We start from the raw sequence: 57,671 nt of genomic DNA, 5'->3' as shown, positions 1-57,671 counted from the left end.
TGGCGCGCAGGGCCGCCTCGATCTCGCCGAGGGTCCAGACAGTCACCGCGCGAGTATGCCCGCCCCCTACGACAGAACCGCCGCGTAGACCTCGATCTCCACGCGCAGCGAGGGGTGCAGCAGCGCGGAGACGGCCACGAGGGTGGCGGCGGGCCGGACGTCGCCGAACGCCTCGCGGTGGGCGCGGGCGACGAGCTCGGTGTCGGCGATGTCGGTCACGTACGTCACCGTGCGCACCACGTCCGCCAGCTCCGCACCCGCCTCACGCAGCGCCGCCTCGATGATCGAGATGGCCGCGCGCGCCTGCTCGTACGCGTCCTCGCCCGGCGCGGTCGTCCCCGCCACGTGGATGTGGTCGCCGACCCGCACCGCGCGGCTGTACCCGTACACGCCCTCGAAGTCGCTGCCCGAGCTGATGTTGATTCGCTGCACGGCTACACCGTAGGCGACCGGCCGCGGATACGCTGCTCGCGTGGGTGACGGTGGGTACGACCTCGACAGGTTCGTGCGCGCGCAGGAGCCGGTCTACGCCGGCGTGCTCGCCGAGCTGCGCGCCGGGCGCAAGCGCGGGCACTGGATGTGGTTCGTGTTTCCGCAGGTCGCCGGCCTGGGCCAGAGCGAGACCGCACGCTACTACGCAATCTCCTCGCGCGAGGAGGCCGCCGCCTACCTGGCGCATCCGGTGCTCGGTCCCCGCCTGGCCGAGTGCACCGGGCTGGTACTCGCCGTGGAGGGGCGGTCGGCCGCCGACTTCCTCGGCTACCCCGACGACCTGAAGCTGCGCTCCTCGATGACGCTCTTCGCCGAGGTCGCGCCCGACCCGGCGCCCTACCGGGCCGTGCTGGACCGCTACTTCGACGGCGCCGCCGACGACCGGACGCTGGCCCTGCTCACCCGCGACGCCTGAGGGATCCCGCGCGGGCCGACCGGCTCACTCCAGGCGCAGCAGCATGCGGCCGCCGTACGCCAAGGCGGCCACCGAGCCGGCCAGGAGCAGCACGCCCCACACGGCCGGCGGGAGCAGGGTGAGTCGGCGCAGCTCGTCGTGGTCGGAGCCCTTCTTGGCGTAGACGCCGCCGCGCATCACCAGCAGGCTCTGCTCGACCGCGGCGATCAGCAGGAACCAGGCCCACACGTGCGCCAGCAGCGCCTGGGTGGGTGGCTCGGTGTAGAGAGCGACGAGGAACACGAGCACGACCAGCGCGGGCACCACCAGCCAGCCGACCGGGCCGCGCACGACGAACAGCATGACGACCAGGAAACCGAGGCTGGCCCAGAAGACGGCCGCGCTGTAGCCGCGCACCGCGAGCCACGCGGCGCCCAGCCCGAACGCGGAAGGGCCCAGGTGCCCCATCATCGTGACCGGCACGTCGACGAGCCACGGCAGCTTGCCGCCGAACGTGGTGGCCGCCTCGCCGCTGCGCTCCAGGCGGATGCTCACCACCTTCTGCGCGAACAGGCGGCCGACCAGAGCGTGCCCGCCCTCGTGGGCGACCGTCGCCGCGAACTTCGTCACCATGAACATCGGCACCGCGCCCACCCAGGCGATCACCGCGGCCAGCACCGCGACGCGCGCGGGGTCGGCGGCGGTCGCGGCGGCGGCGAGGGGCACGGGCGCCACGGTCCCACCGCCGCGGGAAAGGTCACCATCGGCGAAACGGCCGGCACCGACTTAATCGGTTGTCGACCCGACCGCGGCCTGCTGAACTAGTCGGCGACCGCCCGAACGAGCGAAAGGGAGCCCCGCGATGCGTGCAGCGTGCATGTCCGTCCAGAAGGGAGTCGTCACCTACGTGAAGGACATCACGCGTGAGCATGTTGAACCTGGGGATCCTGGCCCATGTCGACGCCGGTAAGACAAGCCTGACCGAGCGGCTGCTCTACGCCGCCGGCGTGATCGACGAGATCGGCAGCGTCGACGCGGGCAGCACACAGACCGACTCGATGGCGCTCGAACGCCAGCGCGGCATCACGATCAAGTCGGCCGTCGTGTCGTTCGCGATCGGCGACGTCACCGTCAACCTGATCGACACGCCCGGCCACCCCGACTTCATCGCCGAGGTGGAGCGGGTACTCGGCGTGCTCGACGGCGCGGTGCTCGTCGTCTCCGCCGTCGAAGGCGTGCAGGCGCAGACCCGCGTGCTGATGCGCACGCTGCGCCGCCTGCGGATACCCACCATCCTGTTCGTCAACAAGATCGACCGGACCGGCGCCCGCTACGCGGACCTGCTGGCCGCCGTCGCCGACAAGCTCACCCCCGACGCGGTACCCATGGGGTCCGTCACCGCGATCGGCACGCGCGACGCCGCGTTCGTGGAGCGTCCGGACGACCCGGCACTCGTCGACGTGCTCACCCGGCACGACGACGCGCTGCTGGCCGCCTACGTGGCGGACGAGGGCGCGGCCACGCCGCACCGGCTGCGGGCCGATCTCGCGGCAGCGACGCGACGGGCGAGCGTGTACCCCGTCTTCTTCGGCTCGGCGATCACGGGTGCCGGCGTACCCCCTCTCATGAAAGGGATCGCGGACCTGCTGCCGGCCGCGGCCGGTGACCCCGGCGGGACCCTGTCCGGCACGGTGTTCAAAGTGGAGCGTGGCGCGGGCGGCGAGAAGGTCGCGTACGTACGCCTCTTCTCCGGCACCGTCCACACGCGAGACCGCCTGATGGTGCGCGGCGACGACAGCAAGGTCACCGCGATCGGCGTGTTCGACCGCGGCGGCACCGTGCGCGCCGACGAGGTGTCCGCCGGCCGCATCGGCAAGCTGTGGGGCCTCGGCGCGGTGCGCATCGGCGACCCGATCGGCGAACCGCGCGCTGGCGCCACGCACCACTTCGCGCCGCCGTCGCTGGAGACCGTCGTCGTGCCGGCGCACCCGGCAGACAAGGGCGCGCTGCACGCGGCGCTCACCCAGCTCGCCGAGCAGGACCCGCTGATCAACCTGCGCCAGGACGCGATCCGCCAGGAGATGTCGGTCTCGCTCTACGGCGAGGTGCAGAAGGAGGTCATCCAGGCGACGCTCGCCGGCGACTACGGCGTGTCGGCCACCTTCCGGGAGAGCACCTCCATCTGCGTCGAACGGCCGGAGGGCAGCGGCGCGGCCGTCGAGTTCATGGGCAAGGACGGCAACCCCTTCCTGGCCACCGTCGGGCTGCGGGTCGACCCGGCACCGGCCGGCAGCGGCGTCGGCTACCGGCTGGAGGTGGAGCTGGGGTCGATGCCGTACGCGTTCATGAAGGCGGTCGAGGACACCGTCCGCGAGACCCTGGAGCAGGGCCTGCGCGGCTGGCGGGTCACCGACTGCGTGGTGACGATGACCCACTCGGGGTACGCGCCGCGGCAGAGCCACGCGCACGCCACCTTCGACAAGAGCATGTCCAGCACCGGCTTCGACTTCCGCGGCCTCACCCCGCTGGTGCTCATGGCGGCGCTCACCCGCGCGGGCACGGTCGTGCACGAGCCGCTGCACCGGTTCCGGCTGGAGTTTCCGGTGCCGTGCTTCGGCGCCCTCCTGCCGGTGCTGGTGCGGCTCGGCGGCGTGCCCCGCCGGCACGACCTGCACGGCGGCGGGGACGCCGGATGGCGCCAGCTTCCCGGGGCCTCCAGCGGGCACAGCTCGCTCGGCGTGCTGGAGGGCGACATTCCGGCGGCGCGGGTGCACGAGCTCCAGCAGCGGCTGCCCGGCCTCACCCAGGGCGAGGGCGTGCTGGAGAGCGCGTTCGACCACTACGCGCCGGTGCGGGGGCCGGCGCCGGCCCGCGAGCGGTGGGACGCCAACCCGCTGGACCGGAAGGAGTACCTGCTGCGCGTGCTCCGCCGCGTGCCGTGAATCATGGGGTCATGGAGTTCGGAGTTGGCATCTTCCCCACGTACGACGGCATGAAGCCGGGTGACGTGGCCCGGTTCGTCGAGGAGCGCGGCCAGGACGCGCTGTACTTCGCCGAGCACACCCACATCCCCGCCACGGAGACCGACCGCGCGCCCGGCAAGCCGCTGCCGTCGAAGTACTGGAAAACGTACGACCTGTTCGTCGCGCTCACCGCCGCCGCGGCGGCGACCACGCGGCTGCGCGTGGCCAGCGGCATCTGCCTCGTCATCGAGCGCGACCCCATCACCACCGCCAAGGAGGTGGCGAGCGTCGACCACCTCTCCGGCGGGCGGCTCGAGTTTGGCGTGGGCGCCGGCTGGAACCGCACCGAGATGCTCCACCACGGCACCGACCCCCGCGTCCGCATGCGCGTGCTGCGCGAGCGGGTCGAGGCCATGAAGACAATCTGGACGAACGACGAGGCCAGCTACTCCGGCCGCTACGTCAACTTCGAGCGCATCTGGTCCTGGCCCAAGCCCGCCCAGCGGCCCCACCCGCCCATCCTCGTCGGCGGCAGCGGCCCGACGGTGCTCGACCGGGTCCTGACGTTCGGCGACGCGTGGTTCCCCAACTACTGGCCCGGCGTCTACGACCGCATCGCCGAACTGCGCGCGCGTGCCGACCGCCCCGTCGAGGTCCAGATGATGAGCGTCCCCGCCGACCCCAAGATCTTCGAACGCCTCCGCGAGGCCGGCGTCCGCCGCGTCGCCCAGTGGCTCCCCTCCGGCCCCCGGTGGCGGGTCGAGCAGGCCCTGGAAACGTGGGAGCGCGCGATCGCCGAGTACCACCCGGAGTGACGGCCGTGTTCCTCTCACTGGTGACGCTCATCGTCCGCGACTACGACGAGGCGATCGCGTTCTTCGTCGACCTGCTCGGCTTCGAGTTAGCGGAGGACTCCCCGTCGCAGACCAACGACGGCCGCCCCAAGCGCTGGGTCGTGGTCCGCCCGCCGGGCGCGCAGACGGGCCTGCTGCTGGCCCGCGCCGACGGCCCCGACCAGGAAGCGGCCGTGGGCGCGCAGATGGCCGGGCGCGTCGGCTTCTTCCTGCGGGTGGACGACTTCGACGCGGTGTACGACCGGCTGGTGGCGGCGGGCACGACCTTCGTGCGCCAGCCGACCGACCAACCTAGGTTTGGTGGGTCGCGGGCGTGCCGTCGGACGGGTCGCGACCGGTCAGGCTAGCGGGCGGGTGGCGCGGCGGCCCAGTGCCAGCAGCGCGCCCGCCGCCACCAGGCCGACCCCCGCGGCGGTGGCGGCCTTGGGCAGCCACGGCGGGATGTCGAGAAACACGGTGATGCCCAGGATGCGGGACAGGCCCCACGGCAGCAGCGCCATCTGGTCGTTCCACACGGTCAGCGCGCGCTCCAGGCCCACGCCGGTGACCACGCCGCCGAACGCCGCGACCGGCACGCCGCCGGCCACCAGCACCCGGGCCGTCGCGTGGCGGGCGCTCAGGCCGTAGCCGCCGCGCAGTGCGTGGTAGGCGGCGACGAACACCCACAGGAACGCGGCGAACGCGACCGCGATGTAGGCGCCGCGGGCCGTCGGGTCGGTCCAGAAGTTGAACCAGTAGCGGCCCGGGCCCCGCGTGGCCGTGCCCACCTCCAGGATCAGCGTGCGCAGCGTGGCCGCTCCCCGAGTGCGGCCCACAGCGCGTACGGGTCGGCGCCGCCGAGCAGCAGGCGGAGCGCGACCGCGAAGAGCAGCCACGAGCCCAGGGTCACGGTCAGGTGGGCGGGTGAGGCGAACCAGGTGTACGCGGCGCGGCTCAGCACCAGCGCGAGCGCCGGCAGCGCCCAGACGAGCACCCGGTCGGCGGCCGTCGGCGGGGTGGCAGTCCGCCGACCCGCCACGGCCGCGTCATGCCCACCCACAGCGCGCGCAGGGCGGCGAGGCCGGGGAACCGCCGCCCGCGCCAGAACGCGCCGACCAGGACCGCCGCGATGAGGAGCGCGAGCAGCGCGCGGGCCAGCCAGGCCATCGCCCGGTCGCGTTCGGCGTGGGACAGGCCGATGTCCGCGGCCGGGAAGCGGAAGGCGGGCAGGTCGACGTCGTCGCCGTACCGCGCGACGTGCGCGTCGCGGGCCTCGACGTAGCGGGCGCGGGCCGACTCCCACGCGGCGCGGGCGTCCGGGTCGCCGGTGTCGAGCCACTGCGCGTACCGCAGGAACATCGTGCGGTAGGCGCCGAGGGTTTCGAACAAGTTCAACTGGAAGTCGAGGGTGTCCACGAACCGCTGCCGCAGCGCGGGGTCGCGCCACGTCGCGGGGTCGGTGGCGGCAATCCGCTCGCGCATCCGGCGGGAGACCTCGACCGCCTCGCCGCCCTCGCGGATCGCCTCGTCCAGGCGGTCCCGGCTCACCGAGTAGATGCTGTCGAGCACCGCGCTGTCGCCGGTCACGATGTCCCACTCGAAGATCCACATCATCGGCGGCGGGTGGACGCCGAGCGCCTTGACCGTGCGGTTGGCGTACGGTCCGATGTAGAGGCCCTTCGTCACCGCCTGGCGGGACAGGGCCATCACCTCGCCGATCGCGGCCACCGTCGCCGGGTCGGCGGAGAACGTCTGCCGCGCCCAGTCGGCGGTCACGCGTGCCGGGTCGGCGTCCGGGTCCCAGGCGAGGCGCGCGGCGGAGTAGACGTTGAGGTCGTACAGCTGCCAGAAGCCCTCGCGCAGGTAGAGCGTGCGCGGGCCGGCGCGCAGCGGCCCGCCGCCCTGCGTCCACGTCCACACGCCCTCGACCTGCGGGTTGGCGGCCAGGAACCGGCGCAGCGCGGCGCCGTGCAGCGTGCCGAGGTCGTTGGGGAGCGCGCCGAAGACCTCGAACTCGCGCCGCGCCTGGAACTCGACGATCCGCCGCTGCGTACCCATCTCGAGCGTGTGGTTGAACGGGAGGTGGCTGTAGTAGTCGCCGAGGCAGTACTTGGTGGAGACGATGAGGTACGGGTCGTCGATGCCGCCCAGCACCTCCTGGTACGACTCGGCGTCGATGTGCATCTCGCCGACCGCGCCGACCCCGATGCTCCAGGTGCGGAAGATGATGTCGCGGCCGCCCTCGCCGGCCACGTCGAGGAGGGCGCGGAGCATGGTCCGCACGGCGGCCGGCGTCTTGACCGCGATCTCCGACGTGTAGTCCCACCCGGGGAAGCTGTAGATGTCGCCGCCCTCGCCGATGCGCACCATCAGTCCCGCCGCGTACGGCAGTGAGGCGAAGAACTCGCGCAGCCCGGCCTGGTAGACGCTCCACAGTCGAGCGTCCTCGGTGTCCATGCCGCCGGGCAGGCGCCGCAGGTGATCGCGCAGCGGCGGGGAGATGGCGAGCATGTCGGTCATGAAGTAGACCTTCATGCCCAGGTCCGCCGCGTACCGCCAGACCGGCCCGAAGTGCTCCACCATCGCGCGGGCGCGGGCCACGTGCGGGTCGCCGCCGGGGTAGACGCCGAGGCCGTCGAACGTGACGTACTCCAGGAAGCCCTGCACGACGATGCCGTTGTACCCCTGGGCGAGCGAGTGGTCGACAAGCTGGCGGTACTGCGCGGAGATCTGCCCGACCGCGGCGGCGTCCACATAGGGCGGTCCACTGAGGACGGCCGGGCCGACGACGTCGGTGTTGAGCGAGTAGTCGTCGCTGCCCGCCCAGCCGGCCGGGTCGGCGTCGATGCCCACCGCGCCCGAGTCGACGAGCCGCAGCCCCAGCCTCGGCGCGACGACCCGGCCGTCGTCGCCGGGCGGCAGGACGGGCGCGCCGGAGCGGACCCGGTCGGCGAGCGTGTAGAGCCCGGCGGCGGCGCCCGCCGGGGTGGCCGCCTCGACGCGCAGCCCGGCGCCGTCGCGCGACAGCCGGAAGCCCTCGCCGCTCGGGCCGTCCCCACCCGGCGCCGTGCCAGCCCTCGGCGGCGCCTCCGTACCCGGCGGCGTCGTGGGGCCTGGCGGCGTCGTGGGGCCCGGCGGCGTCGTGGGGCCCGGCGGCGTCGTGGGGCCGGGCGAGGTCGAAGGGGTGGGCGACGCGGGGTCGGGCGAGGTCGCGGGGCCGAGCGCCGCGGGCGCGCTCAGGGTGACCCGGACGGTGGGGCCGTCGCCGCCGGACGTGCCGACCGCCGGACGCGCGCCGCCGCGCTGCTCCACGGCCGTGGCGAGCGCGGTCGCGGCCAGCTCGATCCGCTTGTCGGCGGGAGTCTCGACGCGGGCGAACGCGGGCGCCGGCTCCATGTCGCGGGGCGGCGCCGGCGTGAGCTCCTCGGGTGGCACGCCGGCCGGGGTGAAGCTCAGCCCGAGCGCCTTGTCGACCTGCCAGGCGATGGCCGCGCCGACGCCCAGCAGCACGAGCGCGGTGGCGCCGGCTATCCACGGGCGCGCGGCCAACCCCCGAACCAGGGACACGCGGCCATCCTACGGTTCGATCACGCCGCGATCCGGCTCACGCCAGCAGGCGGTCGAGGAACGGGTTGGTGAACACCCGGTGCGGGTCGAGCGCGTCGAGCACGCCGACCGCGGCGTCCCACGTGGGGTCGGGGCCTTGGCGGTACGAGTCCGGCACGGTGCCGGTGACGAACGGGACGTCCGCCCACGCCGCGTCGCTCGTGTACCCCCAGCCTTTCGACCACTCGGCACGCGCTGCCGCGTACCCCTGGTAGTTGGCGAAGAAGAACTGCTCCATCTCGCGGTAGAAGGCGTGCGCGCCGGGCGCGGTCGGGAACGTCAGCACGTCGAACCACACCACCACGTCCCAGTCCGGGTGGTCGGCGCGCGGCCGGGCGGCGGACAGCGCCGGTGGCGCCGCGCCGGGCACACCGCAGTCGGCGGCCCGGTCCACGCCGCCGACCCGGATCTCCACCTGGCCGGTGACCGGGTAGAGCCCGCGCGCCTGGTACGCCGCCACCGAACGCTCGTGGTACACGGCGAACTCGTGTACCACCCGCTGGATCGAGGCGCGGCTCGTGTGCACGGCGTACCCGTTCGCCGTCTCCCGCAGCGTTGTCGGCTTGACGTACAGCAGCAGGTTCTTCGATCGGCCCCACAGGTCGGTGGCGAGCGTGGCGGTCAGGCCGGTGGCCGCCACCGTGTACTGCAGCTGGCCGAACGTGGGTGTGAGCGCCCACTCCCCCGCGAGCAGCCGCTCGGCGAGGTCCGACACCGCCTCGGGCACGTTGTCGGAGAACGGGTAGTTGTAGGGCGCGACGACCGGGCGGGAGGTGAGCGGCCGCTGCGGGCTGACGCTCCACACCTTCACCCAGGGTTTGGTGGTGTTGGTGAACCAGATCGCCTCCACCCGGCCGCCCTGGTCGACGTAGCGGGCGTACGTGCGGCCGGGCGTGCCGGGCGGCCCGAAGAGCTCGCTCACCGGTACGTCCACATGGGACACGCAGCGCAGGTTGTGGTCGGCCCCCACCCGCAGCACCGCCTCGGTGATGAACGCCCTGCCGACATGGGTGAGCAGCGCCGGACCCTCGGGGTCGGTGCGGTTGAACGTGTTCAACACATAGCGGCCGGCTGATGGGTCCCAGACGACGGCCGTGAGCGACAGGATCAGGTTGCTGAGCGTGCCGTACGTGTGGCCGGGAGCGAGCGTCTCGCCGGCGGCGGGCACCGACGTGCCGTGGCCGTTGATGGCGAGCACGCCGCCGACGCTGAGGTCGCCCGGCGCGGGTGTGTTGGTGACGCCGAGGCCACCGGCTTCCAGGAAGGCGTACAGGTCGTCCATCGACGCGCCGGCCTGCACGCGCACCACCGGGCCGGGCTCCACCGACATCGCGGTGAGGTGGCGGGTGGTGTCGACGAGCAGCACTTGGTCGGCGGGGGCGGTCGCCTCGGTGACGGTCAGCGGTGCCCAGCCGTGCCGGTACCCGCGCGGCCGCACCTTCCAGCCGGCGCCGTGCGCCCAGTTGACGACGGTGACGACCTCGCCGGGCGTACGCGGGACGCAGGTCCACAGGCTGGCGACGCGGATCTCGCCGGCCCAGTTCTCGTACACCTCGCGGTGCACGTCGACACCGGCCGGAAAGCCCGGTGGCGGGTCGTCGCGGAGCACGCCGGTGGGGAACCAGGCGACGCCGGCCGCGGCGGCTGACGCACGGAGCAGGTCACGACGGGTCAGTTCGGCCATGGTGGACAGTGTGGGCACGCACCCCGTACCCCCGCCGGGTGAGTGCCCGCTTCGGACCGGTTGGCGCCGTCTCGCAGGAACGCGCTACTTCGCCGCGAGCACGTCCACGACGAAGCGCAGCGGGCCGCCCGGCTGGCCGCCCTGCGGGTTGTCGCCGTACGCCAGGTCGGCCGGGATGTCCAGCTGGACGCGGCTGCCCACGGTCACGCCGACCAGGCCCTGGTCCCAGCCGGGGATGACGTTGCCCGAGCCGAGCGGGAAGGGGAACGCCTCCGAACGGTTCCACGAGGCGTCGAAGACCTCGCCGGTGGCGTAGCAGGCGCCGACGTAGTTGACCGTGATGTTCTGCCCCGCCTTGGTCGCCGCGCCCTTGCCCTTGATGATCGGGGTGACGACGAGCTTGTCGACCGTGCCGCTGCCCGGCTCGACCTGCGGCCGGGTCTTGAGCGCCGGGTCGGCGCCCGCGGGCACCGGCGGGAAGCCCGCGACCTCCTGCGGCGTGGGTGCCGGCTGCCCCGCGCACGCGGGCGCGGCCGCCGCGCTGGGGCTGGGGGCGACGCTGGCGGTGGTGGTGAGGGCCGGCGAGCCGACGTCTTCGCCGTCGCCGCCGTCGCGCACGACGAAGAAGACCGTGACCAGGACCGCGATGACGGCGAGACCCGCACCGGCGCCCGCGAGCGCCTGGTTGCGCTTCTTCACCTGGGCCGCGCGCGCCGCGGCCGCTTTGGCAGCCGCCCGCCGCTCCTGCTTGGCCGTCCTCTGCTCCGCCACCACGCCTCCTCCATCGGGCAAGACTCCGACACCTTACCGGCACGACCTGGGCCGCTCCCGAGGGGTTCGGCCCGGTCGATACCGCGCCGCCCCGGTCAGCGGGACAGGACCCTCGCGTAAACGGTCCCGAGACCGCGGCCCGTCGATGCCGCGCCGCCCGGTCAGCGGGACAGGACCCTCGTGTAGACGGACTCGAGCTCGCGGACGACAGCGGCCTGGTCGTAGCGGGCGATCTTCGAACGGGCGTCGCTCCTCGCCCCGGAGCCGAGCACCTCGGCCGCGGCCGCCACCAGGGCGGAGACCAGCTCACGGTCGGAGGCGGGGTCGGGAAACGGGACCACGGCGGACGGGGTCACGCCGGCGAGCACCTCGCTGGCGTCGCCCACGTCGGCGCTGACCACCGGCAGGCCCATCGCGGCGGCCTCTTTGACGATCAGGGGGCCGCTCTCCGTGCCCTGGCGGGAGGTGACCAGAAGCAGGTCGGCCGCGGCGAACTTGGGGACCACGTCGGCGCGGACCTGGCCGGGCGCGGGCAGGATCAGCTCGCGGACCGGCAGCCCGCGTTCCGCCAGGCCGGCCAGGACGGCGGTGAAGATGTCGTACCGCTTGACCGCGTTGTCCGGGGCGGCGCCGAAGAGCACGACGAGGTCGTCGGGCTTGAAGCCGAGCCGCTCGCGGGCGGCGGCGCGCTCGTCGGGCCGCAGCGGGGTGAAGAGGTCGAAGTCGATGCCGTTCGGCACGACCACGCCAGCCGGGTCACCCGCCGCCTCCACGAGGCGCTTCGAGGGGTACACGCGGGCGGCCGGGCGGCCGGCGGTGAGGCGGGTGATGCGGGCCTGCCACGGCTCGTTGATGTCGCTGCCGTAGAGCGAGAGCACGCGGGGCACGCGGCCGACGAGCCGGGACGAGAGCGACGTCAGTCCATAGTGGACGTGTACCAGGTCGTAGCGGGCGGACCGGGCGCGGCGGCGCACCCGCGGGGCGGCCAGGAGGTAGTCCTTGGCGCCGCGGGACTGCGCCACCACCTCCACGTCGACGTCGTGGCCGAGCTTGCGGAGACCCTCCACCTGCTCGGCCACGAACACGCCACGGAAGCTGCCCGGCGTCGGCCACAGGTTCGTGACGGCCAGGATGCGCATCTCAGAAGAAGGACTTCACCGCGGCGACGACGCGGGCGAGCTGCTCGTCGGTCAGCTCCGGGTAGATCGGCAGCGACAGGCACTCGTCCGCCCACGCCTCGGTCAGCGGCAGGTCGCCGCGCTTGTGGCCGAGCGACGCGTACGCCGGCTGCAGGTGCAGCGGCACCGGGTAGTGCACGCCGGCGCCGACGCCCTGCTCCTTCAGGTGTGCGAGGAGCGCGTCGCGGCGGGCCGTACGCAGCAGCGCGTGGTGGAAGACGCTGCGGCGGTCCAGCGTCGCGGGCGGGAACCACAGGTCGCCGACCCCGGCCAGCTCGGCCTCGTAGGCCGCCATCAGCGCCACGCGCCGGGCGTTGTCCGCGTCGAGCGTCGTCAGCTTCGCCGACAGCACGGCCGCCTGGAGGGTGTCCATGCGGTGCGCGTACCCGATGATCTCGTGCTCGTACTTGGTGGTGCGCCCGTGGTCGCGCAGCTTGCGCACCGCGGCGGCGAAGTCGTCGTCGTTCGTGGTGATGGCGCCGGCGTCGCCGAAGGCGCCGAGGTTCTTGCCCGGGTAGAACGAGAAGCAGGCGGCGATCCCCCAGCCGCCGGCCCGCACCACGCTGCCGTCGGCCTTGAAAACGTCGGCGCCGTGCGACTGGGCGGCGTCCTCGATCAGCGGCACGCCGGCCGAGGCGGCAACCGCGGAGAGCTGCTCCAGGTCGGCGGGGCGGCCGTGGATGTCGACCGGCAGCACCGCGCGTACCCCGTCGATGGCGTCCTTGAGAGCGACCGGGTCCATCGCGCCGGTCTGCGGGTCGATCTCGACGAACCGCGGCGTCGCGCCCAGCCAGGTGATCGGCTCGGCGGTGGCGATGAACGTGTGCGCGGGCACCGCGACCACGTCGCCCGGGCCCACGCCCACGGCGGCGAGCGCCAGGTGCAGGGCGGCGGTGCCGGAGCCGACGCCGATCGCGTGCCGGGTGCCGCAGAAGGCCGCGAACTCGGCCTCGAACGCCTTCAGCTGCGGCCCCTGGATGAACGCCGTGCTCTCCACGACCTCGCGCATGCCGGCGTCGATCGCCTCCTTGTGGCGCAGGTAGGAGGCCTTGACGTCGACGAGCGGTACTGCGGTGGTCATCATGACTCCGATAGCGATGGGTTATGGGTGACAGGTGGGTAAGGAGCGTGGTCGAGCCCGGCGGGGCACAGCAGGTCGTCGATGGTCTTCACCTGCCGGCCGGCGTTGCCGACCACGACGGCGCCGGGGGCGACGTCCTTGGTGACGACGGCGCCGGCGCCGATGAGGGCGCGCTCGCCGATGTGGACGCCGGGCAGGATCGTGACGTTGGCGCCGATGCGCGCCGCGCGTCCGATGTGGACGCCCTTGATGCACTTGGACACGTCGGGGCAGCGCGGGAACGGCGCGTTGGTGAGGGTCACCCGCGGGCCGAGCCACGCATCGTCCTCCAGGACGGAGAACTCGGGCACGAAGCAGTGCGAGTGCACGCGTACCCGGTCGCCCATCCGGACGGTGTGCTCCACGACGGAGAGCGAGCCGACCGAGACGTCGTCGCCGATCGTCGTGTGCTCGCGGATCAGCACGTGGTGGCCGGTCTGGAACTTCGCGCCCGCGGTGACGCCGGCGTAGACCACGGTGTGGCTGCGCAGCCTGGCGCCGTCACCGAAGGCGGTCTTCTCGGAGGAAGGACCGGACCGGCCGATGATGCAGAACTCCTCGACCGTGGACCCCGCGCCGAGCACCACGCCCTCGGCGACGACAGAGAGTGGACTAACGCTCACCGGCTTCGACCTTCACCTGGGCGCCGCCGGCGCGCAGCGAGGCGTCGACGGCCTCGAGCACGGCCACGACGTCGACGCCGTTCCACCCGTCGGTGCGCGGGCGGGTGCCGGTGTCGGCGCACTCCAGGAAGTGGCGCAGCTCCACGCCGAGCGGCTCGGCCTTTTCCAGCTCGGGCACGGTGACGACGCCGTCGCGCAGGCGGTACTGCCACGCGCCGTACTCGTCCTCGAAGACCTTGTCCGCGCCCTTGTCGTACACGCGCAGCTTGGCGTCGGCGTCCATGTCGTCGTACACGAGCATCTGCTTGCTGCCCACGACGGTGGTGCGCCGGGTCTTCGACGGGTCGAGCCAGCTCACGTGCATGTGCGCGAGCACGCCGCCCGGGTACCCGACGGTGACGAACGCCACGTCCTCGACGTCCTTGTTCAGGTAGCGCGCACCCTCGGCGGCGGCCCACTCGGGGCGCTGGCCGACCAGGAAGTTGGCGATCGACACGTCGTGCGGTCCGATCGACCAGAACGCGTTGATGTCGCTCTGGATGCGCCCGAGGTTGAGCCGCTGCGAGTGCAGGTAGAGCAGGTCGCCGAACGCGTCCGCGTCGACGAGCTCCTTCATCTTGCGCACGGCCGGCACGTACTCGAAGGTGTGCCCGACCATCAGCACCCGCTCGCGCTGGTCGGCGAGGCGGGCCAGCGCCACCGCGTCGGCGCTGGAGAGCGCGAGCGGCTTTTCGACCAGGACGTGCTTGCCCGCCTCCAGCAGCCGCCGGGTGAGCGGCGCGTGGGTGGCCGCCGGCGTGGCGACCACGGCCATGCCGACCTCGGGGTCGTCGAGCACGGCGGCCAGGTCGTCGGTGACGGTCACGTTCGGGTACAGCCCGGCCGCCTTCGCAGCCCGCTCGGGCGACAGCTCGACCAGGTAGCGCCACCGGTCGCCGGCGTGGGCCTGCAGGTTGCGGGCCAGGTTGGGCCCCCAGTAGCCGAAGCCGACCAGTGCGACGGCATCACTCACGTTCTTCGGTCCTCTCGGGAATTGCCGGTGATCCCGAAGACACTAGCGTGCCACGCCGCCACCACACCCAGGCCAGGCCCAGGATGGTGAACAGCTGCGCGGGGAAGAGCGGATCCTCCAACGAGGGCGCCAGGCAGGCCACCAGGATGGCGAACATCATCGCGGCCGGCGCCCACCAGCCGAAGGGGTGCACCGCGAGGCCGCGCCGCCACACCGCCCGCACGATCGGTGCGATGAGCAGGAAGAGCCAGGCCAGGTACGCGAGGGCGCCGAGCGCGCCGGTCTCCACGAGCAGGTGCAGCCAGAAGGAGTCGACCTGCTTCTCGTTCGAGCCGTACAGCCGGAAGCCGTCGGGGCCGAAGCGGCTGTCCTGGTACCACAGCGGGTCGTGCTCGTACGCCACGATGCCACCGAACTGGCCCACGCCGTACCCGAGCAGCGGCCGCTTGAGCCACAGCTCGACACCCTGCTGGGCGTACAGGACGCGCACCTCGCGCTCCGGGATCTTCTCCCGGTCCTCGCCGCAGTCGGTCCGCGTCTCGACGCAGGCGTTGTCCGGCTCCTCGCCGCTGCCGAGGTTGAACGCGCTCGCCACACCGGCGAGGCGGCGGGCCAGCTCGGCCCGGTTTTCCGGGCTGACGGCGAGCTGGGCGGCGGCGAAGCCGAGCACCAGCGTGACGCAGATCGCGGCGGCGGCCCACTTGCCGCGGCGCAGTACGCAGATCACCGCGACGCCGGCGACGAAGCCGAGTGTCGACTCGCGGGACTGGGTCGCCGAGAGCGCGATGGTCAGCAGCAGGAACGCGGCCCACCACCGCCAGTGCACCTTCGTGCGCGAGGCCATGTACGCGAAGATGCCGAGCATCGTGAGCGCGAGCAGGTGGCCGAGGTGGTTGGGGTGGTCGAGCAGCGCGTGCGCCCGGTTGATCCGGGCCCACGTCATGTTGATCCAGCCGAGGTTCTGGTAGCTGGTCGGGCCGGCGAGGGTCTGCCAGATGGCGATCAGCGCGTTGAGGCCGACGACGACGCCCACGACGATGAGCACGGTGCGCACGCGCCTGCGGTCGGGGTCGGCGGCCCGCCACGCGTAGAAGACGATGGCGCCGCGCAGGTAGACCCAGCCGGACTCGCCGATCAGCCCGATCGGCGAGTCGCCGAACAGGCCGGCGAGCACCAGCACCACGCCGAGCACCACGATCGCGATGTCGGCCGGGGTGCGGAAGTCACGCCACCGCCGATCGACCGCGACCTTGAGGAAGGTGAGCCCGAGGAGCGCGAAATAGAGCCCGTTCTTCACCGTCTTGGGCCAGTCCGGCCCGTCGGCGAGCAGGTTGCCCTCGGCGTCCTCCACCGCTGTGGAGAGCTGGACCTGGATCCAGGTCTCGAAGAGCACCCACACCAGGAGGGTGCCCAGCAGCACCACCAGGGCGAGACCGAGCCAGCGACTCAGGCGGCCCGTCAGGTCCGTGCGGGGTGCGGTGCCCTCCACGAGCGAATCCGTTCGTGTTTGTGCAGAAAGCATCTGTGCCCCGTCATCCGTCCCGTTCCGTACCGCGCCGCGCGCCACTACACCCTCCGTCCCCATCGAGATGGTGAACCCCCGGTCACCTTAAGCCGTCCACCAATGGAAGCATCGCGCAGTAGGCGGATCTGGCCGCGAAGCACGAAAACGCCCACGATCAGGGCGAACGCTGCCGCGGCCGCCCGAGTAGCCGGATTGAGCCACTGATCTGCGACGGATGCCGCGATGAGCACGATCGCGACGAATCCGGCGGCTAACCCCACGGGGGCGACCCACGACATCCGGTGCAGCCGCCACGCCGTGACGACCGGGCCGCCGGCGGTCACCGCGGTGCCGCACAGGTACCCGAGTCCCACACCCGCGGCGCCCAGCGGCCCGCCCAGCGCGGCCACCACGGCGAGCCCGGTGATGAGCCCGGCGACCGCCGAGAGCACCGGCACGCGCACGTGCGCGCCGCTGGAGAGGGCGTTCACCGCGGGCACGGCGACGACCGCCAGGTACGTGGCGGCGAGCATCAGCCGCAGCACCTCGGCGCCGTCCGCGTACTCCCGGCCGCCGAAGAGGGTCAGGATCTCCGGCGCGACGAGGATCGCCACGGCGAACAGCGGCGCCAGCACCACCAGCAGCGCGCGGGTGGAGATGTCGGCCTGCCGGCGCACGTCGGCCACGTCGCCGGCGCCGTGCGCGCGGGCCATCGACGGGAAAAGCACGATGCCGAGCGCGCGCGGCAGGAAGTACGCGGGTGCGATGAGCGTGACCGCGGCCGCGAAGTACGCCACCTCCTGGCGGGTGGCGAAGTGGTTGGCCAGCAGCTGGGTGCCCTGCAGGAAGCCCTGCGAGCAGAGCGTGCCGACGCAGGCGAGCGCGACGAAGACGGCGATCTCGCGGGTGGCGGTGAACCGTTCCCTCGGGCCGCGGGTCAGCGGCCGCACCCGCCACCACGCGCCGATGGTGAACAGCGCGTAGCCGGCCGCGAGCGGAAGCAGATACACGGACCAGCCGGCGGCCACCACCAGCACCGTCGCCGCCAGCGCCAGGCCGGAGCAGGCCAGCTCCAGCCGGGTGTACGCGGGGATGAGGCCGAAGCCGTACAGGACGGACTTCTGCACGGAGTACGCCGAGAACGCGCAGCAAAGCGCCGCCACCTGGAACGTGTCCAGCCACCCGAGGTCGAACACGGCGGCGGCACCGAAGGCGGCGCCGAGGCTGATCGGGACCGCGCCGCACCAGCCCACCCGCACCAGCAGCCGGTGTACGCCCCGGGCCGCGGCGGCATCGTCCCGCCCCTGCTCGAACGGGATGAACTTGGACGCCGCGCTCGCCACGCCGGCGGGCAGCAGCAGGCTGCCGATCGTGGTGATGGCGATGAGCGTGCCGACGAGGCCGTACGTCTTCTGGTCCGTGGCCCGGCTCACCATGGCGCCGTGCAGGAGCCGGGTCAGGCCGAGGGCGACGAGTCCCGCCATGGAGAGCAACCCGGCGCGGACGATGCCGGGACGCGGCGGGGTGGCGGTCTCAACCACGCCTTGCGGTGAGGCGGTCGACGACCGCGAAGTAGAGCTTTTTCTGCTCGCTCCAGCGCAGGCCGGCCATGACCTCGCTGGCGCGGGCAGCCTGGGCCATCGCGCGGTCGGGGTCGCCGGCCAGCTCGCGCATGGCCTCGTGCAGGGTGTCCGGGCTGGCCGGGTCGACGTAGCGGACCGCGTCGTCCGGGAAGTAGCGGGAGATCACCGGGTTGCGGAACGTGATGACCGGGACGCCCAGCATCGCGTACTCCATCAGCTTGGTGGGGAGCACGCCGTCGGTCCACGGGTCGAGCTTGCTCGGCACGAGTCCGATGTGGACCTTTTCCAGCTCCTTGACGATCTCGGGGAGCGGGTAGAGCTTCGTGGGCAGGTCGACCGCGTCCGCGAGGCCGAGCGCCTCGGCGCGCGCGCCGAGCTCCTCCAGCCCGTCGCCGCTGCCGCGCACCTGCAGCCGCGCGCCGGGAAACTCGCCGCGCAGGCGGGCAAGCGCCTCGGTGGCCTCGACAAGGCCGTGGCGGGGTGCGACGAGGCCGTGGTAGCTGAACACGACCTCACCGGCCAGGTCCCAGCGCAGGGGCTCGGCGCGGGGGGTGAAGAGGCGCTCGTCGGGACAGTTCATGACCACGGAGACGGGGCGCTTGGTCCACTCCCGGATCTCGTCCGCGTACGGCTCGTGCACGGTCAGCACCTCGTGCGCGAACCGGAACGACGCCTTCTCCGACGCGGTGATGGCGCTGAGCACCTTGCTCTTGCCGGCGAACTTCGACGCGAACAGCTTCGAGGTCAGGTCGTGCACGTCGAGCAGCAGCGGGGTGCCGAAGAGCCGGGGCACGACCGCGGCGAAGACGAGTGCCTCCGGCATCGAGTGGGCCTGCACGAGGTCGAACGAGCGCGGCCGGGTGCTCAGCCAGCGGGCGGCGCGGGCGCTGAAGCCGCCGTAGAGCGACAGGTACGCCTTGGCGGAGCTGCCCCGGTACTTGCGGGTGGGCAGGTGCACGACCTTGACGCCGTCGACGACGTCGACCTCGGGGCGGCCGGGAGCGGCGAGGGCCACGACGGTCACCTCGTCACCGCGGGCGGCGAGCGCCTCGGCCTGGCGGCGCACGCGCGGGTCCGATTCGTACTCGCTCACCACGATCATGCCGATCCGCAGCGGGCGGCCCGGATCGCGCGTCGGTGGGGTGGCCTTCTCCGGTGCGGACAACGTCACGCGCCCGAGGATAGGTGCGGCACGCTCGCCTATCCTCGGGCGGGGGGCTCAGGCACCGATTCTTAACCTTTCGTTTACCTTACGGCTACCTTGGCCGGCGCGTGCTCACTTTCGGTAACCGGCCTCCTCCGGGAGCGGAACGCGATGAGCACCGCCGCCGCGCCGCCGAGCACGACCACGCCCGCCCAGCTCGCGGTCACGTGCATCGCGTCGACGAACGCCCGGTTCGCCGCGTCCGCCAGCTCCGGCCGGCCGAGCACACCGGCCGCGTGGCGGGTCGCTTCGGCGGAGGAGCCGGCCGAGTCCCGTACCCCCTCGGGAAGGCCGGCCAGCGCGGGCCCGACGCCGCCGCGGTAGCTGGTGGTCAGGATCGTGCCCAGCACCGCGATGCCGAGCACGCTGCCGACCTGGCGGATGGTGCTGGTGACCGCGGAGCCGGCGCCCATCCGTTCCGGCGGGAGGGCGGCGACCACCGCGGCGGTGACCGGCGCGACCGCCGCGCCCAGCCCGAGGCCGCTGAGCCCGCCCGCGACGCACCACCAGAACAGCGAGGTGTGCAGCCCGAAGGCGAGGTTGGCGGCGAAGGCGACCGCGACGGCGGCGAGGCCCGCACCGGCGACGACCGCGACGCCGAGGCGGCGGGCGAGATGCGTGCCGAGCGGGGCGCCCGCGATCACGCCGAGGGCGCCGGGGAGCGCGACGAGGCCGGCGTCCCACGCGGACATGCCACGCGCGCCCTGCAGATAGAAGGTGCCGAAGAACATCTGCCCGGTGACGCCGAAGAAGAGCGCGCCGAGGGCGAGGTTGCCGGCGGCGAAGCGCGGGTTGCGGAACAGCCGCGGGTCGAAGCTTGGCTGGGCGGCGCGCAGCTCAGCCACGACGAACGCGACGAGCAGCACGACTCCGGCCGCGATGGGCGCCCACACCCGCGCCTGTCCCCAGTCGGCGCTCTGGCCGCCCTCGATCAGCCCGTACGCCAGCCCGACCAGGCCGGCCGTGGACAGCACGAGCCCAGGCACGTCCACCCGCCGGCGGCTGGCGGCCTTCGGGTTGGGGACGGCGGCGAGCACGCCGGCCAGGGCGAGGGCGACGACCGGCACGTTCACCAGGAAGACCGCGCCCCACCAGAAGTGGTCGATGAGCAGGCCGCCGATGAGCGGGCCGCCGGCCACACCGACGCCGCTGGAGGCCGACCACGCGGCGATCGCGCCGGCCCGCCGCTGCGGCGGGAAGGTCACCCCGATGATCGCCATCGAGGACGGCATGATCATGGCGCCGCCCGCGCCCATCAGGCCGCGGGCCACGATGAGCTGCGTGGGGCTGCCCGCCCAGGCCGCCCACACGGAGGCCACGCCGAAGGCGGCCAGGCCCGCGACGAGCACCGTGCGGTGGCCGTACCGGTCGCCGAGCGCGCCCGCCGCGAAGAGCCCGGTGGCGAAGATCAGCGAGTACGAGCCGACGGCCCACTGCAGCTCCCCCGGTCCGGCACCGAGGCCGGCTGCCGGGTCGGCGAGGCGTTCGAGTGCGACGCCGAGGATCGTGGCGTCGAGCCAGATGAGCACGGCGGCGGTGACGAGGATCGCGAGGATCCGGGTATCCTTTGACAGGTTCCTGACGGTCACGGCAATGACTGTGGCAGGTCGTCAGGAACCTGTCAATCATCCTGCCTGTAGAGAATGGTGGCGTGACCTACGTACCCGGCACCGAGGGGTGCCTCAGCTTTCTCGTACGCCACGCGTGGCTGAGCATGCGCGGCGTGGTGGCCGAGGTGCTCGCGGCGCACGAGCTGTCGGTGGCGCAGTTCGGCTCGCTGATGCTGCTCGACGAGGAGCCCGGCATCACCGTCGCCGAGCTGGCCCGCAAGGTCTCCAGCACCCGCCAGTCGGCCAACGAGATGCTCGCCGGCATGGAGCGCGCCGGCATGCTCGAGCGCCAGCCCCACCCCACCGACCGCCGCGCCCAGCAGGTCTTCCTCACCGACGCCGGCCGCGAGCGGCTGCGTGCCGCCACGCCCGAGGTGTTCGCGGTGGAGGCGCGGCTGGAGGCGGAGTTCAGCGCGGCCGAGCGCGACGTCGTGCGCCGCTGGCTGAGCACGATGACGCAGGCCAGCGACGCCCACGGCGAGGAGATTCCGACCGGCTGACGCGGCTGTGACAGGCTGTGGCGCATGACCCTGCTTCTCGTGGACGCGCCGAGCCTGTACTTCCGGGCGTACTTCGGTATCCCCGAGTCCGCCGCCAAGGCCCCGACGGCACGCCGGTCAACGCCGTGCGCGGGTTCATCGACTTCATTGCCACGCTGATCCGCGGCCGCCACCCGGACCGGCTCGTGTGCGCGATGGACGCGGACTGGCGCCCGGCGTGGCGGGTCGAGCTGCTCCCGTCGTACAAGGCGCACCGCCTGGACGCGGGCGGCCCGCCCGGCGCCGAGATCGTGCCGGACACGCTGCAGCCGCAGGTCCCGCTGATCCTCGAGGTCCTGGAGGCGATCGGCATCCCCGCGCTCGGCGCCCCCGGCTACGAGGCCGACGACGTGCTGGGCACGCTCGCCACCACCCAGCCCGGCCCGATCGAGGTGGCCTCCGGCGACCGCGACCTCTTCCAGCTGATCGACGACGACAAGCCGGTCCGCCTGCTGTACTGCGGACGCGGCGTCGCCAAGCTGGAGGACTGCGACGACGCGGCCGTGCGCGCCAAGTACGGCGTACCGGCCGCCGCCTACGCCGACTTCGCCGCGCTGCGCGGCGACCCCAGCGACGGCCTGCCCGGCGTGCCCGGCGTCGGCGAGAAGACCGCCGCGCGGCTGGTCACCCGCTACGGCAGCCTGGACGGCATCCTCGCGGCACTCGACGACCCGAAGGCCGGCTTCGCGGCAGGCCTGCGCGGCAAGCTGGCCGCCGCCCGCGACTACCTGGCCGTGGCGCCGAAGGTGGTCGAGGTCGCCCGCGACATCCCGATCCCCGACTTCGACACGAGCCTGCCGACCGCGCCCGTGGACGCCGACCGGCTGCTGTCCCTGGCCGAGAAGTGGAACCTCGCCGGCTCCTGCAAGCGCCTGGTCGACGCCCTCGCACTCCCCCGCTGACCCCGCAGTTCTCCCGACACCGCCGTGCAGCCCTCGCAAGCCCGGCCGCACGAACGCGCCCACCGCCACCGCGGCGCGCACCCCGTGCTTCGGCAGGTCTTTCGAGGCGGGAGCGCGCGAGTCCGCCCTCGTCGCGGTCTGTGACTGTCGATCAGGCCTGCCCAAGGGCGAGTGGCGCGGACCGTGGCGGTGGGCTGAGGCCGTCGCACGCGGACGGTGAGGCCGCGGGAGCGACGGTCCGGACCACCGCGGACGTCGCGGTAGCTCGACAAATGCTTCGGGGTCTAAGGCGGGGGAAGGCGGCGGAATCCGAAAGCAGCGCGCCCTAGAGGCGGCGCGACGAGCTCGGGAAGTTGGTCCGGCGGGCGGCCAGGCCGTGCGGCGAGGGCGGCGGCTCGGGTGCTGGGGCGTTGGCGCGGTCGGCGAGGCGGGAGTCCATGTAGGCCAGGCCGGCGCGGTCCTCCTCGTTGGGGGCGGCGAGCACCGCGTAGATGAGGGCGATCGCGACGAGGATGACGGCCAGGATGATCGGTACGAGCAGGTTGGAGGCCGTGGCGCCGCTCGGGTCGCCGGGTGTGGGGTGATCGTGCGCGGACATCGAGGACATGCCGGTGAAGTGCATGCCGTTCACCGCGATGCCCATGACCAGCGCGGAGGCGATGATGGCGAGCGCGCCGCGCACGTTGACCACGAGCCAGAGGGCGACCGTGGCGGCGACCACCGCGATGGCGACCGAGAGGCCGACGCGCAGGGAGTCGTACTGGATCTCGGCGTCCACCCGCATGGCGGCCATGCCCGTGTAGTGCATGCCCGCTACGCCCAGGCCGGCGAAGATGCCGCCGAACACGATCTTGATGATCGAGGGGCGGCCAAGCGCGGCGATGAACAGGCCGATGCCCACGACCACGACCGCGATGACCGCGCTGGCCGCCGTCAGCGCGACGTCGTACCGGATCTGCTGCCCGACCACCGAGAAGCCGAGCATGGCCATGAAGTGCATGCTCCAGATCGCGGTGCCGCCGATCGCCCAGGCGGCCAGCATCAGCCACCAGGCGCGCTGGGCCGAGGTCTTCGCCTCGCGCACCCGCACAGCACAGGTCAGACCGAGCAGCGAGCCCAGCACCGAGAGCGCGTAGCTGAGTGTCGGCGTGATGAAGCCGTACTCAAAGTGGTGTATCTCCAACGTTCCGCCCGTCCCCCAAAGGCCCCTGCCAGCCAATACAGAGGCACATTCGCGTTTGCGATCATTAAGAGACGATCGGCGTTCTACAAGTGGACGGTCGGTCAAATGTCGGAACGTATCCAGAAAACTACGAAACGGCGTTGTACGCGAGCACGCCGCGGTTGACCGCGCCCATCGCCGCGCGGGCCGTTTCGCGCAGCTGGGAGCTCGAGGAGGCGGCCTCGGCGATCTGGCCGAGCAGGTCGACCACCTGGCGCGCCCACCGCACGAAGTCGCCGGCCGGCATCTCGCCGTCCAGGTTGTGGCCGCTGGCCAGCACCTTCGCGAGGTCCTCGCCACGCGCCCAGCGGTAGACCGGCCACACGAAGCCGAGGTCGGGCTCGCGGGTCAGGTCGAGCCCGCGGGACGCCTCGTCGGCCTCCAGCTCCGCCCAGATCTTTATCGTCGCGTCGACCGCGTCGGATATCTGACCGCGCGGCACCGAGGCGCGCTCGTCGCCCTCGCGGCGGGCCTCGTAGAGCACCACGGAGACCGCCGCCGCCAGATCCGCCGCGGGCAGCCCGTCCCACACGCCGCGGCGCAGGCACTCGGCGACGAGCAGGTCGGCCTCGGTCCAGATCCGAGCGAGCATGCGCCCGGCGTCGGTGACCTCACCGGCCGGCGTGAGGTACCCCGGCTGGTCAGCAGGTCGCACACGTTGTCGAACGTCCTCGCCAGCGACCCCGTCCGCCCGGCCACCTTTTCGCGCAGCTGCTCGTTGTCGCGCCGCAGCCGGTGGCGGCGCTCGGCCCACCGGGCGTGCTCCTCCCGCTCCGGGCAGGCGTGGCACGGGTGCTGCCGCAGCTCCACCCGCAGCAGCGCCAGCTCGTGGTCCTCGCCGTTGCCGCCCTTGGAGCGCGACCGCCGCCCCGCGTTTCGGTCCAGGCCGGTCGCCGTCACCTGCGCGGCAAGGTCGCGCCGCGCCGCCGGCGAGCGGTGGTTGAAGTGCTTCGGCACCCGCACGCGGGCCAGCACCTCGGCCGGCGCGGTGAAGTCGGCCGGCGTGACCCGCCCGGCCCACCTGTCCTGGGTGAGCACCAGCGGGCGGGGCTCGCCGAAGCCACCCACGCCCGGGTCGAGCACCACGGCGAGGCCGGAGCGGCGGCCGGAGGGCACGCGGACGACGTCGCCGACCCGCAGCCGCTCCAGCGAGCGGATCGCCTCGGCGCGGCGCTGGCTGCTCCCCTGCCGCGCCAGCGCGCGCTCGCGGTCGGCGATCGCCACGCGGAGCGCGAAGTACTCGTCGAAGTCGCCCTGGTGGCAGCGCACCTCGTTGCCGTACGCCTCGATGGTCTCGGCGTTGCGCTGCACCTGCCGCGCCAGGCCGACGACCGACCGGTCCGCCTGGAACTGGGCGAACGACGACTCCAGCAGCTCCCGCGCCGGCGCCGCGCCGACCGTGCCGACGAGGTTGGCCGCCATGTTGTACGACGGGCGGAAGCTGGACTTCAGCGGGTACGTGCGGGTGGAGGCGAGCCCGGCCACGTGCCGCGGGTCGACCTCCGGCGCCCACACCACGACCGCGTGCCCCTCCACGTCGATACCACGGCGGCCGGCGCGGCCGGTCAGCTGCGTGTACTCCCCCGGCGTCAGGTCGACGTGCGCCTCGCCGTTGAACTTCACCAGCCGCTCCAGCACCACGCACCGGGCCGGCATGTTGATGCCGAGGGCGAGCGTCTCGGTGGCGAAGACGGCCTTGACGAGGCCGCGCACGAAGAGCTCCTCGACGACCTCCTTGAACGCGGGCAGCAGCCCGGCGTGGTGTGCCGCCAGGCCCCGCTCCAGGCCGTCGAGCCACTCCCAGTAGCCGAGTACCTGCAGGTCACCGCCGGGTATCGCGGCCATCCGGGCCTCGGCGACGCGGCGGATCTCGGCCCGCTCGTCCGGCGTGGTCAGGCGCAGCCCCGCATGCAGGCACTGCTGCACCGCGGCGTCGCAGCCGGCCCGGCTGAAGATGAACAGGATCGCCGGCAGCAGCCCTTCGCGGTCGAGGCGCTCGACGATGTCGGCGCGCAGCGGACCCCGCCAGCGCCGCCCGCCGCGGCCGCCCCGGCCAGGCGTGTAGCCGTCGGTCATCTCCAGGCGGCGCAACTGCTCCCGCGAGTAGCGCAGCAGCTCGGGGTGCACGTCGTGCTTGCGGGCCGCGTCGGCGTCGTGGAACAGGTCGAACATCCGCCGCCCGACCAGCATGTGCTGCCACAGCGGCACCGGCCGGTGCTCGCTGACCACGACGGCCGTCTCGCCCCGCACGGTGACCAGCCAGTCGGCGAACTCCTCCGCGTTGGAGACGGTCGCCGACAGGGAGACGAGCGTCACCGAGGCGGGCAGGTGGATGATCACCTCTTCCCACACGGCGCCGCGGAAGCGGTCGGCGAGGTAGTGCACCTCGTCCATCACCACGTACGCCAGGCCTTCCAGAGTGGACGAGCCGGCGTACAGCATGTTGCGCAGCACCTCGGTCGTCATCACGACCACGGGAGCGTCGCCGTTGATGGCGTTGTCGCCGGTCAGCAGCCCGACCCGCTCAGCGCCGTAGCGCTCCACCAGGTCGTGGTACTTCTGGTTGGACAGCGCCTTGATCGGCGTGGTGTAGAAGCACTTGCGCCGCAGGCCGGGCGTCGACAGGGCGAGGTGCACGGCGAACTCGCCGACCACCGTCTTGCCCGCCCCGGTGGGGGCGCAGACGAGCACCCCGCTGCCCCGTTCGAGCGCCTCGCACGCCTCCCGCTGGAAATCATCAAGATCGAATCCGAGGTCGAGGGCGAAGTCGTCAAGCGCTGGAAAACCTGAGGACTCTTCGGCCCGTCGGCGCGCCGCGGCGTACCGCTCGGCGGGGCTGCTCATGCCCATAATTTATCCTGCCCGTACACCGGCGTTCAGGTCGCGCCACGAGTGGGCCGGCTTACCGGACCAACCGGGCGACTCGGTAGGGTCACGGACGTGCCGGACCAGACCGCCCTCCCCGACTCCCGACCCGCCAGATCGCCACTTTCGGCGGTGCTCTTCGACTTCCACGGCACACTGGCGCAGGTCGAGGACCCGGTGGACTGGGTGCGGGCGGCGGCGGAGGAGTGCGGCGTCACGCTCGACCGCGGCCGGGCCACCGTGCTGGCCGACCGCCTGGTGACGGCCGGGCGGGCCGGCGGCCCCGTGCCGCACCGGGTGCCGCCACACCTGGCCGAGGCGTTCGCCGACCGCGACCTGTACGAACACGCCCACCGGGCGGCGTACGTCGGCCTGGCCGAGACCGTCGCCTCGGGCGTGGAGGGGTTCGAGGAGGCCCTCTACGGCCGCCTGCTGCGCCCCGAGGGCTGGGTGCTCTACGCGGACACGGCCGGCACGCTCTCGGCCCTCAAGGAAGCCGGCATCCCGGTCGCGGTGGTCAGCAACATCGGCTTCGACATCCGCCCGCTCTTCGACGCCTGGGGCTTCACCGGCCTCGTCGACGCCTACATCCTGTCGTACGAGGTCGGCCGCACCAAGCCCGACCCCGCGATCTTCCTGCGCGCGTGCGGCGCCCTGGGCGTGGAGCCCGAGCGCGCCCTGATGGTCGGCGACACCCCGGCGGACGCGGGCGCCGTGCGGGCCGGTCTGGCCGCGCTGGTGCTGCCCGCCGCGGACCCCGGCAAGTGCAACGGGCTGGCCGCCGTCCTGGACCTCACCGCGCCCTAACCCCCTTTTCCAGCAGAGGGCTACCGCGACGCCCGCCGTGGTCCGGACCGTCGCTCCCGCGGCCTCACCCTCCGCGCTCGCGCCAGCTCACCCCAGGGCCTGCGGCCGGCTTGCGCCGCGCCGCCTGAATCGGCGCCGTCGTACGGGCCCGGTGGCCCTCGCACGGGCCTCGACGACAGTCCGGGCCGCCGGTGCCAGGCTGTCCGCGGTTGCGGGTCGAGCACGGCGCCCGCTGTGCACAGCGGGCGTCTCGCAGCGGGCCGGCTGTGCGGCGGCGTCCGGAAAGCGGACGCGAGGTGTCCCCTATTGGGGAAGTAGAGGTTTTCGGTGCGTGGCGATCGTGGTGCGCATCGGCCCTCCCAGGGGCAAATCGGTACCACGATCTGTTTGCGGCGAGCCTGGCTTGGACACGGGCGAGCACAAGCCTGAGCCCTCGGCACAGCGGGGCGCCATCCACAGGACGGCCTACGGCCGCCGGCAGAGCGGGGCCGCGGCCGGGCCTGCCCGCGGGGGTCACCGCCGCCGGCCTCTGGAGCTGGGCGCACCGCTGCGCCCAGCTCCGGATCTCTGTGCGCCACCGCGCCGCCCCTGCGCTCCGCCGCCCGCCGCTCCGCCACCGCGCTCCGCCCTGCCGCCGCGCTCCGCCCTGCCGCCGCGCGCCGCCCTGCCGCCGCGCGCCGCCCTGCCGCCGCGCGCCGCCCTGCCGCCGCGCGCCGCCCTGCCGCCGCGCGCCGCTACGGCCCCGCCGCCGCGCGCCGCTACACCTCGCCGCCGCGCGCCACCGCGCTCCGCTCCGCCGCCGCGTTGCCGCAGCGCCGTGCCATGAGTGACATTCGGGCGGCCGCGACCACCCCGCAAATCGGGTGTGTGACGCGGCGGGTGAGGCCGCGGGAGCAACGGTCTGGACCACCGCGGACGTCGCGGTAGCCCTCAGCTGTCAGGTGAGCAGGCGGACCGCGCCCGGGACGGCGGTGATCGTGACCGGGAGGGGGAAGGCGCGCTCACCGTCCGCGTACGTCGTGATGCCCTCGGCCTCGATCTCGACGGTGCGCGCCCGATAGGTGTGCACCTGCGGGTGCTCGACGTGCGTGCCCTTGTAGGTCTTGCCCTTCAGGCGCACCAGCGTGGCGCGGCTGACGTCGCCGAGCACCACGTCGAGCAGGCCGTCGGTGGGCACGGCCGAGGGGACGATGCGGATGCCGCCGCCGTAGCTGGCGCAGTTGCCGACCGCGAGCAGCACCGCCCGGCGGACCTGCTCCTCGCCGTCCAGCCGCAGCGTGTACCGCCGGGCCTTGAGCCGCAGCAGCTCGACGAAGATGGCCAGGTCGTAGCGGCGCGGGCCGCGTGGCCAGCGCATCCTGTTGGCCCGCTCGTTGACCACGGCGTCGAAGCCGGCGGCGAGGACCGCGCCGTACCACATCGGGGCGCGCCCGGGCCCGGTCAGCCGCGCCAGGTCGATCGGCCGGGTGCGGGCGGCCTTGATCGCGCCGGCGATGGCGGCGGCCGCGGCGATCGGCTCGGCCGGGACGCCGGTCTCGACCGCGAAGTCGTTGCCCGTGCCGGCGGGCACCGCGCCGAACGGCACGTCGGTGCCGGCCACCGCCTGCAGCGCGAGGTGGACGGTGCCGTCGCCGCCCACGGCCACGAGCGCGGCCGCGCCGCCGGCGACCGCGCTGTGGCACGCCGCCTGGGCCTCCTCGCGGGTACGGGCGTCGAGCAGCCGCACCGGCAGGTCGGCCTCGGCGAGCCGGTCGAGCACGGGCGCGAGCAGGTCGCGGTGCCGCCCGCGCCCGGCCTCCGGGTTGCACAGCACGGCGATGTCCCCGGTCATGACGGTCTGCCGGACATCAGGTGGTCTCGTCGAAGCGGCGCTCGATCGGCAGCGGCGCCGGCACGGGCGCCACGGCTTCGAGCGGCTCACCGGCCTCCACCGCGTCCGCGTCGTACTCCAACGGGGATGCCTCGTCGTCGTCCAGCCCGGCGAAGGTCTCCTGCCGGCGGCGCTTGCGCCGGTCGTTGACGAACGCCACGCCGACCGCCGCGAAGTACAGCACGCACAGGCACAGGGCCAGCGCCGTCATGCCGAACGGGTCGGGGGTGGGTGTGGCAATCGCCGAGAACGCGAAGAACGCGAAGATTGCGACGCGCCACCAGCTGAGCAGGCGTTTCGCGCTCGCCAGGCCGACGAGGTTGAGCATCAGGATGATCAGCGGGAACTCGAACGCCACCCCGAAGATCAGGATCAGGTTGGTGACGAACCCGAAGTACCGGCTGACCTCGAGCGTCGTCTGGATGTTTTCCGGCCCGATGTTGAGCAGGAACTCCAGGCCGGTGTGCACCACGAAGAAGGCCAGGAAACCGCCGGCCGCGAAGAGCGGGGCGGCGATCGCGGCGAACGCGTACGCGTACCGCCGCTCGTGCCGGTGCAGGCCGGGCGCGATGAACGCCCACAGCTGGTACAGCCAGATCGGTCCGGCGACGATCAGGCCGAGCCAGAGCGAGATGCGCAGCTGCAGCAGCAGCACGTCGGCCGGCCCGAGCTGCAGCAGCATGCACTTGCCGGAGACCGGGTCCTTGGACTGGGGCAACGCGCAGTACGGGTTGTCCATGATGTCCATCACCCAGTTGGACATGGCGAACCCGACGATGAAGCCGATGAGGATGCCAAGGGAGGCGCGGAACAAGCGCGTGCGCAGCTCGCGCAGGTGCTCGATCAGGGTCATCGAGCCGTCAGCGGCGCGCTCGAAATTGCTCGGACCGCGCCGCAGGAGGGAGAACGCCACGGGGAGCGCCGAGGATCAGGAAACGTCGCGGGTGCGCTGCACCGGGTCGACAACCGGCGGCGCGGCCGGGCGCTGCTCCGTCGACGACGGCGGCAGCGGCTGGCGGCCGTGCTGCGCGTCCGCCTTTTCGGCGAGGTCGCGCTCGTCGTCGTCGGTCAGGTGCTTGGTCTCGGCCTTGATGATCCGCAACGAGCGGCCCAACGACCGAGCCGCGTCGGGCAACCGCTTCGCGCCGAAGAGGAGGACCAGCACGACCACGAGTACAGCGATATGCCACGGCTTGAGGGCGCCCATGGAAAGCTCCAGTTGCTGATCGTCGTGAGGACTGTCGAGCCCTATCGTACGTGCGTCTGGCGGAGACCCGTCAACGGCCGCGCGGCCCTGACTTGACCTTGATCAGAGCGAGCCGCTCCTGCGTGATCTCGGCCTTGAGCCGCAGCGTGTCCGCCTCCTGGGCCAGCGAGAGCGCCGCTGACCGCAGGTTTTCCACCTCAGCCTGCCGGCGCAGCAGCGTCATCGCGGCCCGCCGCAGCGGCCCCAGCCGCCCCATCAGCGAAGCCGCCGACAACACCAGCACCAGCAGCCCCACCAGCACCGCTGCCAACACGACCCACAGGACCACGATCGTCAACTGTACTGGTCGAGCGCCGCACCCGCCTGCTGGCGCACCCGCTCGACCAGATCGACCGGTGCCACCACAGTGGCGTCCGGTCCCAGTCCGAGCACGAAACGCTGCGCCCACGCCAGGTCTGCCACCCGCAGCGAGACAAGCCACTCCTCGCCGTCGGGGCGCACGTCCTCGCACGGGTAGTACTCGGTGATCCACCGGCCGCCGCGCCCCACCCGCAGCGTGACCAGCGGCAGCTCGGGACCCGGCTGGTACACCCCGCCGCTCACGTCGTGCAGCCGCACCTCGCCCGGGAGGCGGGCCGGCTCGTCGAGCTCGGTCAGCGCGTCGATCCGGTCGGCCCGGAACAGCCGCACCGCCTCGGCCCGGCGGCACCACGCCTCCAGGTAGGCCCGGCCGGCGACCACCAGCACCCGGATCGGGTCGACCACCCGCTCGGTCAGCTCGTCGCGGGTCGCCGTGTAGTACGTGATCCGCAGCGCCCGCCGCCGCTCCACCGCACCGCGCAGCGTGTCGAGGCGATCGGCGTTGCCGGGCAGCCGCACCTCGACCGGCGCGCTGGTCAGGTCACCGGCGGCGCTCTCCAGCTTGGCGAGCGTGCGCTCGATCGCGTCGCGGTTGGCCATGCCGGGCGTCTCGGCGAGCATCCGCAACGCCACGACCAGCGCCAACGCCTCGTCGGGCGTGAGCCGGAGGGGACGGTCGATGCCCGCGTCGTACGTGATCGTGACACGGTCGCCGTCGAACGCCATGTCGATCAGGTCGCCCGGCCCGTACCCCGGAAGCCCGCACACCCACAGCAGCTCCAGGTCTTCGCGCAGCTGCTTGTCGCTCACACCCAGCTCGGCCGCGGCCTCGGCGAGCTCGATGCCGGGGCGGGCCAGCAGGTACGGCACGAGGTTGAGCAGGCGCCCCAGCCGGTCGGCGGAGGCCCGGGACGGCGCCGTCATCGTGCGCTCACCGACGCCGCCTCGTGGCGGGTGGCGATCTCCTTGAGCCGCTGGATGACGGCCTCACGCACCTCGGGCGGGTCGAGCACGCGCACGTCCGCGCCATATCCCACCAGGGAGGCGGCGAAGCTCTCCGCGTCGCCGAACGGCAGCACGAGCTTGTCTCCGTCGCCCGTCGGCTCGACCTCGCGGGCCCAGCGGCGCAGCCCCGCCGCGCGGCCGGGACGCACCAGCACGGTCGCCCGCCCGGTGCGCTCCACCGGACCGGACCAGCGGGCCACGTGGCTGATGAGGTCGACGCCGGTGGGCGGCTCGTACGCACCGGGCTTGCCGGTCAGCCGCACCTGCCCCACGATCCGGGACAGCCGGAAGCAGCGGGTGGCCTCGCGGTCGAGGTCGTGGCCCACCACATACCACCGGCCGCGCCAGCAGACCACGCCCCACGGCTGCAGCCGGCGGCTGGTCGGGCCGTCGCCCTCCGGCACCCGGTAGTCGAAGGCCACCGTGCGGCGGTCGCGGGCGGCGGTGGTGAGCGGCGCGAACGCCGGGTCGACGGTGACCACCGGCTCCACGCCGAGCGTCGCCGACGGGTCGATGTCGATGCCGGCCGCACGAAGCTTGGCCAGGCCGGACGAGGCGGCCGCCGCGAGGCCCGCGTGCCGCCACAGCCGCGCGGCGATGCCCACCGCGGCGGCCTCGTCGGGCTCGAGCTGGATGTCGGGCAGCGCATACTCCCGGGCGGCGATCCGGTAGCCGGGCTCGGCGTCGAAGACGCTCGCGGTGCCCGTCTCCAGCGGCACGCCCAGCTCCCGCAGCTCCGCCTTGTCGCGCTCGAACTTGCGCTGGAACGCCTCGTGGTCGCGCGGGTCGTCGGGGTTGTGCTCGTAGCCCGGCACGGTGGCGGCGATCTGCGCGGCGGTCAGGAACCGCCGCGTCGAGAGAAGGCAGATCACCAGGTTTACCAGGCGCTCCGTCCGTGACCGCGACACGCACACGACTCTAGCCTCATTCGCACGCCCGTACGGCCTCCCCCACGCCGCGTCGCCCGGACGGTTTCGTCCGGGTGAGGCACAATCTGCACGTGTCGGACAGCCGCCCCACACCGCTGCCCTCGGACCTCAACGCGCGCCTGGCCGAGGGCGGGGCCGAGTCGGAGAGCGTCGGCACCGTCATCGTCGCCGGCATCGCCAACCTCGCGATCGCCGCCGCCAAGCTGGCCGCGGGCCTCATCTCCGGCTCCGCGGCGATGATGTCGGAGGCCGCCCACTCGCTCGCCGACACGACGACGGAGGTGCTGCTCTTCACCGCGCTGCGGCGCGGCGTGCACCCGGCGGACGAGCGGCACCCCTTCGGGTACGGCAAGGAGAGCTACGTCTGGGCGTTCCTCGCGGCGCTGTTCACGTTCGTGGCGGGGGCCGGCTTCTCCATCACGCACGGTGTGCACACGATCCGCTCGGGTGAGCACAGCGGCGAGTACCTGGTGGCCTACGTGGTGCTGGCCGTCTCGTTCGTCATCGAGGGCATCTCCCTGACCCGCGCGGTGCGGCAGGTCCGCAACTCGGCGCGGCGGTGGCGGGTCACCCCGGCCCGCTTCCTGCGGGTGACCCCGGACACCACCATCAAGGCCGTCTTCCTGGAGGACAGCGCCGCGCTGGTCGGCCTGCTGCTGGCCGGCGCCGGCCTCGGCCTGTCCCAGGCCACCGGCGACGAGATGTGGGACGGCCTGGCGTCCGTCGCGATCGGCCTGCTGCTGCTGGTCGCCGCCACCACGCTCGCCCGCAGCAACATCTCGCTGCTGGTCGGCCGCGCCGCCACCCCGCGCATCCGCCGGATGATCGAGGAAGAGCTCGCCGAGATCCCCACCGTCGAGCGCATCGAGACGCTCCTGACGATGCAGCTGGGGCCTACCGAGGTCCTGGTCGCCGCGAAGGTCGACTTCGCCGACGACGCCACCGGCGCCGACATCGAGGCCGCCGCCGACGAGGCCGAGCGCCGCCTGAGGAGCCGGTACGCCGGCATCCGGTACGTCTTTCTCGACCCCACAAGGCGCCGTGGTTAGGTGACGTCCATGAGCGTAGGCGTGGTTCGGTGGCGTTCCGGCGTGGTCGCGTCCCTCGGTCGTAGCTGGAACGGCGTCCGCACGCTGGAGGTGCTCGTCGGCTCCGCACCGGTCCGCGCGCTGGCCTACCCCGCCCTCGTCGGCGAGCCGGCGGTGGGCGACCGGGTCCTGCTCAACGTCGGCGCCCTGGAGATGGGCCTGGGCACCGGCGGGTACGCGCTGGTGGTCGCCCTCCCCGACCGCCTGCCGCCCGATCCCCCGGCGCCCGCCACGCGCGAGTCCGGCCACCTCGTGAAGGCCCGCTACACGCCGCTGCAGGCGATCGTGCTCGGCGTCGACGAGGAGGCCTCGCCGCACCGCGCGGTCATGGAGTCCGCCGACTCGATCGACGGCATGCCGGTCGTGGTGGCGGACCTGCACTCCGCGCTCCCGGCGGTGCAGGCCGGCATCGGGCCCGGCCCTTCGGTCGCCTACGTCATGACCGACGGCGGCGCGCTGCCCGCGTGGTTCTCCCGCACGCTCGACGGCCTGCGGGGCCACCTCGCCGGCACGGTCACGGTCGGCCAGTCCTTCGGCGGCGACCTGGAGGCCACCACCGTCCACAGCGGACTGCTGGCCGCACGGCACGTACTCCGCGCGGACGTCACGGTGGTCGCACAGGGACCGGGCAACCTGGGTACCGGCACCGCGTGGGGATTCAGCGGCGTGGCCGCCGGCGAGGCGGTGAACGCGGCCGCGGTGCTCGGCGGCCGCCCCGTGGCCTCCCTGCGCCTGTCCGACGCCGACCCCCGCCCGCGGCACCGGGGGATCTCGCACCACAGCCTGACGGCGTACGGCCGGGTCGCCCTCGCGCCGGCGGACGTGGTCCTGCCCACTCCCCTGCCGTTTGCCGTCGAGGACGCGCTGGAGACACTGTCGGCCCGCCACCGGATCGTCCACGTGGCGGTGGACGGCCTGGAGGCAGCACTCAAGGCCTCGCCGGTGCCACTGTCCACAATGGGCCGCGGCCTGGACGCCGACCCGTGGTACTTCCTCGCCGCCGCCGCGGCCGGTCGCCACGCGGCGGCCCTGCTGTCGTAGCGCGCGCGGGCGGGTGTGATGTGCCCGGGTCTTTAAGAAATGACGATCAGGCCGATCCAGGCGGCCAGGAAGACGCCGAGGATCAGGGCGAGCACCCACGTGGGCACGCTGTACTCGCCGCGGCGGTTGCGGGAGATCTCGTCGGCGATCTTCTGCTTGCGCCGCTGGACGAGGCCGGGCTTACGGGGTGGAGGGGAGGCATCAGTCATGGCGGTACCAAGTCTCACATGCTGGCGATCAGCCGCTCCACCCGCTCGTCGTACGCGCGGAACGGGTCCTTGCACAACACCGTGCGCTGCGCCTGGTCGTTCAGCTTCAGGTGCACCCAGTCGACGGTGAAGTCGCGGCGCTTCTCCTGCGCGTGACGGATGAACTCGCCGCGCAGCCGGGCCCGCGTGGTCTGCGGCGGGGTCTCCTTCGCCTCGAAGATCTCCAGGTCGGTGGCCACGCGGTCGACCTGGCCGCGCCGCTCCAGCAGCCCGTAGAGACCGCGGCCGCGGCGCAGGTCGTGGTAGGCGAGGTCCATCTGGGCGACCCGCGGGTGCGAGAGCGGCAGGTCGTGCTTCTCCTGGTACCGCTCGATCAGCTTGAGCTTGCTCACCCAGTCGATCTCGCGGGACACCGGCTCGAGGTCGCCGGTCTCGACCGCGCGCAGCACCCGGCCCCACAGCTCGACCACGCGCTTGGCGGTCTGGTCGCCGCCGCGGCGCTCGACGAACTCGGTGGCCTTCGCCAGGTACTCCTGCTGGATCTCCAGGGCGCTGACCTCCTTGTTGGAGGCCAGGCGGACCTTGCGGCGGCCGGTGACGTCGTGCGAGACCTCGCGGATGGCCCGGATCGGGTTTTCCAGCGACAGGTCGCGCATCACCACGCCGGCCTCGATCATGCGGAGCACGATGTCGGCGCTGCCGACCTTGAGGAGGGTGGTGACCTCGTTCATGTTCGAGTCGCCGACGATCACGTGCAGCCGGCGGTACCGCTCGGCGTCCGCGTGCGGCTCGTCCCGGGTGTTGATGATCGGGCGGCTGCGCGTGGTGGCCGAGGAGACGCCCTCCCAGATGTGCTCGGCCCGCTGGGACAGGCAGTAGACGGCGCCGCGCGGGGTCTGCAGCACCTTGCCGGCGCCGCAGATCAGCTGCCGGGTGACCAGGAACGGGATGAGCACGTCCGCCAGCCGGCCGAACTCGCCGTGCCGGGAGACGAGGTAGTTTTCGTGGCACCCGTACGAGTTGCCGGCGGAGTCGGTGTTGTTTTTGAACAGGTAGATCTCGCCGGCGATGCCCTCGTCGTGCAGCCGCTTCTCGGCGTCGACCAGCAGGCCCTCCAGGATCCGCTCACCGGCCCGGTCGTGCGCGACGAGGTCGGCGACGGAGTCGCACTCGGGCGTGGCGTACTCCGGGTGGGAGCCGACGTCCAGGTAGAGCCGGGCCCCGTTGCGGAGGAAGACGTTACTGGAACGCCCCCACGACACCACCCGGCGGAACAGGTAGCGGGCCACCTCGTCCGGGGACAACCGCCGCTGCCCGCGGTAGGTACAGGTGACGCCGTACTCGGTCTCGAGCCCGAAGATTCGTCGTTCCATGCCTACCCCGCTCCGCCGCTCGGCGCTCGTCCGCCGTCGGACGCAATGCCCGTAGCCTCACGGCTCCCGCTCATGAACAGACACTAGCCGTCCGAAGGCCCGGAACGTCACTCCTGACGCAAGGTTTCGGCGTACTCGCGGCACGTGTCGTACGACGGCAAGATCCCGTCGGCCCGCGCCTGCGCCAGGCTCGGCGCCGCCTCGTCCCGCGGGGACAAGATCGGCACCTCGGCCGGCCACTCGATGCCGAGCTCGGGGTCGAGCGGGTTGACCGTGTGCTCAGCCGTCGGGTTGTACGTGCTGGAGCACAGGTACACGAACTCAGGCTCGTCGGTCAGCGCGCAGTAGCCGTGGCCGATCCCCTCGCTGAGGTACACCGCCTTGCGGTCCACGTCGTCCAGGCGGACCCCCTCCCACCTGCCGAAAGTGGGCGAGCCGACCCGGATGTCCACGATCACGTCGACGACCGCGCCGCGCGTGCACGTCACGTACTTGGCCTGGCCGGGCGGCACGTCGGCGAAGTGGATGCCGCGCACCACGCCGCGCGCCGAGATGGAGAGGTTGGCCTGCGCCAGGTTGAGCGGGTGCCCGACCACCTCGGCGAGGCGATCGAAGCGGTACCACTCCAGGAAGGCGCCACGCGCGTCGGAGTGCTGCTGGGGCGTGATCTCCCACGCGCCCTCGATGCTGAGCGGCCGGATCTTCATGACGGGAACCGCGCCACGGTGACGAACTCGTTGTACGTGAAGAGCTTGCCCATGAACCGCGGGAACGGGAACGAGTACTGCTTCTCCACGGTCAGCCCCAGGTCGCGGCACATCGCGGCCGCCTCGGCGAAGCCCACGAAGCGCACGTGGGTGGCGTCGCTGGCGTACCCCCGCTCCTGCGGGGTGATGAAGACCGCCTTGCCGCCCGGCCTCACGCAGGGCAGGTACGACTCGACGACCTTGCGGGCCTGCTCCTCGGGCATGTGCTCCAGCAGGTGGGCGGCGAGCATCGAGTCGAACGTCGCGGCGCGGTCGGTCTCGAAGAACTCGTTGATCGTGTACGCCTCGAAGCCCTGCGACCGCGCGACCTCGACGGAGGTCGGGTTGTGGTCGACGCCCACCCCGTTTCCGCCGAGGTGGGCGAGGTTGCGACCCAGGCCGCAGCCCACGTCGAGGGTGCGCCCGAGCTTGAGGCGGCGGATGTTCCACCGGTACGGACGCTGGACGTCGAGGACCTGCTTCCACCGGGCGCCGGTCACCTTCTGGAGCCGGTCGGTGTAGTCGGCACCCTGGGTGCTCGGCTTCTCCTGCTGCACGGGCGGTAAGCCTGTCAGACCAGGCCAGCGGACCGCAACCGGGCACGCCTAGACATGGTCGACCTCGTCCTCCGTACCCTCGGTCACCGCGGCGGCCAGCAGGTCGCCGAGCAGCGGGGCGAACTTGAACAGATTGTCACCGTACACAGCCGTGAACGGCCCGCGCCGGCGCAGGTGGAACCCGTCGCCGAGCTCGGCCATCGTGGTGCAGTACAGCTCGTCCAGGACCGCCGGCTCCACCCCGTCGAGGTGATCGCGCACGTACGCCAGCACCGCCTCGCGGGACACGCGGGTGGCCTCGTCCCGCCCCGCCTCCCAGGCGATGGCCGCGTAGTCGAGCAGGCCGCCGACCACCCACCGGCCGGGCCCGGCCATGTGCTGGTACGTGCCCATGCGGCCGGGGCTCTGGTCGATCCAGCTGCGCAGCGGCCCGGTCCGGGTGGTGGCGAACGTGAAGCGCACGTGGTGCGCCAGCACCGCCGGCGTGTAGATGCCCACCCGCGCGGCCAGCGGCGAGGTGCCCGCGCCGGCCGCGATCAGCACCGCGTCGACGTCGAGCGGGCCGCCGGAGGTGTAGACGCGGGCGCCGGTGCCCCGCTCCTCCAGCCCGTACACGGTGGCGATCCGCAGCGCGCCGCCCACCCGGCCGGCGAGGTGGCTCCCGGCGCCCTCGGCGTCGATCACGCCGCCGGTCGGATCGTGCAGGATCACGTCCGGCGCGCGCCGGACCGGCAGGCCGAGGTCGGGCCAGTCGGAGCCGGCGACCGTGTACGGCGCGGCGGCCTTGCGCATCGCCGCCGTCCACTCCAGCGTGGTGGCGCCACTGACCAGGCAGCCGACGTCCCGGACCAGCGGCCGCCCGGCGGCTTCGCTCCAGCGCGCCCAGCCGGCGCGGGCGTCCCGGGCGAGCGCGACGAGGTCGGCGCTGCCGTGTGCCAGGCGGAAGATCCGCGACGAGCCGGTGGACCGCTCGGCCATGGGTCCGGTCCGCTCCAGGCACACCGCGTCGACGCCGCGGTCGAGCAGCGCGGCGGTGGCTGACAGCCCGACGACTCCGGCGCCGACGACCGCGACCCTCATCACGTCACGCGTCGTCGAGCAGGCCCAGCAGGTAGTCGCCGTAGCCGCTCTTGGTCAGCGGGCCGGCCAGGTCGCGCAGCTGCTCGGCGGAGAGGAACCCGGCACGCCAGGCGACCTCCTCGACACAGCCGATCTTGAGGCCCTGCCGCTCCTCGATCACCCGCACGAACTCGGCCGCCTGCATCAGCGACGTGAACGTCCCGGTGTCCAGCCACGCGGTCCCCCGGTCGAGCACGGTGACCGACAGCTCGCCCCTCTCGCGGTACGCCTCGTTGACCGCGGTGATCTCCAGCTCGCCCCGGTCGGAGGGCTTGAGGGCGCGGGAGATCTCGACCACGCGGTTGTCGTAGAAGTAGAGGCCGGGCACCACGTACCGGGACTTGGGGCGGTCCGGCTTCTCCTCGATCGACAGCACCCGCCCGTCGGCGTCGAACTCGACCACCCCGTACGCCTCCGGGTTGGCCACCGGGTACGCGAACACCCGCCCGCCGGCCACGTCGTCGTGGCTGGCCAGCTGGTGGCCCAGGCCCACGCCGTGGAAGATGTTGTCGCCGAGGATGAGCGCCACCGGCTGGTCGCCGATGAAGTCCGCCCCGATGACGAACGCCTGCGCGATGCCCTCGGGCCGCGGCTGCGCCGCGTAGCGAAGGTCGAGGCCCCACTGCGAGCCGTCGCCCAGCAGCCGCTGGAACTGCGGCTGGTCCTCGGGGTCGTGATGATCAGGATCTCGCGGATCCCGGCCATCACCAGCGTGGTGAGGGGGTAGTAGATCATCGGCTTGTCGAAGACCGGCATCAGCTGCTTCGAGACCGCCCGGGTGATCGGCCACAGCCGGGAGCCGGTGCCGCCGGCGAGAAGGATTCCGCGCACCCCGGTACCTTAGCGGCGCCGCGGAAGTCGTGCTGCCGACAGGGCGACCGGTGATTACGTCGCGTAGACTGCGGACCTCGTGAGACTCCTCGTCACCGGCGGAGCCGGGTTCATCGGGTCGGAGTACGTGCGCGAGCTGTTGCGCGGCACGCTCCCGGCCGCCGCGCCGACCGCGGTCACCGTGCTCGACAAGCTCACCTACTCGGGCAATCTGGCCAATCTCGACCCGGTGCGCGACGACCCCCGCCTCCGCTTCGTGCAGGGCGACATCTGCGACGCCGCGCTGGTCGAGGACGTGGTGCCCGGTCACGACGTGATCGTGCACTTCGCGGCCGAGTCGCACGTCGACCGCTCGATCGCCGGTGCCGCGCCGTTCGTGACGACAAACGTGCTGGGCACCCAGACGCTGCTGGACGCGGCGCTCAAGCACGGCACGGGACGGTTCGTGCACGTGAGCACCGACGAGGTGTACGGGTCGATCGAGCACGGCTCGTGGACCGAGGACTGGCCGCTCGCCCCCAACTCTCCGTACTCGGCCTCCAAGGCCGGCTCCGACCTGCTCGCGCTCGCGTACTTCCGCACGCACGGGCTCGACGTGGTGGTCACCCGCTGCTCCAACAACTACGGGCACCACCAGTACCCGGAGAAGGTCATCCCGCTCTTCGTCACCAACCTGCTGGACGGCGGCACCGTGCCGCTCTACGGCGACGGCGGCAACGTCCGCGACTGGCTGCACGTGCACGACCACTGCCGTGGCATCGCGCTCGTGCAGGACAAGGGGCGGCCGGGCGAGGTCTACCACATCGGCGGCGGCACCGAGCTCACCAACAAGGAGCTGACCGAGCGCCTGGTCGAGGCGTGCGGCGCCACCTGGGAGTCGGTGCGGCCGGTGCCCGACCGCAAGGGCCACGACCGCCGCTACAGCCTCGACATCACCAAGATCAGCCAGGAGCTGGGGTACGCGCCGACGGTCGACCTCACCCGCGGCCTGGCCGAGACGGTCGCCTGGTACCGGGACAACCGCGCGTGGTGGGAGCCCCTCAAGGGATGAGCGGCATCGACCACGGCGGCGGTGCGTGGCAGGCGCGGCGGGTCCTCGTCACCGGCTCGGGCGGCATGCTCGGACATGACCTGCTCGGCGTGCTCAAGCACCGTCCCGAGCTTGAGGTGACCGCGCTCGCCCGCGCCGACCTCGACGTGCGCGACGAGGCCGCCGTCCGCGCCGCCGTCACCGGCCACGACGTGGTGCTCAACGCGGCCGCCTGGACCGACGTCGACGGCGCCGAGGAGCGCGAGGCCGAGGCCACCGCGGTCAACGGCCACGGCGCCGCAAACCTGGCCCGCGCGGCCGAGGCGAGCGGTGCGAGGCTGGTGCACGTCTCCACCGACTACGTGTTCCGCGGCGACGCCACCTCGCCGTACCCCGAGGACGCGCCGACCGACCCGATCAACGCGTACGGCCGGGGCAAGCTCGCCGGTGAGGAGGCCGTCCTGGCCGCCGGCGGGTACGTGGTGCGCACGGCCTGGCTCTACGGCGCGCACGGCCGCAACTTCGTCACCACGATGCTGCGGCTGGCCGGCGAACGGGAGACGCTCGACGTGGTCGACGACCAGCGGGGGCAGCCGACCTGGTCGTGGGCGCTCGCGGAGCGCCTGGTCGACCTGGCGCTCGCCGACGCGCCGCCCGGCGTCTACCACGGCACGGCCAGCGGCGAGACCACCTGGTTCGGGCTGGCCCGCGCCATCTTCGCCCGGGCCGGGCACGACCCCGAGCGGGTGCGCCCGACGACCAGCGAGCGGTACGTGCGGCCAGCGCCCCGCCCGTCGTACAGCGTGCTCGGTCATGATCGTTGGGCCGAAGCCGGGATGACACCCATGCCAGACTGGGAGTCGATGCTGTCCGCCTACCTCGGGAGCCCCCGTGCCTGACCTGCCCCGGGTGAGTGCCGTGGTGCTGGCGTGGCGCGCGGAGCCACTGTTGCGGCGCTGCGTCGAGGCACTGCTCGCCTCCGTCAAGGTCGACGTCGAGGTCGTCCTGGTCGACAACGGCTGCACCAACCCCGACCTGCCCTACCTGGCGAGCCTGCCCGGCGTCGTCCTGGCCGGCTCCGGGGAAAACGTCGGCTTCTCCGCCGGCTGCAACGCGGGCGCCGCGGCCGCCTCGGGCGAGTTCCTGGCGCTGGTCAACGGCGACGCCATCGTCGAGCCCGACGCGCTCGCCCGCCTGGTCGACGTGCTGGCCGACGAGACCATCGGCGTGGCCGCCGGCGCCGTGCGCCTCGCCGACGAGCCCGAGCTGCTCAACTCCCGGGGCAACGAGATCCACGTGCTCGGCGTGAGCTGGGTGGGCGGCTTCCGCGAGCGCGAGACCCGCACGGAGCCCACCGAGACCGCCGGCGCGATGGGCGCCTTCGTGGTCACCCGCCGCGCGCACTGGCAGCGCCTGGGCGGCTTCGACGAGCACTACTTCGCGTACGTCGAGGACGCCGAGATCTCCCTGCGCACCTGGCGCCTGGGCAAGCGGGTGGTAAACGTCCCGGACGCGGTCGCCCTGCACGGCTACGAGTTCAGCAAGGTCAGCTTCAAGTTCTACCTGATCGAGCGCAACCGCCTGATGTTCGTCACCACCGTCTGGGGCGGCCGCGCCCTGGCCCTGCTCGGGCCGCCGCTGCTCGCGCTGGAGCTGGTGATGATCCTGCTCTCCGCCAAGGAGGGCTGGCTGAAGGACAAACTGCGCGGCTACGGCTGGCTGTGGCACCACCGCGCCCACCTGCGCGCCCGCCGCCGCGCCCTGCAGGCCGAGCGCGTGGTCCCGGACCGCGAGTGGATGCGCGTCCTGACCGACCGCTTCGACACCCCGCTGATCAACCCGCCCGGTGTCGGCCTCCTGAACGCGCTGATGACCCGCTACTGGCGCCTGATCCGCCGCTGGCTGTAGCGCTTCGTCACCAACCGCAAGCCCACAGACCGGCACGACACAGGCGAGGCAAGCGCGGACGGTGACGCATGGCCCCGGCCCGCAGGGCCGGATCAGGTTGGAGCTTGCCCCCGCGCGGACGGTGAGGCCCGGGAGGAACGGTCCGGGCCACTGCGGACATCGCGGTAGCCCGGATCCTGGTCTTGAAGTGAGGCGAGCCGGCGCTACTGCTTGGCGTCGCCCTCGGTGTCGTCCAGGTCGTCGAGGATCTCCAGGTCGTCGGAGCCGGCCGACTGCGGCGGCGCCTTCTTCTCCTGGGCGGGCGGCGGCTCGGACGGTGACTCGGTGGCGGGCGCCGGCGGCTCCTCCTCGGTGAGCAGCGACGTCAGCGCCACCCCGGTCACCCGCCGGAACGTGCGGCCCGTGCGGCGCCGGTCCAGCACCGCCACCTCGAGCTGGTCGGCGCCGAGGGTGCGCGGCTGCCCGCCCTCGCCGCCCACGCTGCCCAGCGCCTTGACGGCCAGCCGCACCGCCGCGCCGAGCGAGAGGTCGGCGCGGTGGGACTCCTTCAGCGCGCCGGAGATGGACTCGGCCTGGCCGCCCATCGCCATCACGCCGGGCTCGTCCTGCACCGACCCGTCGTACGTGATCCGGTACAGCTCGTCCGACTCGGCCGTGACGCCCACCTCGGCCACGCAGATCTCCACCTCGTACGCCTTCACCTGCTCGGTGAAGATGGCGCCGAGCGCGTGCGCGTACGCGTTGGCGATCGCGCGGCCGGTCACGTCGCGGCGGTCGTAGCTGTACCCGTTGAGGTCGGCCATCCGCACGCCGGCGCGGCGCAGGTTTTCGAACTCGTTGTACCGCCCCACGGCAGCGAACCCGATGCGGTCGTAGATCTCGCTCACCTTGCGCAGCGAGGTGAGGTTTTCCGCGACGAAAAGCACCCCGCCCTCGTACGTGAGCACGACGGCGCTGCGACCGCGGGAGATGCCCTTGCGGGCGTGCTCCGAGCGGTCGCGCATGATCTGCTCGGGCGAAGCGTAGAACTGCATGGCCACGACGGCGGCACTCCTTCAGGCGAGATTCGGGCGGAGACCAGTGGTGCGGATCAGCCGCCGATGTTTTCCATGCGGCGGGCGACGACGGCCTCGGCTATCGCGCCGACCTCCTCGTCGGTGTGGCGGCGGGTGCCCTCGACGGTCGCGCTCATGACCACCGGGTAGATCTTGCGGGTGAGGTCGGGACCGCCGGTGGCGGTGTCGTCGTCGGCCGCGTCGTAGAGCGCCTCCACGCCGAGCGTGACCGCCTCCTCGACGGACAGGCCGGGCCGGTACCGCTTCTTGAGCGCCGACTTGGCGAACAGCGAGCCGGAGCCGATCCCGTCGTACCCGGTCTCCTCGTAGAGGCCGCCGGCCACGTCGAAGCTGAAGATGCGCCCCACCTTGGCCGGGTCGGTGGCCGCGAGGTCGACGCCGGCGAAGATCGGCACGACCGCGAGGCCCTGCATGGCCGCGCCGAGGTTGTTGCGCACGAGCGTGGCGAGGCGGTTGGCCTTCCCGTCGAGCGAGAGCATCGCGCCCTCGATCTTCTCGTAGTGCTCGAGCTCCACCTGGAACAGCTTGATCAGCTCGATGCCGATGCCGGCGGTGCCGGCCATGCCCACCAGCGAGTACGGGTCGGCGGGGTGCACCTTCTCGATGTCGCGGCTGGCGATGAGGTTGCCCGCGGTCGCGCGGCGGTCACCGGCCATCACCACGCCGTTGGCGCACACGATCGAGACGACGGTGGTGGCGTGGGGTGCCATGTCCGCCGAGTACCCCGGCGGGAGGGGACGGCGCCCGGGCAGCAGCTCCGGCGCGGTCTGACTGAGAAACTGCGTGAAGGAGGACGTCCCCGGGTTGCTGAAGAAGTCTGAATGGCGCCCGGATGGCTCGTAACCCGCTGGCACGTGCTTCCCTTCAGTTAGGTGATCGCCAAGAACATACTCGACGCCGCCGCGACGGGCGCGACGGCGCGAGTGACCGTTCGGCCAGGAAACTACTACTCTCCGCCCTTTTGGACGTATCCGCGGACGAATTCCTCTGCGTTCTCTTCCAGGACTGAGTCGATCTCGTCGAGCAGGTCGTCGACGTCCTCTGTGATCTCGGCGTGGCGCTCGGCGACCTCCGGGTTGGCCTCGGGGGCCGGGCCGGCGTCGACGTCCTCCTCGCGGCGCGCCTTGCCGGACTGCGACTGACCGCCACTGTCACGGGTAGCCATCGGGTCCTCCTCAACATCGCTTGCTGAAAAACTACCTTGCCCGCGCCACGGAAACCCCCGCCCCGCGCGACGTTTCGCGCAAGGCGCAGCGTTCACCCGCCGGTGATCGCCTCGAGCAGGTCCTTGGCGCTGGCGCAGCGGTCGAAGAGGGCACCGACGTGCTTGCGGGTGCCCCGCTCGGGCTCCATCATCGGCACCCGCACGAGCGACTCGCGCCCCACGTCGAAGATGACCGAGTCCCAGCTGGCGGCGACCACCTCGGACGCGTACTGGGCCAGGCAGCGTCCCCGGAAGTACGCCCGGGTGTCCTCCGGCGGGTCGACCATCGCGCGGCGGGTCACCTCCTCGTCGAGCAGCGTCTTCATCGAGCCGCGGGCGACGAGGCGGTGGTAGAGGCCCTTCTCCGGGCGGACGTCGGAGTACTGCAGGTCGACGAGCTGGAGCTTGTGCGAGGCCCAGCCCAGCTTCTCGCGCTCGCGGTACCCCTCCAGCAGCCGCAGCTTGGCCAGCCAGTCCAGCTCGTCGGCGCAGAGCATCGGGTCGCGGCCGAGGCGGTCCAGGACGCTCTCCCACCGGGCGAGGACGTCGGTGGTGGCGGCGTCGGTGTCCGCTCCGTACCGGTCGTCCACAAAGGACTTGGCCCGCTCGAAGTACGCCCACTGCAGGTCGAGCGCGGTCAGCCGCCGCCCGTCGCGCAGCCGCATGAGGTGGGACAGCGTGGGGTCGTGGCTGACCGCCTTGAGCTCGGAGACCGGGTCGGCGATGCCGAGGTCGGGCGTGAGCACCTTCTCCTCGATCATCGTGAGCACGAGGGCGGTGGTGCCGAGCTTGAGGTACGTGGAGATCTCGGACAGGTTGGCGTCGCCGATGATGACGTGCAGCCGCCGGTACTTGTCGGCGTCCGCGTGCGGCTCGTCGCGGGTGTTGATGATCGGGCGCTTGAGGGTGGTCTCCAGCCCCACCTCCACCTCGAAGAAGTCGGCCCGCTGCGAGATCTGGAAGCCGGGCTGCGACCCGTCCTGGCCGAGACCCACCCGCCCCGCGCCGCACACGATCTGCCGCGTGACGAAGAACGGCGTCAGGTACGCCACGATGTCGGCGAACGCCGTCTGGCGGCGCATCAGGTAGTTTTCGTGCGCCCCGTAGCTCGCACCCTTGTTGTCGGTGTTGTTCTTGTACAGGTGGATCGGGTGCGTGCCCGGGATGGTCGCGGCCCGCCGCGACGCCTCGGCCATGACCCGCTCGCCCGCCTTGTCCCACTTGACCAAGTCAAGCGGATTGGTGACTTCGGGCGTCGAGTACTCGGGGTGGGCGTGGTCCACATACAGCCGGGCGCCGTTGGTGAGGATCACGTTGGCCAAACCCAGATCCTCGTCGGCGAGCGCCTCAGCGGGGTCGTAAGCCGCCCCGGAGTACGTGAAGCCGCGCGCGTCCCGCAGCGGCGACTCCTCCTCGTAGTCCCAGCGCGCCCGCCCGCCGCGGGTCAGCTCGGGGCGTGCCCCGTACGCATTGACCACCTGGGAAGAGGTAACCATCGGGTTGGCCCCGGGCTGGCCGGGCACCGAGATTCCGTACTCGACCTCGGTCCCCATGATCCGCCGAACACTCATGCCTCGCCTACCTCACTGCCGCCCAGGTGCGTACGCGCCACGTGTCGAGCGTAGTCCGCCGGTAGCGCTCCGCGCTGCGCCGCACCGGGTGGGGTTGTACCGACTGTGCGGAGCTACGCTCCGGTATCATGACGCGGCCCAGAGGGCGGCGCACGGCTAAACGCATGGCGACCAGGCGAGGAGCGTAGCGGGTGGGTGAGCTGACGGTCACGCGAGCCGTCCCGTCCAAGGAGAAAAAGGAGGCCGTCGTGCCGGCCCCCTCGGCCGAGGAGAAGCCCGTCAAGACGCCTCGGAGATGGCGCCGCCCGTCCGGCCCGTACGCGTGGGGTGCTCTCGTGGTGCTCGCGGCCACCGTGACCGCCATGGTGTGGACGTACGCCAAGACGCACCAGATCTTCCCCGACTCGCAGTGGTACCTGATCTACACGTATCACTACATGGGGTACGACAACGCCCACGGCGAGCAGATCGTGCTCGACTACATCCGCGACCACGGCACGTTCAAGCCGTACGACTACCTGTGGGCCTCAAAGCCGTTCACGCTCAGCTACCGCCCGCGCATACTGCTGCCGCTGCTGTCGGTCCCGTGGGTGGCGCTCTTCGGCCCCGGCGGCATCGTGGTGGTGCCGGCCGTCGCGTTCGTGGTGGCGATGTTCCTGATCTACCGCCTGGCCACCATCCACGCCTCCGTGCCCGCCTCGGCCGCCGCGGGCGTGCTCGCCGTCTGCTCGCCGCTGATCGCCAAGTGGTGCGTCGGCGGCCTGACCGACTCGCTCGCGCTGATGCTGCACACCGCACTGCTCCTGCTGCTGCCCTGGCGCAAGCCGGCGACCAGGTGGACGGTGGCCGGCCTGGCACTGACCGCGTTCCTGGTGGGGACCGCACGCGTCATCACGCCCTACACGGTGGCCACGGTGGCGGCGGTATGGATCTGGGCGATGTGGCGCGACCGCGCCCGCTGGCGCTCGTGGACCGCGGCCGCCGCCGGCGCCGCGGCCGGCGTGGTGGCCGGCGCCATCTGGAGCAAGCTGGTGAGCGCGCCGCTGAGCAGCACCGACCACTTCTACAGCATGACCGGCGGCCGCGCCCGCACGCTCGGCGAGGCGATGCCGTGGTACCGCGAGACCGTGCCCACCGCACTGTCCAAGGAAGCCACGACCGTGCTCTCCAGCTGGCCGCTGGTGCTCCTGCTGGTCCTGTCGATCATCGCCAGCGTGGTCGCCTGGCGCACGGTGGTGCCATGGCTGGTCCTGTCCGCCTGGGTCGGCGCCACCGGCATCTTCCTGATCGCCCCGTTCTGGACCATGTTCCGCTACGAGATCCCGATGCTGCCCGCCCTGGTGGTCGCGGTGGCGGTGCTCCTCGACCGGGTCGCGAAGGGGCTGCTGCCCGCCTTCCAGCAACGCCCCTCCCCCACCACCGAGGCCGGCTAGCCCGGCCGTCCGCCGCAGGCACATCGGTTGCTCGGCGTCCACGACTTCAAGGGCCAGATCTGACATCGGGCTACCGCGACGCTCGTCGTGGTCCGGACCGTTGCTCCCGCGGCCTCACCCTGCGCCGCTGGTCACCCTCACCCCCGGAATTGCCCCTCGGCCGCCCGCCGCGACGTGGGTCGAGCTGGCATGGCACTTCGCCGCGCCGCCACGACCGGACGGCGCGGACCTCGACTCCACACCAACCGCGGCGGACGGTTGAGCCGTCGCCGCCCGGATGTTCCGCGCTGGGAGCGGCACCGGACCCACACAGACCGCCACGGTCGGCCCGGCAACGACCGGACGGTGCGTACCTCGCCACGACGAGCATCCAGGCCGCAGGTCGAGGCTCGGCCGGATGAGCTTGGCGGCGGGAGGAGCGGCCCGGCGAGCGACCTCGTGTCGCCAAGAAGCACCCTTGCCACCGACGGCCGAGGCACGACCCCAGACTGCAAACTCGCCAGGAAGAGCACTTGGCCCGCACAGACGCCATCAACGGCTGAGTCAAATCGCACGGCGGGCGACCTCGCCAGGCGGGAGCGGCGACGCCACGGCTGGGCGGCTTGCGATCTTGCCAGGAGGAGCACCCTCGACTTTCGGAGTTTCGTCGTCTGGAGTCCTTTCGCGGGTCACCACCTCACCCTCCGTGGTCGCCAGCTCAACCCAGGAGCCCACTCCGGCAGATCTTGGCAAGTTGGCGTCGAAATGGCGCGCAAACTCACCAAGATCTCGAAGCTCACACCGCCGGCACCTGATTGACAGTCACCGACCGCGACGAGGGCGGACTCGCGCACTCCCGCCTCGAAGATCTGCAGAAGCACGGGCGGGGAAGATCGGACAGGTGGATCTTGCATCTTGCCTGGTCAATGCCTTACCCGTAAAGCTTGCCACTGCGGCGCGGGCACCGTGAGCTGGGAGGACACCGGAGGCTGTCGCACGGCAAGCGATCCTTACTCCGAAAGTCGAGAGCACCCCAGGCCGGCAGAAATCGCGGCCTACGGGCGAGCCTCGGCGGGATGAGGTCCCCGGCGGGAGGCGGCCGCCATCTCGCTGCGCGGCACCGTGAGGACTCGGCCGCCTAGCCGTGCTGGACGGCGAGACCGTGGGTGGCGAGCGGTGGCGGGCTTATGGAGCACGGGACCGCACAGACCGCTACCGGCGGCGCGCGACCCTCGCCAGGACGAGCGCCGAGGCCGCCGGCGGCCGAGCGACCCACCGGACGGCGCGGCGACACCGCACGAGTGGACGGCTGCGACCTCGCCGAAGAGCGGCCAGCCCCACGTGCGGACAGCGGGCTGCGGTCGGGCCTCGGTGGCTCGCGTGCTCGGGCGGGTCGTCGAGAGCGGGACCAGCGGCGGAGGGTGAGGCCGCGGGAGCAACGGTCCGGACCACGGCGGACGTCGCGGTAGCTCGCGTTTCTTCGGGCTTTTGGTCCTGGGCGGAGGTGGTGCGTGCGGACGTGGCAGGGCCCCGCGCGCCGGAGCGTGCGGGGCCCTTGACGTTGCTGGCGTTACAGGTACTGGCCGGTGTTGCTGACCGTGTCGATGGAGCGGCCGGCCTCGGCGCCCTTGCCGCCGGAGACGAGCGTGCGGATGTACACGATCCGCTCGCCCTTCTTGCCGGAGATGCGGGCCCAGTCGTCCGGGTTGGTGGTGTTCGGCAGGTCCTCGTTTTCGCGGAACTCGTCGACGCACGCGTCCAGCAGGTGCTGCAGGCGCAGGCCCTTGCGGCCCGAGGAGAGGAACTCCTTGATGGCCATCTTCTTGCCGCGGTCGACGATGTTCTGAATCATGGCGCCGGAGTTGAAGTCCTTGAAGTACAGGACCTCCTTGTCGCCGTTGGCGTACGTCACCTCGAGGAAGCGGTTCTCCTCGGTCTCCGAGTACATGCGGAGGACGACCGCCTCGATCATTGCCCCCACCGTGGCCTGGGCGTCGCCGCCGTGCTCGGTGAGGTCGTCGGGGTGCAGTGGGAGGCCGGTCAGGATGTACTTCGAGAAGATGTCCTTCGCGGCCTCGGCGTCCGGGCGCTCGATCTTGATCTTCACGTCCAGGCGGCCTGGGCGGAGGATCGCGGGGTCGATCATGTCCTCGCGGTTGGAGGCGCCGATCACGATGACGTTTTCGAGCCCCTCGACGCCGTCGATCTCGCTGAGCAGCTGCGGGACGATCGTGTTTTCCACGTCGGAGGAGACGCCGGAGCCGCGGGTGCGGAACACGGAGTCCATCTCGTCGAAGAACACGATGACCGGCGTGCCCTCGCCCGCCTTCTCGCGGGCGCGCTGGAAGATCAGCCGGATGTGCCGCTCGGTCTCACCCACGTACTTGTTGAGCAGCTCAGGGCCCTTGATGTTGAGGAAGTAGCTGGTGTGCTTCTCCTCGCCACGGCCCTCGGCGATCTTCTTGGCCAGCGAGTTGGCCACCGCCTTGGCGATCATGGTCTTACCGCAGCCGGGCGGGCCGTAGAGCAGGATGCCCTTCGGCGGGCGCAGCTGGTGCTCCCGGAAGAGGTCGGAGTGCAGGAACGGCAGCTCGACCGCGTCGCGGATCTGCTCGATCTGGGAGTGCAGGCCGCCGATGTCCTCGTATCCGACGTCGGGCACCTCCTCCAGCACGAGCTCCTCGACCTCGCTCTTCGGGATCCGCTCGTACGCGTACGCCGAGCGGGGCTCGATCATGAGCGAGTCACCCGCGCGCAGCGGCGAGCCGATCAGCGTCTCGGCGAGGTGCACGATCCGCTCCTCGTCGGCGTGGGACACCACCAGCGCCCGGTCACCCGGACCGCCGGCAGGGTGCTCCAGCACCTCCTTGAGCATGACCACTTCGCCGACCCGCTCGTACCCGAACGCGTCGACGATGTTGAGCGCGTCGTTGAGCAGGACCTCCTGCCCACGGCGCAGCTCGTCGACGTCGAGTGACGGGGACACCGCCACCCTGAGCTTCCGTCCGCCGGTGAAGACGTCGACGGTGCCGTCGTCGTGCTTGGCCAGGAAGACGCCGTAGCCGCTGGGCGGCTGCGCCAGGCGGTCGATCTCTTCCTTGAGCGTCACGATCTGGGCTCGAGCCTCTTTCAGAGTGCTCACGAGCCGCTCGTTGTTTTCGGTCAGTCGGGCCAGCTGCGCCTGCGTTGCCGCTAGCCGCTCCTCGAGCTGCCGGACGTGTCGTGGGCTTTCGGTCAGCTTGCGCCGCACCAGAGCGAGTTCCTCTTGAAGGAACGCGACCTGAGTGGAGAGATCGTGGGCCTCCTTCTCCCACCGTGCGGCGCGCGAGTCCGCGTCGTCGCTGCGTGCCACGTCCCACCTCCCCGGGGGCTTGAACGTACTGCCATAACACTAACTGGTGTTACGGCCAATCGAACCTACGCAACACCCTCGTCACTGACTCTTGATCTGTACGGGCGGGTGAGCAGCACTGGTAATGCCCGCCGAACAGCGGTGCATTCCTCAAAGTGTCGGGCGTCCGACCATCGACGCGACGAGTCGGGCGAACTCCTCCAGACGGGTGATTTGTCCCGCTCCGCCGTCGTCGAGGGTCTTGCCGAAGCGGAGCGCGTCGTGGCGTACCGAGTTGGCCTGCTCCTCCGCGGGCGCGGCGGGGTTGGGCCCGGCCTCGTCGAGGGAGCTGAGCAGCAGGTACACGTCGATGCTGTCGACCCGCACCTGCCCGGTGGCGGTGCGGGTCAGCCGGCGGCGGCAGCCCACCTCGGTGACCGTGGAGAGCGGCACGACGCGCAGCGACGAGGTCATCGAGCCGGGCGGCCCGTCGCCGGGTGCCACGTCCTCGCCGTGCCACAGGATGAGGCGGCTGCCGTCGCAGACCACGACCTCCTGCCAGACGCCGTTGACCTCGTTGACGAAGCGTTCGAGCGTGAAACCGAGCACCGTGGCACCGCGCAGCACCCCGCCGAGGGCCTCCAGGGCCACGTCAGGGTCGCGCAGGTAGACCCGAGCCGCCGAGTCCAGGTCCTGGTACGGCGACCAGTCGGGAAAGACCGCGGGCAGCTCACCACCTCCGAACGCCGGTCTAGCCACTCGTGTCGGCCTCCTCACCCCGTGGCGCCGGGGGCGCGGCGGCCGCTGCCTTTCGAGCCGCGTACGCCTCGGCGCCCTTGCTCGGCTTCCGGCGCCGCGGCGGGGCGGTCACCCCGGGCGCGAGGCGGCGCGTCGAGACCAGGAACGCGGTGTGGGCGATCATCCGGTGGTCGGGGCGCACGGCGAGCCCGTCGGCGTGCCAGTCGCGCACGAGGCTCTCCCAGGCCCGCGGTTCGGTGAAGCAGCCGCGCTCGCGCAGCGCCTCGACGAGCTCGGAGAGCTGGGGAACGGTCGCCACGTACCCGATGAAGACGCCGCCGGGCACGAGCGACCGCTCCACCAGGTCGAGCGCCTCCCACGGGGTGAGCATGTCGAGGATTATCCGGTCGAAGCCGGTTTCGCGGCATTCCACAACGTCACCGAGGTGCAGATTCCACGCTGGGTGGGGACCACCGAAGAACGCCTCGACGTTCTTTCGGGCGATAGCGGCGAAGTCGTCCCGTACCTCCCAGGAGTGAAGCTCGCCGGCGGTCCCCACCGCGCGCAGCAGCGAACACGACAGCGCGCCCGAGCCCGCGCCGGCCTCCAGGACCTTCGCACCCGGGAAGATGTCGCCCATCGCGACGATCTGCGCCGCGTCCTTCGGGTAGATCACCTGGGCGCCGCGCGGCATCGACAGCACGTAGTCGGAGAGCAGGGGGCGCAGCGCCAGGTACGCCGTGCCGCCGCTGGAGGTCACCACGCTGCCGTCCGGGAGGCCGATCAGCGCGTCGTGCTCCAGCGCGCCGCGGTGGGTGTGGAACGAGCGCCCCGGCTCCAGCACGATCGTGTGCATCCGGCCCTTGGGATCGGTGAGCTGCACCCGGTCACCAGGGCGGAAAGGCCCGCGGTGGGCGGGCACGGAGTCGACGTCGTCGGAGATCGCGGCGGTCACGTGTTCAACTTCCGGTTGGGTTCCAACAGCTGGGCGAGGTCGGCGACGTGGAGCACGCCGACGACATCGTCGCCCGCGGTCACGAGGTACTGCGCGCCGGGGTGCGCCTGGACCGCCTTGATCACCTGCTCGCCGCTCGTGCCGACCGGGATCGTGTGAATGCCGTCGATGCCGCGGGCCACCGTGTCGACGGCGACCCAGGGGCGGCGCTCGGCCGGGACGGCCGCCGCGGCGGCCCGGTCGACCAGCGCGACGAGGCGGCCGGCGGAGTCGGACACGCCGATCGACGCACCGGCGCGGCCGGCGTCGGTGCCGCGGCGCTGCGCCTCGGCGAGCGGGGTGCCGGTGGGCACGGCGAAGACCGGGCGGGCCAGGCGGGCCACGTCGATGAGCGGGAAGCGGCGGCTGATCCGGGCCACCCGGATCGCCTGCCCGGCGCCCTGCCACATCGTGAACGCCACGAGCAGCATGAACACCAGCCCGAACGTGGACAGCACCCCCACCGCCGTGAGCAGCGCGACAGCCGCGGCGGTGGCGATGGCGACCGCACGGCCCACCCACCCGGCGACCTCGGTGCCCAGGTGGCGGTCGTTGGAGATCGCCCACACCGCCGCGCGGAGCGCCCGCCCGCCGTCGAGCGGCAGGCCGGGCAGCGAGTTGAACACGGCCACGACGATGTTGCTCACCGCGAGCTGGAAGGCGAGCTGGTTGACGAGCGTGCGGTCGGGCAGCGCGAGCGTCGCCACCGTGGCCACCACGCCGAGCACCAGCGACACGGCCGGCCCGGCCAGCGAGACGTACAGGTCGACCTTGGGGCTGGGCGCGTCGCGGTCCATCTCGGTGTAGCCACCGAGAAGCTCCAGTGTGATGCCGCGCACGCCGATACCGTACCGGCGCGCCGTCAGCGCGTGGCCGAGTTCGTGCAGGAGTACCGATCCGAGTAAGCAGACCACGAAACCGAAGCCGATCGCGTACCCCGCGGCCTGGGACAGAGCCAGCTCGCGCCGCACGAACTCGCCGTAGATCACGGTCACGAGCACGGCGAGCAGCAGCATGGAGGCATTCAGGTACAGCGGGACGCCCAGCACCCGGCCCACGGCCAGACCCGGTCGGCGGTCGGTCCGGTCCTGCCGCGCGCGATCCTCCACCCCTCGATGCTACGGGTTGCCGAGCGTGCGGCGAGACCGCCTTAGTGGGCACACACGGGGCGCCGCTGCGCCACGATGTCGTACCCGTGCCATAGCCTTCGGTGCATGACGGTCGCGGAGCTGGGCGAGGTCGGGGATGTGGGCGAGGTCGCCCAGGAGCCGGTGCTGCCGAGCCTCTCCCCCTCCCGGGCGGCCGACTTCAAGACATGTCCCCTGCTCTACCGGTTTCGCACGATCGACCGGCTGCCCGAGCAGCCCACCCGCGACCAGGCCCGGGGCACGCTGGTCCACGCGGTGCTGGAGCGGCTGTTCGACCTGCCGCCGGGCGAGCGCACCCACGCCGCCGCGACCGGCCTCGTCACCCCGCAGTGGGAGCGGCTGGTCGATGAGGCGCCGCCGCTGGGCGACCTGCTGACCGACACCGAGCGGGAGGCGTTCCTGGCATCGGCCGGCGAGCTGCTGGAGGGCTACTTCGCGGTCGAGGACCCGAGCCGGCTGGAGCCGGCCGAGCGGGAGAGCCTGATCTCCGCGGTGGTCGACGAGCGGCTGCTCATCCGGGGATACGTGGACCGCCTCGACGTCTCCCCCGCCGGCGACCTGCGGGTGGTCGACTACAAGACCGGAGGCGCGCCGCGCGAGGCGTTCGAGGCGCGGGCGCTCTTCCAGCTCAAGTTCTACGCGCTCGTGCTGTGGCGCACGCGGGGCGTCGTGCCGCGCATCCTGCGCCTGCTCTACCTGCGCGACCGCGAGATCTGCGACTACGCGCCCGACCCCGAGGAGCTGGTGCGCTTCGAGCGCACGCTGCTCGCGCTGTGGCAGGCGATCGACCGGGCCACCGCGGAGCGCGACTTCCGCCCCAAGCCGAGCCGGCTCTGCGACTGGTGCAGCCACCAGTCGCTCTGCCCGGCCTTCGGCGGCACTCCGCCGCCGTTCCCCGAGCGCGAGGAGCAGGCGGTCGACGGTGCCCTCATCCCACAGGAGGATGACCGGCTCACCGCGGGCGACGAAGGAGAAGCGTCCCGCAGCGGATAACTTCCATACATGAGCGGGAGAGCGGGCCCCGGCGGAGACGTGGAGCAGCGCGAAGCGCGGCGCAGCGTCTTCGTTGGATGCAGGTGCGAGGCCACGGACGCCGCGCACGACGGCGGAGCGGGGTAGGCATGGCTCGTGCGGACGCTCCGACCGTCGGCCGCTCCCTGGTGGACGGCTGGCGCGAGCGGCTGCGCCTGGAGCCGGCCGGGCGGCGCGCCCTCGGGTTCGACGCGCTGCTGGCCGTCGCCGTGGTCCTGGTGGAGATGGTGCTCACCGCGTTCGGGCCGCCGGACATGCGCACGGCGGGCTGGTCGGCGACCATCGGCTGGAGCCTCGCCGGGTGCGTGGCGCTGGTGCTGCGCCGGGTCGCCACCTGGACGGCCGTGTGGGTCGTGCTCGCCTCGCTCGCCTCCTCGATCGTCACCCGGCACCAGCCGCTCACGATGGTGATCGCGATCCTGCTGGTCACGTACACCGTCGCGGCCGAGTTCCCCCTGCGGCGCGCGGCACCGACCGCGGCCCTGCTGTGGCTGCCGGTCTTCCTGCTCAACGCGGTCACGCCGGCCGACCTGCGCCCCACCGACATGTCGGCCTTCTACATCGCGTTCCTCAACGGCCTCATGGCCATGGTGTGCTTCCTCGTCGGGCGCACCGTGCACGCCCGCCGCACCTCGATCCTCGCCCTGGAGGAGCGGGCCCGGGCCGCCGAGCAAAACCAGCGGGCCCTGGCCGAGCAGGCCGTCGGCGACGAGCGCCGCCGCATCGCGCGCGAGCTCCACGACATGGTCGCCCACCACGTCAGCGTGATGGGGGTACTGGCGACCGGCGCCCGCCGCGTGCTGAAGCGCGACGCCGACGCGGCCGACGAGGCGCTCGCCACCATCGAGGACACCAGCCGGGCCACGCTGCGCGAGATGCGCCGCCTGCTCGACGTGCTGCGCACCGACGCCGAGCCGGCCGCCGAGCTGTCCCCGCAGCCGGGCCTTGCCGGTATCGAGGCGCTGGTGGAGCAGGTGCGCGAGGCGGGGCTGCCGGTCGCGCTCCGGGTCGACGGCACGCCCGGCCCGCTCGACTCCGGGGTGGCCCTCGCGATCTTCCGGATCGTGCAGGAGGCGCTCACCAACGCGCTCAAGCACGCCGGCAACGCGACCGCGCACGTGCGGCTCAGCTTCGGCGTGTACTGGCTGATCGTCGAGGTCTTCGACACCGGCCGCGGCCCCGCGCCCGGCTCCGACCAGGCCGTGGGCCACGGGCTCGTCGGCATGCGCGAGCGGGTCGCGCTGTACGGCGGTACGTTGCGCACCGGGCCCCGGCCGGGCGGCGGCTTCCGGGTGTACGCGAAGATCCCGATGGAACAGTCGTGAACCAGGGGGGACCAGCGTGACTCAGGAACGGCCGGTGCGGATCCTGCTCGCCGACGACCAGCCACTGCTGCGGACCGGGTTCCGCATGGTGCTGGGCGCCGAGGACGACCTGGACATCGTCGGCGAGGCCGGTGACGGCTCCGAGGCGGTCGACCTGGCCCGCCGGCTGCTGCCCGACGTGGTGCTGATGGACATCCGCATGCCCCGCCTCGACGGGGTGGCCGCGACCCGCGCGATCGTCGACGCCCGCCTGCCGGTGCGGGTCCTCATCCTCACGACCTTCGACCTCGACGAGTACGTGGTGGGCGCGCTGCGCGCCGGCGCGAGCGGCTTCCTGGCCAAGGACGTGCCCGCCGAAGACCTGGTGACCGCGATCCGCACGGTGGCGGCCGGCGAGGCGGTGGTGGCGCCGCGGATCCTCAAGCGGCTGCTGGACCGGTTCGCGGACAGCCTGCCCGACCCCTCCTCCACCCCGCCGAAGGCGCTGGACTCGCTGACCGAGCGGGAGCGCGAGGTGCTCATCCAGGTGGCGCGCGGGCTGTCCAATGCGGAGATCGCCGGCGCGCTCTCGGTGAGCGAGACCACAATCAAGACACACGTGGGGCACGTGCTCACGAAGCTCGGCCTCCGCGACCGCGTGCAGGCGGTCGTGCTCGCCTACGAGACGGGTCTCGTCCGCCCCGGCGCCTAGGGCGCGTACTCCTCCAGGGGGACGCCGGCACCGCCGTGCACCACGCCGGTCGTACCCGAAGAGTCTCCGCAAGCACGACGGCGCGGGCCTTTTCGTGTCCTAGCGTGGGTTCCGACATGAGCGAGCGAATCATCAGGCTCAGCGGCATTCGGGGGATGGCCTCGCCAGAGGCCATATGTGCGAGCGCGCTCAGGGGCAACCCCGCGGTGCGGTGTTTGGGCATGGCCCGCATCGCACGTGTCAGGGGCAACCCTGAGCGCGCATCGGGGACGGCCCGCATCCAAAGGTGGGTTTGGAGTTCCCCCGGGGGCGGACGATTCCGCGCTCCGCGGCCCCGAACATGGATGCTGCCGGCCGGTCCAAGCGTCCGGCCGGACCAGCTTCCCTGCGCCCGGGTTCCGCCCGGACGAGGATCGCAACGAGGGGGAAACAGTGACGACGACGGTAGCCCGCGACACCCATGTGGCGGCCCGTGCCACCGACGTGTGGAAGGTGTATGGCTCGGGTGAGGCCCAGGTGGTCGCGCTGCGGGGGGTCAGCGCGGAGTTCGAGCGGGGCCGGTTCACCGCGATCATGGGCCCGTCCGGGTCCGGCAAGTCCACGCTGATGCACTGCCTGGCGGGGCTCGACTCGGTGACACGCGGCCAGGTCGCGATCGGCGAGACGGTCGTCACCGGGCTCGGCGACGCCGGCCTGACCAAGCTGCGCCGCGACAAGGTTGGCTTCATCTTCCAGCAGTTCAACCTGCTGCCCACGCTGTCGGCCAAGGAAAACATCCTGCTGCCGCTGTCGATCGCCGGGCGCAAGCCGGACCAGGATTGGTTCGACACGGTGATCGCCACGGTGGGGCTCGGCGACCGGCTCGGCCACCGCCCCTCCCAGCTCTCCGGCGGCCAGCAGCAGCGCGTGGCGTGCGCCCGCGCGCTCGTGTCCCGCCCCGAGGTGGTCTTCGCGGACGAGCCGA

52 protein-coding genes and 3 pseudogenes (2 of these 55 running past the window's edge) are annotated in these 57,671 nt (G+C 72.4%); 17 read left to right on the top strand and 38 right to left on the bottom strand.

Annotated features, from left to right (window positions below; all coding sequences use genetic code 11):
- Together Phou_RS35775 and Phou_RS35770 are read right to left on the bottom strand one after the other, a co-directional pair.
- On the bottom strand, positions 1-46 hold the start of the coding sequence (locus Phou_RS35775) for a YunG family protein (RefSeq protein WP_173065451.1). It extends 359 nt beyond the left edge of the window; the window shows 46 of its 405 coding nt (coding positions 1-46); its start codon is at positions 44-46; the stop codon falls past the left edge of the window.
- Between the two features lie 20 nt (positions 47-66).
- On the bottom strand, positions 67-432 hold the full coding sequence (locus tag Phou_RS35770; RefSeq protein ID WP_246274122.1) for a RidA family protein: 366 nt from the start codon (positions 430-432) through the stop codon (positions 67-69).
- A 40-nt stretch (positions 433-472) separates the two neighbouring features.
- On the opposite strand from Phou_RS35770, the gene Phou_RS35765 reads away from it, so the two are divergent.
- Positions 473-907, top strand: a complete 435-nt coding sequence (locus tag Phou_RS35765) for a DUF1810 domain-containing protein (protein WP_173065448.1) — start codon at positions 473-475, stop codon at positions 905-907.
- Positions 908-931: 24 nt separating this feature from the next.
- Here Phou_RS35765 and Phou_RS35760 read toward each other — a convergent pair whose 3' ends face one another.
- Positions 932-1,621, bottom strand: coding sequence for a M50 family metallopeptidase (locus Phou_RS35760; protein WP_173065445.1), 690 nt, complete (start codon positions 1,619-1,621; stop codon positions 932-934).
- A 194-nt stretch (positions 1,622-1,815) separates the two neighbouring features.
- Here Phou_RS35760 and Phou_RS35755 point away from each other — a divergent pair, with 194 nt between their 5' ends.
- Genes Phou_RS35755 through Phou_RS35745 form a run of 3 tightly spaced genes read left to right on the top strand, consistent with a single transcriptional unit; the run spans position 1,816 to position 5,050 of the window.
- Positions 1,816-3,828, top strand: coding sequence for an elongation factor G (locus Phou_RS35755; protein WP_246274395.1), 2,013 nt, complete (start codon positions 1,816-1,818; stop codon positions 3,826-3,828).
- Between the two features lie 11 nt (positions 3,829-3,839).
- Positions 3,840-4,664: a TIGR03619 family F420-dependent LLM class oxidoreductase gene (locus tag Phou_RS35750; RefSeq protein ID WP_173065438.1), complete on the top strand. Its 825-nt coding sequence runs from the start codon at positions 3,840-3,842 to the stop codon at positions 4,662-4,664.
- A gap of 5 nt (positions 4,665-4,669) precedes the next feature.
- Positions 4,670-5,050, top strand: coding sequence for a VOC family protein (locus Phou_RS35745; RefSeq protein WP_173065435.1), 381 nt, complete (start codon positions 4,670-4,672; stop codon positions 5,048-5,050).
- On the opposite strand, the gene Phou_RS35740 is transcribed toward Phou_RS35745, so the two are convergent.
- From Phou_RS35740 to Phou_RS35680, 13 genes are all read right to left on the bottom strand, one after another.
- On the bottom strand, positions 5,042-5,518 hold the full coding sequence (locus Phou_RS35740) for a hypothetical protein (protein ID WP_173065431.1): 477 nt from the start codon (positions 5,516-5,518) through the stop codon (positions 5,042-5,044). The two genes, Phou_RS35745 and Phou_RS35740, sit on opposite strands and share 9 nt — an antisense overlap.
- On the bottom strand, positions 5,479-5,676 hold the full coding sequence (locus tag Phou_RS35735; protein ID WP_173065428.1) for a hypothetical protein: 198 nt from the start codon (positions 5,674-5,676) through the stop codon (positions 5,479-5,481). The genes Phou_RS35740 and Phou_RS35735 overlap by 40 nt, the downstream gene beginning before the upstream one ends.
- Positions 5,637-8,249 carry a hypothetical protein gene (locus tag Phou_RS35730; protein WP_173065425.1) on the bottom strand — a complete coding sequence of 871 codons (2,613 nt, stop codon included), beginning with the start codon at positions 8,247-8,249 and terminating at the stop codon, positions 5,637-5,639. Before Phou_RS35730 ends, Phou_RS35735 begins: the two co-directional genes overlap by 40 nt.
- Positions 8,250-8,286: 37 nt before the next feature.
- Positions 8,287-9,972 carry a cholesterol oxidase substrate-binding domain-containing protein gene (locus Phou_RS35725; RefSeq protein ID WP_173065421.1) on the bottom strand — a complete coding sequence of 562 codons (1,686 nt, stop codon included), beginning with the start codon at positions 9,970-9,972 and terminating at the stop codon, positions 8,287-8,289.
- An 84-nt stretch (positions 9,973-10,056) separates the two neighbouring features.
- Complete coding sequence (locus Phou_RS35720) at positions 10,057-10,743, bottom strand: FKBP-type peptidyl-prolyl cis-trans isomerase (protein WP_173065418.1); 687 nt, start codon at positions 10,741-10,743, stop codon at positions 10,057-10,059.
- Between the two features lie 161 nt (positions 10,744-10,904).
- Positions 10,905-11,882, bottom strand: a complete 978-nt coding sequence (locus tag Phou_RS35715; protein WP_173065415.1) for a glycosyltransferase family 4 protein — start codon at positions 11,880-11,882, stop codon at positions 10,905-10,907.
- Between the two features lies 1 nt (position 11,883).
- Positions 11,884-13,002 carry a DegT/DnrJ/EryC1/StrS family aminotransferase gene (locus tag Phou_RS35710; RefSeq protein ID WP_173065412.1) on the bottom strand — a complete coding sequence of 373 codons (1,119 nt, stop codon included), beginning with the start codon at positions 13,000-13,002 and terminating at the stop codon, positions 11,884-11,886.
- Positions 13,002-13,664 carry an acyltransferase gene (locus tag Phou_RS35705; protein WP_173065409.1) on the bottom strand — a complete coding sequence of 221 codons (663 nt, stop codon included), beginning with the start codon at positions 13,662-13,664 and terminating at the stop codon, positions 13,002-13,004. Before Phou_RS35705 ends, Phou_RS35710 begins: the two co-directional genes overlap by 1 nt.
- Positions 13,654-14,676 carry a Gfo/Idh/MocA family protein gene (locus Phou_RS35700; protein ID WP_173065406.1) on the bottom strand — a complete coding sequence of 341 codons (1,023 nt, stop codon included), beginning with the start codon at positions 14,674-14,676 and terminating at the stop codon, positions 13,654-13,656. Before Phou_RS35700 ends, Phou_RS35705 begins: the two co-directional genes overlap by 11 nt.
- Positions 14,669-16,165, bottom strand: a complete 1,497-nt coding sequence (locus tag Phou_RS35695; protein WP_173065403.1) for an O-antigen ligase family protein — start codon at positions 16,163-16,165, stop codon at positions 14,669-14,671. Before Phou_RS35695 ends, Phou_RS35700 begins: the two co-directional genes overlap by 8 nt.
- 77 nt (positions 16,166-16,242) lie before the next feature.
- Positions 16,243-17,721 carry a lipopolysaccharide biosynthesis protein gene (locus Phou_RS35690; RefSeq protein WP_173065400.1) on the bottom strand — a complete coding sequence of 493 codons (1,479 nt, stop codon included), beginning with the start codon at positions 17,719-17,721 and terminating at the stop codon, positions 16,243-16,245.
- On the bottom strand, positions 17,714-18,934 hold the full coding sequence (locus Phou_RS35685) for a glycosyltransferase (protein WP_173065397.1): 1,221 nt from the start codon (positions 18,932-18,934) through the stop codon (positions 17,714-17,716). The genes Phou_RS35690 and Phou_RS35685 overlap by 8 nt, the downstream gene beginning before the upstream one ends.
- A 74-nt stretch (positions 18,935-19,008) precedes the next feature.
- Positions 19,009-20,556: an MFS transporter gene (locus tag Phou_RS35680; protein ID WP_246274121.1), complete on the bottom strand. Its 1,548-nt coding sequence runs from the start codon at positions 20,554-20,556 to the stop codon at positions 19,009-19,011.
- 62 nt (positions 20,557-20,618) lie between these two features.
- On the opposite strand from Phou_RS35680, the gene Phou_RS35675 reads away from it, so the two are divergent.
- Positions 20,619-21,077, top strand: a complete 459-nt coding sequence (locus Phou_RS35675) for a MarR family winged helix-turn-helix transcriptional regulator (RefSeq protein WP_246274120.1) — start codon at positions 20,619-20,621, stop codon at positions 21,075-21,077.
- Positions 21,078-21,101: 24 nt separating this feature from the next.
- Positions 21,102-22,018: pseudogene (locus tag Phou_RS35670) on the top strand (5'-3' exonuclease).
- Positions 22,019-22,343: 325 nt separating this feature from the next.
- On the opposite strand, the gene Phou_RS35665 reads toward Phou_RS35670, so the two are convergent.
- Positions 22,344-23,201 (bottom strand): MHYT domain-containing protein, encoded by an 858-nt coding sequence (locus Phou_RS35665; RefSeq protein ID WP_173065393.1) that lies wholly within the window; start codon positions 23,199-23,201, stop codon positions 22,344-22,346.
- Positions 23,202-23,328: 127 nt separating this feature from the next.
- Positions 23,329-26,084 (bottom strand): annotated as a pseudogene (locus Phou_RS35660) (DEAD/DEAH box helicase).
- A gap of 96 nt (positions 26,085-26,180) precedes the next feature.
- Between Phou_RS35660 and Phou_RS35655 the strand changes: the two are divergent.
- Positions 26,181-26,912: an HAD family hydrolase gene (locus Phou_RS35655; RefSeq protein ID WP_173065390.1), complete on the top strand. Its 732-nt coding sequence runs from the start codon at positions 26,181-26,183 to the stop codon at positions 26,910-26,912.
- 937 nt (positions 26,913-27,849) lie between these two features.
- Here Phou_RS35655 and Phou_RS35650 read toward each other — a convergent pair.
- The 6 genes from Phou_RS35650 to Phou_RS35625 all read right to left on the bottom strand — a co-directional run bounded on the left by Phou_RS35650 (position 27,850) and on the right by Phou_RS35625 (position 32,262).
- Complete coding sequence (locus Phou_RS35650) at positions 27,850-28,743, bottom strand: diacylglycerol kinase family protein (RefSeq protein ID WP_173065387.1); 894 nt, start codon at positions 28,741-28,743, stop codon at positions 27,850-27,852.
- Between the two features lie 16 nt (positions 28,744-28,759).
- Positions 28,760-29,695, bottom strand: a complete 936-nt coding sequence (tatC, locus tag Phou_RS35645) for a twin-arginine translocase subunit TatC (RefSeq protein WP_173065384.1) — start codon at positions 29,693-29,695, stop codon at positions 28,760-28,762.
- A gap of 15 nt (positions 29,696-29,710) precedes the next feature.
- Positions 29,711-29,989: a Sec-independent protein translocase subunit TatA gene (gene tatA, locus Phou_RS35640; protein WP_173065381.1), complete on the bottom strand. Its 279-nt coding sequence runs from the start codon at positions 29,987-29,989 to the stop codon at positions 29,711-29,713.
- Positions 29,990-30,059: 70 nt separating this feature from the next.
- The gene (locus tag Phou_RS35635; protein ID WP_173065378.1) at positions 30,060-30,317 is read right to left on the bottom strand and encodes a hypothetical protein; all 258 of its coding nucleotides are present in this window, start codon (positions 30,315-30,317) and stop codon (positions 30,060-30,062) included.
- Between the two features lie 5 nt (positions 30,318-30,322).
- Positions 30,323-31,273 (bottom strand): helix-turn-helix transcriptional regulator, encoded by a 951-nt coding sequence (locus Phou_RS35630; RefSeq protein WP_173065375.1) that lies wholly within the window; start codon positions 31,271-31,273, stop codon positions 30,323-30,325.
- Positions 31,270-32,262 (bottom strand): helix-turn-helix transcriptional regulator, encoded by a 993-nt coding sequence (locus Phou_RS35625; RefSeq protein ID WP_173065372.1) that lies wholly within the window; start codon positions 32,260-32,262, stop codon positions 31,270-31,272. Before Phou_RS35625 ends, Phou_RS35630 begins: the two co-directional genes overlap by 4 nt.
- 140 nt (positions 32,263-32,402) lie before the next feature.
- Between Phou_RS35625 and Phou_RS35620 the strand changes: the two genes are divergently transcribed.
- On the top strand, positions 32,403-33,332 hold the full coding sequence (locus Phou_RS35620) for a cation diffusion facilitator family transporter (protein ID WP_173068770.1): 930 nt from the start codon (positions 32,403-32,405) through the stop codon (positions 33,330-33,332).
- Positions 33,333-33,353: 21 nt separating this feature from the next.
- Entirely contained in the window at positions 33,354-34,412 is a 1,059-nt protein-coding gene (locus tag Phou_RS35615) for a DUF3866 family protein (RefSeq protein ID WP_173068768.1), read from the top strand.
- Positions 34,413-34,444: 32 nt separating this feature from the next.
- Here Phou_RS35615 and Phou_RS35610 read toward each other — a convergent pair whose 3' ends face one another.
- The 6 genes and pseudogenes from Phou_RS35610 to rfbA form a co-directional block, all read right to left on the bottom strand.
- On the bottom strand, positions 34,445-34,621 hold the full coding sequence (locus Phou_RS35610; protein WP_173065369.1) for a hypothetical protein: 177 nt from the start codon (positions 34,619-34,621) through the stop codon (positions 34,445-34,447).
- A gap of 14 nt (positions 34,622-34,635) precedes the next feature.
- Complete coding sequence (pafA, locus tag Phou_RS35605; protein ID WP_173065366.1) at positions 34,636-35,994, bottom strand: Pup--protein ligase; 1,359 nt, start codon at positions 35,992-35,994, stop codon at positions 34,636-34,638.
- A 107-nt stretch (positions 35,995-36,101) separates the two neighbouring features.
- The gene (gene rfbC / locus Phou_RS35600; protein WP_173065363.1) at positions 36,102-36,701 is read right to left on the bottom strand and encodes a dTDP-4-dehydrorhamnose 3,5-epimerase; all 600 of its coding nucleotides are present in this window, start codon (positions 36,699-36,701) and stop codon (positions 36,102-36,104) included.
- Positions 36,698-37,297: a class I SAM-dependent methyltransferase gene (locus Phou_RS35595; protein WP_173065360.1), complete on the bottom strand. Its 600-nt coding sequence runs from the start codon at positions 37,295-37,297 to the stop codon at positions 36,698-36,700. The genes rfbC and Phou_RS35595 overlap by 4 nt, the downstream gene beginning before the upstream one ends.
- Positions 37,298-37,345: 48 nt before the next feature.
- Complete coding sequence (locus tag Phou_RS35590) at positions 37,346-38,377, bottom strand: FAD-dependent oxidoreductase (RefSeq protein ID WP_173065357.1); 1,032 nt, start codon at positions 38,375-38,377, stop codon at positions 37,346-37,348.
- Between the two features lie 4 nt (positions 38,378-38,381).
- Positions 38,382-39,247: pseudogene (rfbA, locus tag Phou_RS35585) on the bottom strand (glucose-1-phosphate thymidylyltransferase RfbA).
- Between the two features lie 79 nt (positions 39,248-39,326).
- On the opposite strand from rfbA, the gene rfbB reads away from it, so the two are divergent.
- From rfbB to Phou_RS35570, 3 genes are read left to right on the top strand one after another with little or no spacing between them, the layout of a single operon-like run.
- Positions 39,327-40,298, top strand: coding sequence for a dTDP-glucose 4,6-dehydratase (gene rfbB / locus Phou_RS35580; protein ID WP_173065354.1), 972 nt, complete (start codon positions 39,327-39,329; stop codon positions 40,296-40,298).
- Positions 40,295-41,176, top strand: a complete 882-nt coding sequence (rfbD, locus tag Phou_RS35575) for a dTDP-4-dehydrorhamnose reductase (RefSeq protein WP_173065352.1) — start codon at positions 40,295-40,297, stop codon at positions 41,174-41,176. Before rfbB ends, rfbD begins: the two co-directional genes overlap by 4 nt.
- Entirely contained in the window at positions 41,169-42,185 is a 1,017-nt protein-coding gene (locus Phou_RS35570; protein ID WP_173065349.1) for a glycosyltransferase family 2 protein, read from the top strand. The genes rfbD and Phou_RS35570 overlap by 8 nt, the downstream gene beginning before the upstream one ends.
- A gap of 203 nt (positions 42,186-42,388) precedes the next feature.
- On the opposite strand, the gene prcA is transcribed toward Phou_RS35570, so the two are convergent.
- The 4 genes from prcA to dop all read right to left on the bottom strand — a co-directional run bounded on the left by prcA (position 42,389) and on the right by dop (position 46,036).
- The gene (prcA, locus tag Phou_RS35565; protein WP_173065346.1) at positions 42,389-43,225 is read right to left on the bottom strand and encodes a proteasome subunit alpha; all 837 of its coding nucleotides are present in this window, start codon (positions 43,223-43,225) and stop codon (positions 42,389-42,391) included.
- A gap of 50 nt (positions 43,226-43,275) precedes the next feature.
- Positions 43,276-44,115, bottom strand: a complete 840-nt coding sequence (gene prcB / locus Phou_RS35560; protein WP_173065343.1) for a proteasome subunit beta — start codon at positions 44,113-44,115, stop codon at positions 43,276-43,278.
- A 92-nt stretch (positions 44,116-44,207) separates the two neighbouring features.
- Positions 44,208-44,426, bottom strand: a complete 219-nt coding sequence (locus tag Phou_RS35555; protein ID WP_173065341.1) for a ubiquitin-like protein Pup — start codon at positions 44,424-44,426, stop codon at positions 44,208-44,210.
- A gap of 92 nt (positions 44,427-44,518) precedes the next feature.
- Positions 44,519-46,036, bottom strand: coding sequence for a depupylase/deamidase Dop (dop, locus tag Phou_RS35550; RefSeq protein ID WP_345511372.1), 1,518 nt, complete (start codon positions 46,034-46,036; stop codon positions 44,519-44,521).
- A 191-nt stretch (positions 46,037-46,227) separates the two neighbouring features.
- On the opposite strand from dop, the gene Phou_RS35545 reads away from it, so the two are divergent.
- Positions 46,228-47,469 carry a hypothetical protein gene (locus Phou_RS35545; RefSeq protein WP_173065339.1) on the top strand — a complete coding sequence of 414 codons (1,242 nt, stop codon included), beginning with the start codon at positions 46,228-46,230 and terminating at the stop codon, positions 47,467-47,469.
- A 1,549-nt stretch (positions 47,470-49,018) separates the two neighbouring features.
- Here the strand turns inward: Phou_RS35545 and arc are convergent.
- The 4 genes from arc to Phou_RS35525 form a co-directional block, all read right to left on the bottom strand.
- Positions 49,019-50,800 (bottom strand): proteasome ATPase, encoded by a 1,782-nt coding sequence (gene arc / locus Phou_RS35540; protein ID WP_173065337.1) that lies wholly within the window; start codon positions 50,798-50,800, stop codon positions 49,019-49,021.
- Positions 50,801-50,950: 150 nt separating this feature from the next.
- Positions 50,951-51,538: a hypothetical protein gene (locus Phou_RS35535; protein ID WP_173065335.1), complete on the bottom strand. Its 588-nt coding sequence runs from the start codon at positions 51,536-51,538 to the stop codon at positions 50,951-50,953.
- Entirely contained in the window at positions 51,531-52,472 is a 942-nt protein-coding gene (locus Phou_RS35530; RefSeq protein WP_173065333.1) for a tRNA (adenine-N1)-methyltransferase, read from the bottom strand. The genes Phou_RS35535 and Phou_RS35530 overlap by 8 nt, the downstream gene beginning before the upstream one ends.
- Entirely contained in the window at positions 52,469-53,560 is a 1,092-nt protein-coding gene (locus Phou_RS35525; RefSeq protein WP_246274393.1) for a site-2 protease family protein, read from the bottom strand. The genes Phou_RS35530 and Phou_RS35525 overlap by 4 nt, the downstream gene beginning before the upstream one ends.
- 165 nt (positions 53,561-53,725) lie before the next feature.
- Here Phou_RS35525 and Phou_RS35520 point away from each other — a divergent pair, with 165 nt between their 5' ends.
- The 4 genes from Phou_RS35520 to Phou_RS35505 all read left to right on the top strand — a co-directional run.
- Complete coding sequence (locus tag Phou_RS35520; protein WP_173065331.1) at positions 53,726-54,652, top strand: RecB family exonuclease; 927 nt, start codon at positions 53,726-53,728, stop codon at positions 54,650-54,652.
- Positions 54,653-54,780: 128 nt separating this feature from the next.
- Complete coding sequence (locus Phou_RS35515) at positions 54,781-56,016, top strand: sensor histidine kinase (RefSeq protein WP_173065329.1); 1,236 nt, start codon at positions 54,781-54,783, stop codon at positions 56,014-56,016.
- A 16-nt stretch (positions 56,017-56,032) separates the two neighbouring features.
- Entirely contained in the window at positions 56,033-56,707 is a 675-nt protein-coding gene (locus Phou_RS35510; protein WP_173065326.1) for a response regulator, read from the top strand.
- 432 nt (positions 56,708-57,139) lie between these two features.
- Positions 57,140-57,671 carry the 5' portion of an ABC transporter ATP-binding protein gene (locus Phou_RS35505; protein ID WP_173065322.1) on the top strand. 239 nt of this gene lie beyond the right edge of the window, so 532 of the gene's 771 nt are visible here — the first part of the coding sequence; it begins with the start codon at positions 57,140-57,142; the stop codon falls past the right edge of the window.

This window comes from Phytohabitans houttuyneae (genome assembly GCF_011764425.1).
In the GTDB taxonomy this organism is placed as follows: domain Bacteria; phylum Actinomycetota; class Actinomycetes; order Mycobacteriales; family Micromonosporaceae; genus Phytohabitans; species Phytohabitans houttuyneae.
The sequence above is the reverse complement of the archived record's forward strand: the minus strand, read 5'-3'. Positions and strand labels throughout refer to the sequence as shown.

Bases quoted from the DNA above. Each gene is read 5' to 3' on its own strand.
- Phou_RS35520 (WP_173065331.1), top strand. From the start codon at position 53,726: ATGACGGTCGCGGAGCTGGGCGAGGTCGGGGATGTGGGCGAGGTCGCC.
- Phou_RS35630 (WP_173065375.1), bottom strand. From the start codon at position 31,273: ATGACGGCGCCGTCCCGGGCCTCCGCCGACCGGCTGGGGCGCCTGCTC.
- dop (WP_345511372.1), bottom strand. From the start codon at position 46,036: ATGAGTGTTCGGCGGATCATGGGGACCGAGGTCGAGTACGGAATCTCG.
- Phou_RS35590 (WP_173065357.1), bottom strand. From the start codon at position 38,377: ATGAGGGTCGCGGTCGTCGGCGCCGGAGTCGTCGGGCTGTCAGCCACC.
- rfbC (WP_173065363.1), bottom strand. From the start codon at position 36,701: ATGAAGATCCGGCCGCTCAGCATCGAGGGCGCGTGGGAGATCACGCCC.
- Phou_RS35725 (WP_173065421.1), bottom strand. From the start codon at position 9,972: ATGGCCGAACTGACCCGTCGTGACCTGCTCCGTGCGTCAGCCGCCGCG.
- Phou_RS35555 (WP_173065341.1), bottom strand. From the start codon at position 44,426: ATGGCTACCCGTGACAGTGGCGGTCAGTCGCAGTCCGGCAAGGCGCGC.
- pafA (WP_173065366.1), bottom strand. From the start codon at position 35,994: ATGGAACGACGAATCTTCGGGCTCGAGACCGAGTACGGCGTCACCTGT.
- rfbD (WP_173065352.1), top strand. From the start codon at position 40,295: ATGAGCGGCATCGACCACGGCGGCGGTGCGTGGCAGGCGCGGCGGGTC.
- Phou_RS35750 (WP_173065438.1), top strand. From the start codon at position 3,840: ATGGAGTTCGGAGTTGGCATCTTCCCCACGTACGACGGCATGAAGCCG.
- Phou_RS35710 (WP_173065412.1), bottom strand. From the start codon at position 13,002: ATGACCACCGCAGTACCGCTCGTCGACGTCAAGGCCTCCTACCTGCGC.
- tatA (WP_173065381.1), bottom strand. From the start codon at position 29,989: ATGGGCGCCCTCAAGCCGTGGCATATCGCTGTACTCGTGGTCGTGCTG.
- Phou_RS35755 (WP_246274395.1), top strand. From the start codon at position 1,816: ATGTTGAACCTGGGGATCCTGGCCCATGTCGACGCCGGTAAGACAAGC.
- Phou_RS35715 (WP_173065415.1), bottom strand. From the start codon at position 11,882: ATGCGCATCCTGGCCGTCACGAACCTGTGGCCGACGCCGGGCAGCTTC.
- Phou_RS35515 (WP_173065329.1), top strand. From the start codon at position 54,781: ATGGCTCGTGCGGACGCTCCGACCGTCGGCCGCTCCCTGGTGGACGGC.
- Phou_RS35650 (WP_173065387.1), bottom strand. From the start codon at position 28,743: ATGACCGGGGACATCGCCGTGCTGTGCAACCCGGAGGCCGGGCGCGGG.
- Phou_RS35610 (WP_173065369.1), bottom strand. From the start codon at position 34,621: ATGACTGATGCCTCCCCTCCACCCCGTAAGCCCGGCCTCGTCCAGCGG.